Source organism: Stenotrophomonas sp. S49 (assembly GCF_016624905.1).
Lineage (GTDB): Bacteria > Pseudomonadota > Gammaproteobacteria > Xanthomonadales > Xanthomonadaceae > Stenotrophomonas.
Genome location: NZ_JACVUD010000011.1, coordinates 1 through 57,671, shown reverse-complemented (window position 1 = coordinate 57,671; position 57,671 = coordinate 1). Strand labels below are relative to the sequence as shown.

The window sequence follows — 57,671 nt, the reverse complement described above, 5'->3', positions numbered from 1 at the left end:
CTGCACCACGCTTACCAGTCTGGGGAATTGCCATACCCGAGGTATCTTGACCGGCAATACGATTGGTGCCCTGTGTGCCGTGCGAGACAGGTGTTGCCTGCGTTGCCGTCGGCATCGCCGGCGTGAAACCACCACCGCCACCACCATGCGAGCCCGGCGGCTGACCCTGCGGGCCAGGCGAAGCCGCACCAGGACTTCCGCCTATCTGCGAATATGCCATGAAGGTACCCAGCGTACCCTGGAAGAACATCGCAGCCATTGGGGGTGCAGTCAGAATCAGCGTCGTCAGGATCAGGCCCATGCCGCCCTGCTGCAGCGCCATGCTGCTCATGCCTTCGGTCAGATTCGTGCTCAGCAGCGCGCCCAGTGCGGCAGCGCCCCAGAACGAGGCGGCAACGCGGGCGACCATCTCCATGGCGATGCCTGTCATGGCGGCCAGCACCGCCATCGAGAACATGGTGCCGATGCCATAGAACAACCAGCGTTGGAACAAGGATTTGGTCTGCTCGAACAACAGACACAGAATGAACAGTGGACCGAAGCCGATGAACATGGCCATCGCGACCTGGTAAAGCAGCAGCATGGCGCCGGCAGTGACCGCAGGGCCGCCCGTGCCCAGGCCGATGAACCACATCGCACGCGTCTTCGCGCTGTCCAGGGTGACGTCGCCGGCCACGTCGAGCACGCTCACCGACGTTAGCGCCAACTGCATGTAGCCCAGGTTGCGGTCGATCAGTTCTTCGGCCGTGTCATCCTTGCCGGTGACCACGTAGGTGATCTCGTCCTGGACGTCCTGGGTCAGGAAGGACTGCAGATCCTTGCCGAACATCGCCATGGACGTGGCCACCGTCACGATGAGCGCCGCGCGCGCCATGTTGGTGGCCAACGCCGCCATCGAATCGCGGCTGCGCCCGGTCACGATGCGGAAGCCCTGGATCAGCACCCACAGCGTCATCAGCACCAGCGCGATCGAGCCCACCCAGGTCATCATGCGACCGAGCACGCCTTCGCCGAAGTTCGCGATTTCCTCTCGCAGGTACTCCAGGATCAGCTTGAAGAACACGAAGTCGCCCACTGAGGCGAACAGCGTTCCGTGCAGCAGATCCCCGATCACCATGCCCTGCATCATTCCCTGACTCATCACATCACCCGCCCCGCGTTGGGGCCCTGCTGGAGTGCGTTACGCACGTGGTTCACTTGGAGAGCGCGGTTTTCAGCGCGGCAGCCTTGATCACGGTGCCAAGCGGGTTGCTCTCGCCCTTCAATGCGCGCTCAGTCAGGTTGCGCTGGCGCCCCTGCAGGGCCGCGATCTGCTGGTCGTAGACCTTCATCGCGGTCTCCCACTCCTTGAACGACTTGTCCAACGCCAGCTGGCTGGCCGAATTGTTGGAAATGTCTTCCTGGATGGCAGCCTCATTGCGGAACGCGTTGCGGATCTTGCGCAGCGTGCCCAGCATCTGCTCCATGGCCGGCAGCGACTTGGTCACCACGTCCACGGTCTCGTTGTACTTGCGGTTCTCCAGCACCTGGATGTAGGCGCAGATCGAGCGCTGCTGCGCACCGATATCACCGCCCGGGCTGACACCCAGCAGCGACATCAGGCCTTCCTGACTGACCATCGAGCCACCGCCACATTTCTCGGCAACGTTCCAGTAATCCGGAATGCGGGTAAGCGTCGGGGTGGGCGGCATCAGCGGAGACGCAATGATCTGCTGCATGTTCTGCAGCTTGGAGATCCAGTTCTCGATGGTCTTCATGTACTGCCCGGCCGTCTCGCTCCAGCGCCCGGCTTCGGTCACGTACTCGCCGGCAGACTTGTATTCCTGCAGGAAGTTCATGATCCAGTTGGCCGGGTCATACACGGTCATGGCCTGCGCCTGCTGCGTACCGGTGCTGAAGCTCATGCCCAGGGTCAACATGGCCGCGAACAGCGGCGCCAAGCGCCGACGACGCGGCGCGCTCTTTCGGGTTTCAATGCCCATGGCAGTTTCCTTTTGCAGTTCGGTGATGGTTTTCATGCCGCCTCCTCCTGGTCCTTGTCGGCTCGCTTGCCCGAGCCCTTTCGATTCTTGTAGAACGCGTCCAGCCACTGGTCCGGGGTCAGTTCGTCCACGGTCACGCGGGCGCGCACCGCCGCGGTCTGCAGCACCCGGTGCATGACTTCGATGTTGTCGGTCGATGCCGAAATGACCGACAGGATGTCGTCCATGCCGCGCAGGTTGAGCTGGCACACGCTGGAGGCGTGGCCCTGCTTGACCAGGAAGCAGCGCGAGCGTTCGTCCAGCGCAGTCACCACCTTGAACTCGGCCTCGGTCAACTTCAGCCCATCCATGTAGTCGCTCTTGCTGGCGTTCGGGTTCGGCAGGAGGATCAGCGTGGCGGTCTGTTCGATCAGGGCAGCGGAGATGTCGCTCTTCAGAGCGTCTTCCGGGCTCTGCGTGGCGAAGATGCCCAGACCATTCTGCTTACGGATGGTCTTCTGCTTGTTCTTGGCGAACTCCTTCAGGCCACCCTCGCCGTCCAGGATCTTCCAGAATTCGTCCATCACGTAGATCAGCGGACGACCGTCGATCAGCGATTCCAGGCGGTGCAGCAGGTAGTTGATGACCGGCACGCGCACTTCGGGGTTGTCGATGATGTCGGTGTAGTCAAAGCCAATGATGTTGGCCTTGCTCAGGTCCACGGTATCAACGGGGTTGTCGAACACCCAGCCCAGCGAGTTGCCCGAGGTCCAGCGGCGCATGCGCGCGTACAGACCGTCGTCGCCCATGTTGGGCAGGCTCTTCTGGAAGTTGGTCATGCTGCGCAGGTGCATGGGCGTGTCCAGCATGCTTTCCACCGCGCGGTAGATGTCTTCCTCTTCGCGGGCACTGTATTCGCGCTTGCCGGCCAGCACCTTGATCAGATCGGCCAGGAACTGCACGTTGGCTTCGCTGTTCTCGCACTGGAACGGATTGAAGCCGGTCGGTGCGCCGTTCTCCAGGGCCAGGTAGTTGCCGCCACAGGCACGCACGAAGATCTCGGCGCCGCGGTCCTTGTCGAAGAAGAAGATGGTGGGCGACGGGTCGTACTTCTGCACCTGGCTGAGCAGGAAATTGATCAGCGCGGTCTTACCGGTACCGGACTTACCGATCACCATGGTGTTGGCGATGGCCTTTTCACCCAGCGAATTCTCGGAGGGGTGCGTGGCGTGGAAGTTGAAGTAGTACGGCTGGCCGTTGGTGGTCTGCAGCGTGGTGACGCAGTCACCCCAGGGGTTGTTGTGCTGCTTGCCGGTGGCGAAATTGTGCAGCGGCGACAGGCCCAGGAAGTTCAGCGAGCTGACGTTGGCCAGACGCGTGCGATAGCGCCAGTTGCCCGGCAGCTGCGAGTAGAACGAGGAGGTGATGGCCAGGTCTTCCTTGGTCGACACGAAGCCGGCATTGGACAGCTCGGCGCGCGTGGTCGCCACGTTCTGCGAGAGCTTGGCCTGGCTGTCGCCGTAGACCGCCATGATGAAGTGGTATTCACCCAGCACGAAGTTGCCCGAGGACAACTGGTCCATGGCGTAGTCGAGCTCGGCAATCTGGCTGACTGCCTTGTCGCCGGAGGAGATCATCATGCCCTTGGTGCGATCAAGCACCTTCAGTGCGTCCTGGCGGCCCATCGGGCTGAAGGAATGGGTTATGACGTACTCGTAGTCCAGGTACTTCAGACCATTGAGAATGCCCGGGTAGGTTCCCTCGGCATACTCCTTGATGTTCAGGATGGCGCCGAAGTGATTGGCACCATTGGGCGTGTTGATGACGTAGTCACCGGTCTTGGCCGAGAACATGTGGCGGCTGATCGGCAGATAGTCCTTCACCGGCGCGGGCAGCACCGGCACCGGCTCGTCCACGCGGTTGATCAGGTAGCCGAACAGCTCCAGCGTTTCGGAAAACACCACGCCATTCTTGGCTTCATACATGCCCAGGCGGTACGGCGCGTAATCGCGGATCACCGCTTCGACGTTGCCGGCCAACTCCAGCAGCTTTTCAACGGCCTGGTCCTGCTCGCCCTGCAGCTTTTCGATGCTGGCCGACTTTTCCACGAAACGCTTACCGGCCACGACCGGTCGATAGATCATGGTCAGGTACAGCTCGTTCTGCATGATGCGCTGCGAAGACAGCATGCCCATGTACTGGTCAGCCACGTCCTGGTTGAAGCGCTGCCCGTAGTGGCTCTTGCCCTTCAGCGTGCGGCGCCGGCGGATGTCGTGCACCCAGAAGGCGACGTTGACGAAGTCCGGCGCACGCAGGGTTTGCAGCAGGCGGTTAAAGGTGTTGTGGCGGTGCTCCAGTTCCCACTCTTCGCGGCCGACGAAGGGCAGCCCTTCCAGGTACCAGGTCAACAGATAGTCACCGCCCGTGGTCTTGACCACGTTCGGCGCCACATGCGACGACAGGGGAATGAATTCGCTGATGGAGGTATCTGGAGAGAACATGCGACTGCTTCCAAAAGGTAAGCCGGGAAACTACGAGGTGGCCGGACAGGTGCGTACACCTGCCCGGCCGTTGCCCGTCAATCCATGCGGGCGGGTTTCTTGCGGTAGTGGTTCGGGCTGAACACCCACATTCCATCGTGGTCCTGCAGGTTGCGCGCCTTGAACTTGAACAGCAGGCGGAGCCCCAGCAGACGGAAGATCAGCTCGTCGCGCTTGGCCATCTGTCGCATGATGAAAATGGCGACAGGAATGGTGAGCAGGAACCAGAAGTTCGTGTACACACTCAGCAGCAGCAACCCACCTGCCACCATGAAAAATGGCAGGTAGGGAACGCCCAGGAACATCGCCGGGCGCGTGCAGCCGCGGAACAGCACGTTCTTATGCACTGTAGTACTGCAGCACGTTGTTGATGATGGCGGCCGAGCTGCCCGAGCAGTTGCCGTCGCTGCCTTCACCCAGCAGCATGCGGGCGATCTGGCCGGCAGCGCCGATCAGCACGCCACCGATCAGGATCGGGGCCACGTCGGCAATGCGCTTGTGGGCGAAGGCAATCTGGTAGCCAGCAAAGATGACCGCGATGGTGACCACGGCGATCGAGGCAATGTTCAGCAGACCATTGATGTTGTTGAAGAAGCCGCAGACCTTTTCATCGGTGCCGCCGAAGTCGGTGCCGCTGGCGATGGCCTGCGGGGCAAACACCAGGCCGACAAAGGCAACGGCCATCAGCATGGTCTTCAGCGTGCGCTGGGCCTGGGCCAGATCGAGATTGAATCGCTTCATGGATTGATTTCCTTGTTGATGGACTAACACAACTGAATCGGCCAGCCGGGGGTCTGGCCGTACCACGACTTCGTCAGAACACGAAGGCCGCATCCCCTGCGGGAATCTGTTGCACCGGCGCTCCCTGCGCAGGCACGTTGTATGCGTTTTCTGGTGCGGCCACCGGCTGGTTGCGCTCGCTCCACGGGCGCAGCATGACCGGCTGCCCGTTGCCCGCTGCCACGCCGGGCAGCTGCTGCGGCATGGCCTGGTCGGCACCAGCCTGCGGCAACTGCTGCGGCATGGCCTGGGGCTGGGCCTGCGGCTGCATCATGCGGTCGACCGAACCCAGCACCACGCGCGATAGCGCCTGGTCGGCCAGGTTCAAGGCACTGCTGCGCGCCATGGCGCCCGCCGACGGATAGACCGTGTAGGCACGGGCCGGATCATTGGACGGCACATACACCGGCGCGTCGGCCTGGGCGACGATGCGCGACTGCACCGGCGACAGCGTCTGCGGATGGTGTTCAACCTTTACCGTACGACGCTCGCCACGGCTGACCACATCGATCGGCACTGCGCCATTACTCGCCACCTGCTGCCCACGGCGCATCGAATCGTAGATCTTCTGCACGTAGCCATGGCGGAAGCCGGTGGTGAAATTGCCCGAGTAGTAGCAGCTGAACGACTTGCCCCAGTCCTGTCCGGAACGCTTGTAGCATTCGGCCAGAATGCGCGAGCCCGCCTGCAGGTTGGCGCACTGCTGGAAGGCTTTTTCGTATGAGTCCAGGCCGTACTTGGCCAGGTTGTAGCGGTTCACCTGGGCCAGGCCGACCGAGAAGTTGTAGCCCTTCTCTTCCAGCATGCGCACCGTGGCCAGCGCTTCATCCAGCGCCTTGGGCTGGCGCACCAGCGCACCGCCCACCACGCCAATGGCGAAGGGATTGCGCGAGGACTCCACATTGATCACGTGCTGCATGACGTCCATGGACACAGCCATTTCCGGGCATGCCATCATTTCCAGGCCTGGCAACATCGTTCAGCCCTCCTGCCCCTGGGCACGCCCAGGATTGAAATCGATGCCGGTGATGTAACGCGCACCGGCATGCGCCTTGATATGAACCACGATGTCGATGGTCATCATCAGCAAGCGCTTGATGACATCGAATTCCAGGCCCGAGCCTTCATTGGAGGCCTTCACCATCAGCGCCAACTGGTCCCAGGTCTGCTCCGGGCTGCCAGCATGGCAGCTGGTGATCGAACCGGGGTGACCCGATGCACAGTTACGGATGAAGTAGAACGCTTCGTCGCCGCGCAGCTCGGCCAGGATGATGCGCTCGGGCTTCATGCGCAGGCAGGCTTCCATGCAGCTCTTGGCAGTGACGTTGCTGGTGCTCTGCCCGCCCTTGGAGTACAGCAGGTGCACCACGTTGGGCTGGGTCAGGAACAGCTCGCGGGCATCCTCGATGGTGACCAGGCGCTCGTTGTCCGGAATGTGGTTGACCAGCGCCTTCATGAAGGTGGTCTTGCCGCTACCGGTGGCGCCGGACACCACGATGTTCTTGCGATACATCACCGCACGCCGGAAGAACTCGGCGTATTCGCGCGAATGCCGCAGTTCCAGCAGCTCGCGGTCCTGCTCGCTCAGGCTGCCGTCCTGTTCCAGTATCTGGTTGAAGAACCCGTCTTCGTGATACTGGGTAAGCGACTTGGTGTGCTTGGACGGCAGACGGATGGTGATGGACACCTTGCCGGCATCGCACGCAGGCGGGATCACGAACTGCGCACGCTGCCCGGTGGGGAACGTGAGCGACACCACCGGATCGGCATCGGTGATGCGCTGGCCGGTGTTGCTCTCGTTCACCACCGCGGTGCAGAACTGCCGGGCCCGCTCGAAGGTCAGGCCCGGCACGTCCACGCGCTGCCACCCGGCCCGGGTTTCCAGGTACAGCTCGCCCGGACGGTTGATGCAGATTTCCGTCACGTCGGGCGAGCTCATGTACTCCGCGATGCCCAGCACTTCGTACTGATAGCGCAGGAATTCGCTGGAAACAAGGGCGATGGGAGACACTTCGGCGTCCATGATCGTTCTATGAATTACCGGCGCGGGTGGAGCACGTTGGTGAAGTCGACGTCCTTTGCGACGTAGACGTTCACGATGGTGCCCTGGTTGATGGTGACCGTCGGCGGGCGACGACCTTCGCTGAGTGCTTCGTTGGCCAAGCGCTCCATGGTGCGGGCGGTCGCGCTTTCATACGGCGACTGCACGGCGAACCCGTTGCTGGCCACGGTGGTCGACTCCGGGCCGTGCTCGGCTGCGGCGTATTTGAACGCATCGGCGATCAGGCTGATCATCAGCGCCGACGCAATGCGGCTGCCCCAGTGCGCGCTGTACTGGCCAGGATGGCCCGCACCGCCCAGCCCATCGATACCCGGGCTGGACATGGCCACGTCGATACCGTTCGGCGTGGTCACGCGATCCCAGATGACTTCCACGCGCTTGCCGTTGGGGCCGCCACCGTAGGAGCCATAGATCTTCGAACCCTTCGGCAGCAACAGATTGCGGCCGTTGATCGAGTAGACCGGTTCGGTCAGCAGGCACGAAGTGTAGCCGGCAATGTCGGTGATGATGCGGGTTTCCAACACGCAGCGCAGGTAGGTACCGCGTACCAGCAGGGCATCCGGACTCTGGATGAAGCTGGCGTTGGACACGTCCTCCACATCCGGGCCGCGGCGCACCTTCTGCTGCTGCTGGGCCTGCGGATTGGCGGCCTGCATGGCCGCAATCATCGCCTGGCTGTAGTCAGTGCCCTGCCCTTGCGGCTTGGCGTTGCCATCGCCGGCGCCGAAGCCGCTGCTGCTGCCAATACGGCGGTCCAGCAGCGACGGACCCTGCGGCTCGGACGACTGGCGCATGCGCGCACGGTCAGAGTCCTGCAGGCTGACCATCGGAATGTCCTGCTGCGGCGGCGGCGGCAGCATCGGGATCGGATCGGCCGGCGCGACGGGCGCCGCTGCACTCGGCGCAGGCGCAACGGTCGGCAGGTCCGGCGTGGATACCCGGGCCTCCTGGCGGTTGGACGGCGCTGCGTTCTTGTCGTCCTGGCCCTTGCGGAACAGCAGGAAGCCCATGGCCACCAGCAGCACCACGATGCCGCCAAGGAACATCAGCGCCTTGCGGTTCAGCCGCTGCTCTTCGGCCGAGCGCAGCTGCGGGGCCGCCGCATCCAGGTTCGGCGCGGATTCGGTCTGCTGCGTGCCGAAGTAAGGATTGGAGGTCGACTCGGCCGGCCCTTGGCCCTGGCCGCCATAAGGCGACTGCCCGTCGTCGCGGGCGTTGTTCGGATCGTTGCCGGGGGTGTTCTGCTGGCTCATTTCTTCACGTTCCTTCGCAGGCCAACGACGTACTCGCCGTGGCGGATGACCAGGTACGGGTAGGTGCCGTGGACGATCAGGGTGTTGCCCTCGACCGTGGTGTTGACCACGAAGTCCTCGCCGTACTCTTTCTCACGACCGAACACGGCCGGGAAAATGCCGGTCTTGTATTCGGGCGAGTTGGGCAGTTTCAGGTACGTGAAACGGCCATCGTCATAGGCATTGACGGGGATCAGCCACCCCATCTTCTTCGCCTTGCTGGTCGAATAGGAGTAGTTGAAGTTGTACTGGCGATCCTTGGCCAGTTCGCTGCTCAGCAGCGGCTGCGCTTCTTCTTCCACCGCCTGCTGGGCCACGCCGAACACGGTGTCGTTCGGGTAGGAGAAGGCGATCTTGTACTGCACGCCGGCGCGGCGGGCCTGTTCCAGCTGCCGCCAGTCGGTGGCCACCACCTTCAGTTCGAAGATGTAGGAATGGGTTTCGGTGCGCACCATCATGTTGGTGTCCACGTCCACATTCTTCGGCTTGATGTAGAACACGTTCTCGCGACGGGTCAGCTCCCAGCCGTTGCTGAAACCGGTGCTGTAGTCGAGGATCTTCTCGTTCGGGCTCAACTCGATCTGGGTGGTAAGGCCCAGGCCGGTGCGAACCGGATAGATGCGATCCTTTTCATACTCGTAATGGTCCACTGCCTGTGCCATGGCGCCGGTGGAGAACACCAGCGACAGCAACGACAGCAGCGCCAATGCGCTCCCCCTGACTTTTCGACTACTCATCGGTTGCTTGCTCCATCAGCATTTCCGGTGGATTGGTTCTGCGCCGGCCTCATGGCCGGCTGGCCGGGCAGGGTCTGCCCGGGCATGGGTTGGCCCTGCATCGGTTGGCCTTGCTGCATCGGCTGCCCCTGCTGCACGGGCTGGCCGGGCATCGGCTGCCCCGGCATGGGTTGCTGCCCCGGCATGGGCGGGGTGACCTGCACATCGCCCGGCACCGCCAGCGGCTGGCCGGTGGCCGGGTCGATCATGGTGGCCGCAGCAGGATTGTTCGGGTCGTAGACCCCCTGCTGTGCCTGCAGCGCCTGCTGTTCCGCCTGCTGCTGCAACTGCGCCTCGTCCGGACCCGGTACGCCGCGCGAGTAGTCGTTGTCGCGACGGTACTCGAACACCTGCATGCCCAGCGGGTTGAGGATGCGCTGCTGCTCGTTCAAGGCCAGGTTGCTGTCGTAGCGGAACCGCAGCGTGATGAGCTGGTTGTCCAGGTACGAGGTGGTGGCCTTGTTCTTGTCGTACACGCTGCGCTGGATGCGCACCGAGGCACCGCGGAAACCACCATTCACCTGTGCTTCCAGCGGGGTGATGCTGAGAATCTTCACCCGGATCGCCCGATCCTTGCCGTACAGCACGACAGGGCTCTGCGGATTGTTCTGCGAATAGAAGGCGCGGATGGCCGAGCTGGTGCGCGTATCGGACATGACATGCACCAGGGCCCAGTCGCGCAGGCCCATCACCGCGAAATCGTAGGATTCACGCGCCATCACGTACTGGGCGACGTTGCTGCGGTTGATCGCATCGCTGGCGGTGATCGACTGGCCTTCGAAATTGCCGGTCAGCCGCGCCACCGTGGCCGTACCGGTGTAGGCATCGGCCATCACCAGGAACGGCACCTTCTCTTTCAGCGGCAGCATGTAGTAGTAGCCGCCCGCCAGCGCCAGCGACATCAGCAACGACCCGGTGGCCACCCACCAGGCGCGGCGCTCGCTGCGTCGTGCCATGTCGGCCACGGTGATCTCGTAGCTGACCGCCTTGGCGACCGACTGCTCGACCTTCTGGCTGTTGCCTGCATCCTTCTTGCGGAACATGGATTCTTCCGTACTGCTGAAACATCAATGGGCATGACGCCCCTGCGGCGGGCGCGGGGTGCGGCACGTTCGATGATTTCGGTGGGGCTCAGCTACCGCCGTTGGCGTCAGCCGCCGGGACCGCCGCAGTGGGCGTCGATCCGGCGTTCTGCACGACAATCTGGTTGCCCACGATGGAGACGGAAACCCCTTGTGCCGCATAGGCTGCCGTGAGGTCGATCACGGCCTGCTGTGCGTTGGTGGTGTCGATGTCCGACACCGCGCCATACAGGGTGAAATCCGAGCTGAGGCGATAATCCAGGGTGCGGCCGGAATCCTTGGCCCAACGCTCAAGCATCGCCTTCAGCGTGCCGTCCATCGGCGACGCCTGGTACACGTAGCTGGTATAGAGCGGGATTTCGGTCGGGGCCGTGGCAAACCGGTTCACCGGCTTCCAGCGTCCGCCGAAATCGGGTGCGGGCTTGGTGGCGCAACCGGCCACCATCAACGCCGCGGCTGCGGCGATGGACATTTTCACGATAAACGCCTGATTCATACGGGCTTCACTTTGACGTACGAAAAAGCAGTCCCGATGCTGGTCCCCTGGTCGTCCGGCGCTGCATGGCGCACGCCAGAAACGTCACAGTAAGCGCACTTAACAGGGCACAACTGTCACGGTTCCCCTGCAGCCCAAAAGCTGCCAACCAGGTCGCAGACCACGGCTTTTCCAAGCCGCGCTCATGCGCCCTCACCAACGTCGGAACCATCCCTGTTCCAATGGCTGAAACTCCTGGCCACTCTGAAAGCAAGCTGAATCACGAGGATTCCCAAGCCGTGCATAGAGTCGCACAACCGCACGTCAATTCCATGTCAGACAAGTCTGAATTCCATCAACGTATGGTGTTTTTTTGACGCACTTCACGAATTCACATCCATGAATTCGTGCATGCGTCACATTCAGCACTCGACAATTCAAATATCGAGCACCGGCGCGTCAACTTTCGGAAGTAGACGCGACGTGAAATAGCGATCCTTGTAATAGCGGATCTTGTCGCACTTCACCGGATGCGGAATGCCCTCGTACAGGAACACCTCCTGGTCCGGACCCATCGCCTTCAGTTCCTGCGGGAGCATCAGCGCGCGCCGCTCTTCGCTGTAGCTGTGGGTCTTCTCACGGGCATGGGTCACGTTCTTCTTGCGGATGGTGGTGTAGCCCAGCATGTCCGAGTAGTCGTTCGCGTCCTGCTGTTCGCGCGGCGCGTACAGGATCTGCAGCGCGTGGTTGGTGATGATGGTGCGCGAGGTTTCCCGGCCATAGGTGGCATCGAGCTGGGACATGCTCTGGATGATGGGCAGCAGGCGCACGTTGTAGCCGGCCATGTAGGACACCGCCGAGGCGATGATGTCCACCTTGCCGATAGATGTGAATTCGTCCATCAGCAGCAGGCACTGGTACTTCAGGTCCGGGTTGGACTTGGGCAGTTCCTTGGTGTTGAGGTTGATCAGCTGGCTGAAGAACAGGTTGATGATCAGGCGGCTCTCGGCCAGCTTGTTGGGCTGGATGCCGATATAGATGGTCATCTTCTTCTTGCGCACGTCGGTGAGCAGGAAGTCGTTGGTGCTGGTGGCCTTGTCCAGCACCGGGTTGATCCAGGCGTTCAGCGGCTCCTTGAAGGTGCCCAGGATCGAGGCGAAGGTCTCATCGGCCTGGGACAGCATGTTGGCGAACGCCGAGCGCGCGTTGCTGCTCAGGAACGGCCGCTCGGACAGGCTCTTCAGGAACTTCTTCAGATCGGTGCCGTCACCGGAGGACAGGCGGTAGACCGCCCCCAGCGTGGGCGTGCCCATGCCGCCGGGGAAGCCGCTGGCGCGCTCGTCGTCCCAGTTCTCGAACAGGTACAGGGTGAAGGCGATGAAAGCATTGCGGGCCTGGCTGACCCAGAACTTCTGGTCCTCGGCGCCATCGGGGTACAGCATGGCGGCGATGCTCATCAGGTCCGAGACACGGAAAGCCGGATCGTCGGACACATAGCTGAGCGGGTTCCAGCGGTGCGTGCGGCGGTCTTCGGCGAAGGGATTGAACAGGTAGATTTCCTGGCCCTGGCTGGCGCGCCAGCCACTGGTCAGGTCGAAGTTTTCCTGCTTGATGTCCAGCACCACCAGCGATTCGCCGTATTCCAGCAGGTTCGGAATGACCACGCCCACGCCCTTGCCCGAACGGGTGGGTGCGGCCAGGATCACGAACTGCTGGCCGTCCAGGCGCACCAGCTTGCCGCCGTGGCTGCCCACCACGATGCTCTGCCCGGTCTTCTTGAACATGCCGTGCTTGGCCAGGTCGGCGCTGGTGGCAAAGCGGGCATCGCCATGCAGCGAGCGCTTGTCCTTCTTCAGCAGCGCCACCAGTGCGATCACCGCCAACAGCAGCAGCGGCACGCCGAAGCCCAGGTAGCCGGCCCACTTGATCTTGCCCACGAACGGGGCGACCTGCGGCTGGTCCAGGGCATTGAAATACTGGTAGTAGGTGTTCCAGGTGAAGAGCTTGGTATCCAGGCCGAGCAACAGCAGGGTCAGATAACCGGACAGCGCAAACCCGAGCACCAGGGTCGCCAGGGTGGCGATGGCGATGAGCAGATACTTCTTACTGGGCAACACCCGAATCCTCCATGATGCGCCCAAGGGCGCGACGAACTAGCGGCGGCGCCAGCGTGACGCCTTCTTCCGCAGGTGGTTTTCATCCTCCAGCCCGGGCTCGATGCCCTCTTCCCGCAGCAGCCCTTCCAGGTATTGCCGCGCCTCGGCCAGCGACATCAGATCGGACAGACGTTCCCCGTCATCGGCGATGACCGCATGCCCGATCACATCGCCGGGAGCGTACACCGGCGCGTGGGTCACCGCTACCAGTCGGTAGCGCCCGCGTAGTTCAAGTTGGTGTGTGTACTGCTGCATTGCTTCACTCCGTGACGGCGTTCACATGTCGTTCCCACGACGGGCCCGTGCGTCGCCCCGATCAGGGCTGGCAACGCGCGGGTGCCACCCCTGACAATACACGCCTGCGCTTCGGAGACCACCATGGATTGGATTGCACGCGCCCGCGCACTGGCTGCCGACGCCCACGCCGGGCAGATCGACAAGGCCGGCGCGCCCTACATCGGGCATGTGGCCCGCGTCGCGGCACGGGTACGCGGCGATGACGACGCCGAAGTGGTGGCCTGGCTGCACGACGTGCTGGAGGACTGCCCGGGGGTCGCCGCCCAGGTGCAGGACTTCCCGCCGGCGATCCAGCACGCGGTGCAGCTGCTGAGCCGCAACCACAGCGCCGACACCGCTCATTACTATGCAGGCATCGCGGCCAACCCGCTGGCACTGAAAGTGAAGCTGGCCGATATCGCCGACAATGCCGATGAAACCCGGCTCTCGGCCCTGGATGCGGCCACCGCCGAGCGCCTGCGCGGGAAGTACCGCGCCGCACGGGCGCAGCTGGGGCCGACGGCCGTCTAGGCGCGCCACCGGCCGAACACTGATTTTCCTGAACGCCGCTGCCGCCTGCTGCAGTGCAGCAGTACAATGGCCCGTTCCCCTGCCCCATCGCGCCCCCGCATGAGCCCCAATTCCTCTCTGGCCGCACGGCTCACGCCCCGCCAGCGCACCCTGATCATCATCGCCCTGTCGCTGGGCGGCTTCGCCATCGGCACCAGTGAATTCGCCAGCATGGGCCTGATGCTGGAAATCAGCCGCGGCCTGTCCATCAGCGAAACCCAGGTGGGCCACCTGATCAGTGCCTACGCCATCGGCGTGGTGGTCGGCGCCCCGATCCTGGCCTTCGTCGGCGCCAGCTTCCCGCGGCGCAAGCTGCTGCTGGCGCTGATGGGCTTCTACGCCGTGGGCAACCTGGCCAGCGCCCTGGCGCCCAACTACGCCACCATGCTGGTCGCCCGCTTCGTCGCCGGCCTGCCGCACGGCGCCTACTTCGGCGTAGCCATGCTGGTGGCCGCAGCGATCAGCCCGGCCGGCCAGCGCGGCCAGGCCATGTCGCGGGTGCTGCTGGGCCTGTCGATTGCCATCCTGATCGGCAACCCGCTCACCACCTGGCTGGGCCAGCAGGTGAGCTGGCGCACCGCCTTCGCCCTGGTCAGCCTGCTGGCCATTGCCACCGTGGTGATGATCGCCCGCTTCCTGCTGCCCGACCCGGACGAGGTGCGTACCTCGCCGATGCGCGAGCTGCGTGCGTTCAACACCACCCAGGTGTGGCTGGCGCTGGCGATCGGCGCGGTCGGCTTTGCCGGCATGTTCTGTGTGTTCACCTATCTGGCCCCCACGCTGGTGCAGGTGACCGGCGTGGCCGAATCGTGGATGCCGCTGGCGGTTGGCGTGTTCGGCGTCGGCGCGATCATCGGCAATATTGCCGGCGGCTGGCTGGTGGACAAGTTCCACTTCAAGGCCGCCGCCGTGGTACTGGCCTGGTCGATCGTGATGCTGCTGCTGTACCCGTTGGCGGCGCAGTCGGTGTGGACCATCGGCCCGATGATCGTGACGGTGGGCACCATGGGCGCGCTGGCGGCCGTGCTGCAGACCCGCCTGATGGACGTGGCCGGCGAAGCGCAGACCCTGGCCGCCGCGTCCAACCACGCTGCCTTCAATACGGCCAATGCACTGGGCCCGTGGCTGGGCGGCATGGCCATCAGCGCCGGCTTCAGCCCGGCCACCACCGGTTACGTGGGCGCGGCGACCGCCATCGGCGGCCTGCTGCTGTGGTGCGTATCGGTGATGGTGGACCGCCGCCGCAAGGCGTCGCCCTTCACCGCACACTGAGTCGCCACCCGCTGGAACCTGCGCAGACGCCCCTCACCGAGGGGCGTCTGTGTTTCTACGCGCATGCGTTGACGGCAGCACCGCACGCCACAGACGAAGCCATCACGGCCCGAACCGGACGATGTAATCTCCTCCACTCGCCGAGCTTCCCCATGCCGGACACCGGTCGCTTCTCGATCCTCGCCTTCGACGCCATCTTCAACCTGTCCGGCGGCATCGAGCGGATCACCGCGCTGACCATCAGCTGTCGCCACTGCGCGACCACCACCACCTCGGCCGACCACAACCTGCTGCATCTGCCCGGCGGCACGCTGTTCCGCTGCGAAGCCTGCGGCTGCCACCAGGCCGTCAGCAATTCGCGCCTGGCCGACGGGCAGGCCTGGGCCGGCGCGGTAGAGGCGACTGCCCAGCTCTGATGGCACCGGTGTCGCGCGACGTCGGGCATGCGCGGCAGCCAACCCTATCCGAGGGACCCCATGCGACGCTTCGTCCAGGCCTTTGCTGCGGCAGATGCCTTCGCACCCGGCCTGCCGGCTGAGGTGGCGGAGGCATTCGCCGCTGCACCTTCCCACTTCAACATCGGCAAGGATGCGCAGGCCTGTGTCTGGGCGGCGGACAGCGATGATCCCGCGTGGGTGGCCCCCATGCACTGGGGCCTGGTGCCGCGCTGGTCGCAGGAACCCAACACGCCCTACACCACGGTCACCGCGCGCGTGGACCGCGCCGCGCGCAGCCGTTTGTTCGGCGATGCCTGGAAGCATCGCCACTGCATCGTCCCCCTGACGGGGTATTTCAAATGGGACCGACAGCGCCGGCGCCCCTGGCCGATGTACGTGCAGCGCGCCGATGGCCTGGCATTGCTGGCCGCCGGCCTGTGGGAGCGCTGGCGCGACGCCGACAGCGATGAACCCCGCGATGCATTCACCCTGCTCACCCACGCCGATACCCACATTCCTGCCCCGCTTTCGCCTGACGGCCCCGTGTTCCTGGACCCTTCCGCGGCGGGCGCCTGGCTGCTGGGCAAGCGCATGACCGCCGCAGACCTGCTGGCGCAGACGCAGACACCCGACCTGGAAGCGTATTACGTGGCGACGGCGGTAGCCGATCCCCGCCGCGACAACTACACCCTGCTGGATCCCGTGGAGCCCCCCGTCAACGATGATGATGACGATGCCGTGTCGGGCGACGAATCCGCCGAAGACGATTGAACCCGTTGCTGGCCCAGGTGAATGCCGGAAAAACACACGGCGTGGATATCGCCTGCGGCACAGTAGCGCTGCACCCACTGCATAGCCGCCTTTCGCCATGCGCCAGACCGCACCCCCAGCCCGACATGATGCGGTTGCCCTGCAGGCGGGTATGCTGGGCAGCGTTCTGGCAATTGCGCTGCTGAAGGCACTGGCCCTGGCCACAGGGCTGTCAGGTTCGCCGTTGGTCACCGGGCTCTGGCTGCTGGCCTGTGCCCTGCTGGGCGCCTGGGCGCTGGCCGCGCTGGTGGCCTGCCTGGCCCTGAGCCGGCGCGTGTTCGCGCTGACGCTCGCACTGTGCGGCGTGTTCCTTGCCTGCATGGTCTAGCGCGCTGGCTGTGCGCACCCCACAAAAATAAAACTGAAAGAGACCCTAAAGCTTCGGCTTGCAGCGCCGCTACCGTCTTACTGCCTGCCGGGACTCTCTCCTGTGCAGACACGCCCGGCAGTCGGGCTCACGACGACTACCGGACTTCACAAATTGAACACACTGCGCCGCTTCAAGGTAGGCACCCGCCTTACCGCTGGTTTTTCAATCCTGCTGTTGATGATCGCCACCATTCTTGCGATCGCCCTGCACAGCAACTACAAACAGCGGCAACAGTTCGACAACGCGGTGAACGTACGCGTGACCCGCATGGGCGAGCTGTACGACATGCTGATCATCAACAAGGAACTGTTGCTGCTGCGCCGCGATATGCTGCTGCGCCGCGGCCAGGCACTGGACCGCGACCTGGCCACGGTGCAGGCGCAGACCGCGCGCTACGATCAGATCTGGCAGCACTTCACTGCACGGCCAGCTACCAGCCCGCTGGCACAGACCATGCGTGACAAGGTGGCCGCGCACCAGCAGGCCACACAGGCCGCATTGGCCGAGCTGGACGCACGCATGCGTGCCGGTGATTTCGAGACCGCCGACACCCTGCTGCTGAACAAAGTGGCGCCGGCGGCGGCGCAATGGAACACGGCACTGAGCGAGTTCGCCGATCTGCAGCAGAAGCTTGTAGCGGAAGCTGCGGCGGAGATGCAGTCACTGGCCGCGCGCACCACCGGCCTGCTGACCCTGTTCGGCGTGGCCAGCCTGGCGCTGGGCATCCTGGCCGCGTGGCTGATCTCGCGCAGCCTGACCGTGCCGCTGGCACGGGTGCAGGCCTCGATCAATGCAGTAACCCGTGGCGACCTGAGCGTGCGCGCCCAGGATGACAGCCAGGACGAGGTGGGCCAGATGCTGCGCGCCACCGATGGCATGGTGCAGCTGCTGCAGCGCTTTTCCCAGCAGACCCGGCAGATGATCGACAAACATGCCGCCGAGGACATCACCCATCGCATGCCGACCGACTTCCCGGGCGTGTACGGCGAGCTGGCCGAGGGCATGAACACCATGGTGTTCGAGCACCTGGACGCCATCGTCGATGCGATCGAGGTGCTGAACGAATACGCCCAGGGCGATCTGCGCCGCGACGCCCGGCGCCTGCCCGGCAGCCGCGCGATGCTGCATGAATCGATGGATGCAGCCAAGGCCAGCCTGTACGCGATCAACCAGGACATCCAGCGCCTGGCCCGCGCGGCAGCCGCCGGCGACTTCAGCGCACGCGGCGATGCCGGTGCCTACCGCCACGACTTCCAGCGCATGATCGTGGATCTGAACCAGTTGATGGAAACCGCCGATGGCAGCCTGAAGGCCTTGTCGGTGGTACTGGGCGCGATGGCCGAAGGTGACCTGAGCCGACGCCTGCAGGGCGACTACCAGGGTGTGTTCGCGGCCATGCAGCGCGACACCAACCGCACCGCTGAGAACCTGTCGCGCATCGTGCAGCGCATCCAGACGGCAGCAGCCTCCATTGCCAGCGGGTCGGACGAGATCGCCGCCGGCAACGCCGATCTTTCGCGCCGCACCGAGAGCCAGGCGGCCAACCTGGAGGAAACCGCTGCGTCGATGGAAGAACTGACTTCGACGGTGCGCCAGAACGCCGAGCATGCCCAGCATGCCAATGCGGCATCGCGCAGCGCCGGCGACGCCGTACAGCGCACCGCCCGCGCGGTCCAGGATGTGGTGCAGGTGATGCAGCAGATCGATGCCTCCTCCCAGCGGATCGGCGAGATGGTGGGCCTGATCGATGGCATCGCCTTCCAGACCAACATCCTGGCCCTGAATGCCGCCGTGGAAGCAGCACGCGCCGGGGAACAGGGGCGCGGTTTCGCCGTGGTGGCCAGCGAGGTGCGTACCCTGGCCCAGCGCGCGGCAGCGTCGGCCAAGGACATCAAGGCGCTGGTCGAAACCTCCGGCGAGAACGTGCAGGCCGGCATCGGCATTGCCCGCCAGTCGGAACAGGCCATCGAGCAGCTGCGTGCCGCCGCTGCCCAGACCGATACGCTGATCCAGCAGATCGCCCAGGCCAGCAGCGAGCAGGCATCCGGCATCGAGCAGGTGAACCAGACCATCGCGCAGATGGACGAGGCCACCCAGCGGAACGCCGCGCTGGTGGAAGAAGCCAGTGCGTCGGCGCGTGCCATGGCCGAGCAGGCCAGCGCGCTGGACCAGGCCGCAGCGACCTTCCGAATCGCAGACGCCGGCGCACCACGCGCGACGTTGCAGCGCGCAGCGTAAGCGCCTGCCCTGCCCTGCCCTGCCCTGCCCAGCTGAAGGATTCAGTGGGCAGGATCGCAGGGCCGCGCCGTGCAACCCGACGCCACACCGCCTTCGCGCCGCCTGCGGCATGCTGGCGGTGTCGCGCCCCGACCGCCGTAACGATGTGCCGTACATGCCTGCCAGCCGTGATGAAGAACGAATGTCCACCCTCGCCGGCCTCAATGCGCTGGGCGAGATCAGTGGCGCCTCGCTGGACAGCCTGACCGAGCTGGCCACGCACACCTTCAACGTGCCGGTCGCGTTCGTGTCGCTGCTGCAGATCGACCGTCAGCGGCTGGTCTCGCGCCGCGGTCTGGCGGTATCGCAGACCCATATCCGCGATTCCATCTGCGCCAGCACGATTGGTTCAACCGAAACGCTGGTGATCGACGATCTGCTGCAGCACCCGCGGCATGCCAGCAATCCCCTGGTGGCGGGCGAGCCACACCTGCGCTTCTATGCCGGGGCGCCCCTGGTGGCGCGCAACGGCGTGGCCATCGGCGCGTTCTGTGTGATGGACGATGCACCGCGCACGCTGTCCGGGGCCGAGCGGCGGCAGCTGGAAACGCTGGCGCGGGCAGCCATGAACGAGCTGGAGCTGCGCGCGATGAGCGGGCGCAGCGACCCGGTGAGCGGCCTGCCCGATCGCCAGCAGTTCATGCTGGACCACGATGCGCTGGCCGAGCGCGAGCCAGGCATGTTCATGCATGCGGTGCTGGTGGACGTTTTCGATACCGCCGTCTCGACCGAGGCAGGACAGGTGCTGGGCATGGCGCCGCTGGAAACGCTGATCCGGCGCACGGGTGTGCGCCTGAAGATGGCACTGGATGGGCTGGCCCAGGTCTACCACGTGGGCGTGGCCCGCTTTGCCTTCGTGCTGGAACTGGAGCAGGCCAGCGCGGTGGAAGCTCTGCTGGCCGAACTGCAGGCGCGGGTGACCCGGCCGATGATGGCCGCCGAAGTGCCGATGTCACCGGGGTTCCACGCCGGCGTGTGCGAGCTGACCCTGGGCCAGCACAGCGCGGGGGAAGTGATCCGCCGTCTGCTGGTCGGGCTGAGCGCGGCGGTGTCCGCCCGCGCCCCTTTCCGCTGGTACTCGCAGGGCCACGATGCCAGCACCCGCCGCGGCTACCGGCTGGCCACCGACGGGCGCACGGCGCTGCAGCAGGACGAGTTCCATCTGGTCTACCAGCCCCGCTTCCGGGCCCGCGACCTGCAGCCCGTCGCGGCCGAAGTGCTGATCCGCTGGAACCACCCGCAGCTGGGCCCGGTCAGCCCGGCCGAGTTCATTCCGGTGTTCGAACGCACCGCATTGATGCACGGGATCACCGACTGGGTGGTGGACCGTGCACTGGACCAGCTCGCACGCTGGCACGCCGATGGCCTGCTGCTGAACCTGTCGATCAACTACTCGGCCCGCGACATGGCCCGCGAAGGCACGGCCGAGCGCTTGATTGCCGGGATCGACCGGCGCGGCCTGGCCTGCACGCAGGTCGAAGTGGAGATCACAGAAAGCCAATGGCTGCGTGCCGACTCGCAGCAGGGCGTACAACTGAAGCGGATGGCCGATGCGGGCATCCGCGTGGCGGTGGACGACTTCGGCAGCGGCTACAGCAACTTTGGTTACCTGACCGAACTGCCGATCAGCACGCTGAAGCTGGACAAGTCGCTGATCGATCGCCTGTGCCTGGACAACCGGTCCAGCGTGAAGGTGGAAGCGATCATCGGGCTGGCCCATCGCCTGGGCTACAGCGTGGTGGCCGAAGGCGCCGAGAGCGCCGAACAGGTCAGCCGTCTGCGCACACTGGGCTGCGATGAGATCCAGGGATTTGCCTTGGCCCGGCCGATGGATCCGGATCAGCTGTTCAACGGCCACAGCCGTCCGCTGCTGGATACCCAGGTGGCCGAGTGAACCGCTGGCGCACCGCGCGTCGCTATACTGCCCCTGCCCAGACGCGATGCCGGATTGCCTGCGATGCCCTCACGAATCGACTTCCGCCCCTCGCTGGACCTCGCCTGCCAGTTGACCGGCATGCGCGTGGCGCTGGTGGGCGAGGTGACCGACATCAGCTGGCGGGCCGTGCAGAGTGTTGACCGCGCCGGCCTGGGCATCAGCAGCGGCATGGTGCTGGACATCAACAAGACCTTCTGCAAGGACGTGAAGGCCCAGCAGTGCCCGGTCTGGTTTGCCGACGCGCATGCCCACCCGGATTTCCAGCACAGCCCGGTACCCGGCCTGTATGGTTTCCGCAGCTATATCTCCGTGCCGGTCACCCTGGCCGACGGCAGCATCTTCGGTACGCTCTGCACGCTCGATCCGCTGCCCCGGCCGGTGGACGAGAGCCATGTGGCGGCGCTGACGATGCTGGCGCGGCTGGTGGCCGCGCAGATCGATGCCGTACACAGCCACGATGCCGATGCGGAACTGATCGATGGCCTGAGGCGTGATGGGACCACCCGCGACGTGCAACTGGCCGAATCCGAGCACAACAACGCCGAGCTGCTGCGGGTGGGCAAGGAGCGCGAGGAGTTCATCGCGGTGCTGGCCCACGATCTGCGCAACCCGGTGCAGGCCATCCGTGCCGGCGCCGACCTGCTTTCGCTGGGCGCGCTGAGCGTGGCGCAGCAGAAGGTGCTGGAGCACATCAACGACAGCACCGACCGCATCGCCGAGCTGATCGATGTGACCCTGGATTTCGCCCGGGGCCGGCTGGGCACTGGCATTGCCCTGAAGCTGGAAGACTGGTCCGATCTTTCCGGGGTACTGGCCGTGGCCTGCCGCGAGGCCATGCGTGCCTATCCGCAGCGCCGTTGCGAGCTGGATCTGCAGTTGCCGCCGGTGTTCCGCTGCGACGGCGCACGTCTGTGCCAGCTGCTGGCCAACCTGGTCATCAACGCCGCCGTGCATGGCACCGCCGGGGAACCCATTCGCGTTACCGGCCGCAGCGAGGGCGACGGCCTGCGCATCGAGGTGGCCAACGCCGGGGTGATCCCGCAGGCGCAGCTGGCGGCGTTGTTCGAGCCGTTCTCACGCCCGCAGGAAAAGCGCCTGGATTCCGGCCTGGGCCTGGGGCTGTATATTGCCTCGCAGATCGCCAAGGCCCATGGCGGCACCCTGTCGGCGGCCAGCGCCGCCGATTCGGGCACGGTACTGACCCTGCGCCTCTGAAACGAAACGTCATTGCCCGAACGGGGGATGCGTGTCGAAGTATTGCAAATGCTAATATTTCTCATTTGCAGCCACCCCCACACTGCCCATGCCCGTGAGAATGCCCCGCCGCCGCGCCCTGTGCGCCGCGCTCGCCCTGCCCTTGGCTGTTGCCACGCATGCTGCCGATAACCCGCCTTCCAGCGTCCAGGACCTGGACAAGGTAGAGGTGCGCGGCCGCGCACAGACCCTGTACCGGGCCGAAGACGCCGCCGTCGGCACCCGCACCGACACACCCCTGGCCCTGGTGCCACAGTCGATCCAGGTGCTGCCGCGCGAACTGATCGATGACCAGGCCGCCCGCCAGGTGACTGATCTGTACCGCAGCATCAGCGGCATCAGTTTCTTCAGCTACGCCGGCGTGACCCTGCGCGGCTTCCGCCAGGAAAACGTGCTGTACGACGGCCTGCGCGGCGATCCCTACGCCGGCTTCTCGGTGCCGCAGCTGTTCAACATCGAACGGGTGGAAGTACTGAAGGGGCCGGCCGGCGCCCTGTACGGCGGTGGCGATGCCGGTGGCGTGATCAACTACGTGACCCGCAAGCCCAAGGCCACCGCCGAGCGCCGCATCGAGCTGCAGGTCGGCAACGAGGACTTCCGCGCCGCCTCGATCGAAGGCACCGGCCCGTTGAACCGCAGCGGCAGCGTGCGCTACCGCGCGGGCCTCTATGGCGATAGCGAATCGGGCGTGCGCTGGAACACCGACAGTGAAAGCGTGATTGGCGATGCCTCGCTGGCCTTCGATGTGGGCGACACCGGCGAACTGGTGCTGCAGTTCACCGATATCACCCAGAACCTGGGCGGCAACCGCCTGCGCGGCGTGCCGGTGGACGACAACGGCACCTTCCTGACCGACCGCCGCTGGAACCACAACGAAGCCAGCGATTTCCTGGACATGCGCGCCAAGGTGGCGCTGGCGCAGTACCGCTTTGCCCCCACCGACGCGCTGGACGTGGACGTGGCGGCGCGCTGGTTCAAGAACAGCGAACACCAGATGTACCACGAGCCGATGGGGCTGATCGACCGTGACGGCGACGGCGTGGCCGAATGGATGACCCGCCAGCTGCGCAACCAGTTCCGCGACAACGACGCGGTGACCGCCAATGCCAATGCGGTGTGGCGCACCCGCACCGGCGGCATCGAGCACAAGGTGCTGTTCGGCGCTGATGTGTACCAGACCGATGCGGACTTCACCGCGCAGACCGCCAACAGCGCCGACCTCGCCCGTGGCGCCGGCCCGGTGCAGGGCATCGACCTGTTCAACCCGGTGTACGGCGCCAGCACCTGGCATGACTACAACCTGGCCACCCTGCCCTGGCGCAGCACGTCCACCCGCAGCCAGCGCTACGGCGGCTACCTGCAGGACGAGCTGACCCTGACCCCGCGCTGGCATGTGCTGGCCGGCCTGCGCTGGGACGGCTTCAAGGACGAAGACCGCATCGCCCACAGCAGCGTGGATGGCAACGACATCAGCTGGCGACTGGGCAGCACCTTCATCGTGCGCGACGGCCTGAACCTGTACGCCAACGTGGCCAGTGGTTTCGTGCCGCAGACCGCGACGAACCAGAATTCAGCCGCCGGCGGTCCGTTCGATGCCGAGCGCAGCAAGCAGTGGGAGGTGGGCATGAAATCGCTGCTGGCCGACCGGGTAACCCTGAACCTGGCCGCCTACCGCATCGACCGCAGCAACATCGTGCAGGCCACCGGCGAAGTGGTGGGCGGGGTGAACCAGCTTGCCGCGCTGGGTCTGGTGCGCAGTACCGGCATGGAGATGGACCTGCTGGCCGACGTGACCGAACGTTGGGTGCTGAACCTGACCTACGCCTACAACGATGCGCGGGTGAAGGATGCCGGCCCGAACGGGATCACCAATGCCTCCGGCGATCGCTTCGCCAATGCGCCACGCAACAAGCTGGGCCTGTGGACCCGCTACGACCTGCCCGCCCTGCATTCGGCCATCGGCTTCGGCGCCGATTACGTGGGTGAGCGCGTCAGCCTGGACGGCCAGCGGGTGAAGCCTTATGCCGTGTTCGACATGAGCTGGAAAACCACCTGGCAGCAGTGGCAGTTCCAGGCCAACGTGAAGAACCTGTTCGACAAGGTGTATGCGGCCAGCGGCTTCATCGAGCGCAATGGCCACTTCCCGGGCGAGCCGCGGCGGGTGTACCTGCAGGCGGCGTACAGCTTCTGATGCCGTCGTGACCACCCGGCGGCGTGTAGGGCATGCACACACGCCGTCGGGTACGCTGTGCCACCTTCCTGCCCTGAGCGGCCATGCACGCCTTTTCCCTTCCGGTCTCTGCGCCCGAGCAGCTGGCGTATCGTTTGCTGCAGGACAGTGACTGGGCACAGACCGCGCAGGCCGCGCAGATGCCAGCCGAACTGCGCACCGTGCTGGCCATGGTGTTCGATTCACCCGAGCCGATGTGGATTGCCTGGGGGCCGCAGGACAAGGCGTTCTTCTTCAACGATGCCTACCTGCCGCTGCTGGGCGACAAGCTGCACGGCGCCATGGGCGCACGCCTGGATCTGGTGTGGGCCGATGTCTGGGCCGACGTCAGCCAGGCCATCGACGATGCCTTCGCCGGCGCCGCGCGCAGCTTCCACAACCTTCGCCTGATGATGGACCGCGACGGTACGATGAAGGAAACCTGGTGGACCTTCTCGTATTCGCCGCTGCGGCTGGGCAACGGCGAAATCGCAGGCCTGCTGTGCGTGGTGAGCGAGCAGACCGAGCGGGTGATCGAGCGCGACCTGCACAGCCGCCAGGTAGCTGCCATTACCCAGGAAGCACGCGAGGCGCACCTGGAACTGGTGCGCGCACGCGAGCAGCTGCGCCAGGCACAGAAACTGGAAGCCATGGGCCAGCTGACCGGCGGCGTGGCGCATGACTTCAACAACCTGCTGCAGGTGATCACCGGTTCGGTGGACATGCTGCTGCATGGCTGGCCCAGCAATGACCCGCGCCGGCGCTACGCGCAGGCGATCGAATCGGCGGCCGAGCGTGCGACCAAACTGACCGCCCAGCTGCTGGCGTTCTCGCGGCGGCAGAGCCTGTCGCCGGAAGTGTTCGACCTGTGCGAGAGCGTGCAGGCGCTGGCGGACATCATCACCACCGTGGTGGGCGCGCGTATCGATGTGGACCTGCACTTGCCCGACGTGCCGCTGCCGGTGCTGCTGGACCGCAACCAACTGGATACCGCGCTGATCAATATTGCAGTGAACGCGCGCGATGCGATCGAGGGCCACGGCAAGGTGACACTGGCAGTGCAAAGGGTCAGCACCGTGCCATCTGTGCGCCAGTCGATTCCGCTGAAGGGCGATTTTGCTGCGATCAGCGTGACCGATTCCGGCAGTGGTATTGATCCTTCGGTACTGGAACGCATCTTCGAACCGTTCTTCACCACCAAGGGCGTGGGCGCCGGCACGGGTCTAGGGCTGAGCCAGGTGTTCGGCTTCGTGAAGCAGTCCGAAGGCGAAGTGGACGTGCAGAGCCGGCCGGGCGCGGGCACCTGCTTCACCCTGTACCTGCCGCTGACCCAATGCACCGACAGCGTGCCGCGCCCTGCCCCGCACTCCCCTGGCCTGGCCAGCGGCGACGGGCTGTGCGTGCTGGTGGTGGAAGACAACGTGGACGTGGCCGACTTCGCCGTGGGCGCGCTGCGCGAGCTGGACTACGGCGTGGTGCTGGCGCGAAACGCGGCAGAGGCCATGGCCGAACTGGAACATGACGCCGCGCGCTTCCAGCTGGTATTCACCGACGTGGTGATGCCCGGCACCAACGGCCTGGAGCTGGCGCGCACGATCCGCACCCAGTTCCCGAAGCTGCCGATCATCCTGACCAGCGGCTACAGCGAACTGCTGGCACGCGACCCGGGCCATGGCTTCACCCTGCTGCGCAAGCCGTATTCGCTGAAGCAACTGGCCCAGGTGATGACCGAAGCGGCGCACGGCAGCGCCCGGTAGATGCCCACCTTGGTGGGCATTTCTCTCCGCCTACCCTGCACCGTCTCGCTTTGGTAGATGCCCACCTTGGTAGGCATTGCTCTCCGCCTACCCCTCGTGCCCACCAAGGTGGGCACCTACCGGGTAGGCCGCGGATCGTGGGTTGTCACGGAACCAGACACCGTTCTACCTGCAGCGACAAGGCTTCGCAGGCGTCGAACAGCCCATCGACCACGGCCGCGGAGGGACAGCCCGCCGGATCATCACTTTCCCGTGCCACATGGGCGGCATGCAGCACGGCGGTCAGTGCAGTAATGCCCGACGCGCAACGTGTGGCCAGGGCCAGATCGAATGTGCGGGTGGGGGTCAGGCGATGTTCGCCCCACGGTTGGCCGTCGGCACGCAGGTTCCTGCCGTGGCCTTTCAGGTGCGCGAAGAAGGCAGACGGCGCGAGGCTGTCGGGCGAATCGCAGAGCGCGTCTTCCAGCTGTTCGGCGATGGCATTGGGCAGATCGCGCGTGGCATTCCCCAGCAACGCGTGCAGGCGGGGATAGTCGGGAAGCAGGTCGGACATGGCGGCAACCTCACGGTGTGGCCACCTGCGAAAGCAAGGTGGCGGACGGTGCGGGTTGGCGTGCCGGATACGAGTTGCGAGAAGCCGGCGGATCGAAAGATCCCCACGCACCGTCCACCATGGACTGGCAAGCGGTGCATTGTCGGGACTGCACGTTGCAGTGCAAACCCGACGCCGTGCAACTCGTATGTTCGGGACGCCAATCCCGGCCAGGGCGGGTGCCTTGGCGAGGCGATGATTGCCGCAGTCTTTCGTGGATGAAAAGTAGGGAAATACACCGCCATGGCGTGGTCAAGGCACATGCGTCATGTGGTGACGAATAGCCCCTTCAATGGCGCTGCCGGCCTGCAGCCTTCATCCACGCCAGCCGCAATCCAACTCGCCCGGACAGGCCAATCGCGACACCTCACCCATCAACTGTCATCACGCGCGCTCTGGTACCCGCGATAGGTTTCGCCCCACTCGCGCATGGCCAGCAGCACCGGCACCAGCGTGTGGCCAAACTCGGACAGCTCGTACTCCACCTTCGGCGGCACTTCCGGATAGACATGGCGGATCACAACGCCATCGGCCTCCAGCTCGCGCAGTTGGCTGGTCAACATGGATTGGGTGGCGTTGGGCACCCGCCGCGTCAGTTCCATGAACCGGCGCCTGCCCTTGATCAGGTGAAACAGAATGATCGGCTTCCACACACCGCCCATCACCGAAAGGGTGACTTCCACGGCGCAACCACTCTTGTTGTCCCAACGCCTGCTACGCATGAATACTCCGGAAAACCATAGTACCTACGAAAAACCATCGTTCTTGTTGCAATAACGGTGCGAGCCTAGCATGGGCGCATCCAATGACCGTGAGGCCCGCGATGACATTCAAGGCACTACTTTCCAGCAAGACCGACGACCGCGTCGTTACTGAACTGGTCGATTTTGATGAGGCCGACCTGATGGACGGCGATGTGCTGGTGCAGGTCGATTATTCGACCCTGAATTACAAGGACGCGCTGGCGCTGACCAACAGCCGCCCGGTCATCCAGAAATTCCCGCTGATTCCCGGTATCGACCTGGCCGGCGTGGTGCTGGAATCCACCAATGCGGATTTCAAGACCGGTGATCGCGTGGTACTGAACGGCTGGGACCTGAGCATGGGCCACCACGGCGGCCTGGCCCAGCGTGCGCGCGTGCGTGGTGAGTGGCTGAACAAGATTCCCGGCAACCTGACCACCCGCGATGCCATGGCCATCGGCACCGCCGGCTATACCGCCATGCTGTGCGTGCTGGCGCTGGAAGATGCCGGCGTGACCCCGGACAAGGGCGATGTGCTGGTAACCGGCGCCAATGGCGGCGTCGGCTCGATTGCCGTCGCCACCCTGTCCAAACTGGGTTACCGCGTTGTGGCCGCGACCGGCCGCCCAGAGCACGCCGACTACCTGCACAGCCTGGGCGCGGCGGAGATCATCGACCGCGCGGAGCTGTCCGAGCCGCGCAAGAAGCCGATCAGCGCCGAACGCTGGGCCGGCGTGGTGGACGTGGCCGGCGGCCCCACCCTGGTCAATGCCCTGGCCGAAACCAAGTACCGCGGCGCGGTGGCCGCCTGCGGCCTGGCGCAGAGCGATGCACTGCACGGCTCGGTGCTGCCCTTCATCCTGCGCAACGTGACCCTGGCAGGCGTGGATTCGGTGAACGCACCGCAGCAGGTGCGCCAGCGCGCCTGGGATCGCCTGGCCACCGATCTGGACCCGAAGAAGCTGGAAAGCGCGGTGCAGCAGATCGGGCTGGCTGAAGTGCTGGATGTGTACGAGCAGATCATCCCGGGCAAGGTGCGCGGGCGGATCGTGGTGGATGTGAATGCCTGAGGGCGATCGGGCCGGCGCTGCTGCAATGCCAGCGCTGGCCCACTGCCTGGCCTGACCCGGAAACGCCGCGCATGCCATCAAGCCCCTTTATCATGGGGCTGTAAGGGCGCTTTACGCCCAGTGACGTACGCAAGGCAGTATCTGGATGTCTATGGAATGGCGCCCCTCGGGCTGGGGCCAACGTGTGACCCGCTCGCCGGACTGGCGGCTGCGGCTGGATGGCGAGCAGGTCGAACTCTCGATTGGGAGCGCGCAGTACCGGCACCACGTGGATGGCGACGCGCGTGTGCGGATCATTCCGGGCCTGTTCTGGGCCCGGATCGAGCTGCAGCGCGACGACGGTGAAACACTGTCCGTCGATGGCCTGCCCAACCGCCAGGCATCGCAGCTTTCGGCCGCCGTGCAGCAGGTCTTGCTTGCCTGCACTACCCGTGGGCGCAAGGCGCTCTTTGCGGACATCCTGACGCAGATTCAGGGCTGGCTGGCCGAGGCAGACGCCCTGACCGACCGCGGCAGCGCCGGCCGCCGTTGGATCACCCACGAACAACAGCAGGCACTGCTGGCCGAGCGCCCTGCCCTGCCGCTGCAGCCGTCAGCGCTGCAGCGGCTGTTCCTCGATGAGGATGTGCACGACGACCTGCATTCGCCCAGCCACCGTGCCGCGCTGGACGCCCTGCACGATTGGGAACTGGATTGGCCGTCCGTCTGGGCCGAAGCCAACGCGACCATGGCAACGCGCGAGCTGCTGCTGGCCCGCAATTTCCTGCACCGGGTCGAGAGCAAGCCACTGACCGAAGAACAGGCGCGCGCGGTCATCTGCTTCGACAACCACGTGCAGGTGGTCGCCGCGGCCGGCTCCGGCAAGACCTCGACCATGGTGGCCAAGGCCGCCTATGCCATTGATCGCGGCTTCGTCGCGCCCGAACGCATCGTCATGCTGGCCTTCAACAAGGATGCCGCCAAGGAACTGGAGGACCGCGCGCAGCGGTCGTTCGAACGGCTGGGCATGGGCGATACCGTGGTGGAGGCGCGCACCTTCCATGCATTGGGCCTGTCCATCATCGCCAAGGCGACCGGACGCAAGCCTGATATTCCCGAATGGGCCATCGACGCAGCGCTGGGCTTCAACAAGCTGGCCGAGCTGGTGGACGACCTGAAGGACCGCTCGACCCACTTCCGCACCCAGTGGGACATGTTCCGGCTGGTGTTCGGGCGTGATCTGCCACCGCTGGGCACGCAGATGCTGGCCGATGGCTACGACCGCGATGGCACGCCCTATATCCGCACCCTGCAGGGCGAGCGGGTGAAGAGCCTGGAAGAGTGCGTGATTGCCGATTGGCTGTTCTACAACGGCGTGGCCTACGACTACGAGCGGCGCTACGAATTCGATACCGCCACCGATACCCATCGCCAGTATCGGCCGGACTTCTATTACCCGGATGCTGCGCTGTATCACGAGCACTTTGCGCTGGATGCCGACGGCCAGCCGCCGCAGCAGTTCGCCCACTACGCCGAGGGTGTGCGCTGGAAACGCGAGCAGCATGCCGCACGCGGGACCGCACTGGTCGAGACCACCTCGTTCGGGCTGCGCAGTGGCGAGGCCCTGCAGCACCTTTCCGAACGGTTGGGCGAATCGCGCATTGAACTGGACCCGAACCCGGACCGCGAACTGCCCGACGCCGGCGCCAAGCCCATGCCCGATGCCGATCTGATCGGCTTAATGCGCACCTTCATCGCCCATGCCAAGAGCAACTGCCTGAGCCTGGAAGACATGGCCGAGCGCCTGCGGCAGATGCCCGAAGACCAGTTCAAGGAACGCTACCGGCGCTTCCTGGAAATCGCCGGGCCCGTATTCCAAGCCTGGGATGATGCACTGGCCGACGAGCACAGCATCGATTTCGAGGACATGTTGAACATGGCCGCCGGACTGCTGGAACAGGGCCATTATGAATCGCCCTACGAACTGGTGATGGCCGACGAATTCCAGGACGCCTCGCGCGCCCGCGCCCGCCTGTGCCGCGCCTTGGTCAACCGCCCAGGACGCTACCTGTTTGCGGTGGGCGACGACTGGCAGTCGATCAACCGTTTCGCCGGTGCCGATGTTTCGGTGATGACCGGTTTCCGCGAATGGATGGGGCACGGCCAGGTACTGAAACTGGAGCAGACCTTCCGCTGCCCGCAGGAACTGTGCGATATCTCCAGCCGCTTCATCAGCCGCAATCCCGCGCAGATTGCCAAGGCGGTGCGTTCTTCGACGGCGCCTGTTGGACCGGTGCTGCAGGCATTCCAGATGACCCGGCGCGAAGAAGTGCAGGATGGCGTTCGCCAGTATCTGGCCACGCTGCATCAGCAACTGCTGTCCGGCTCGGCACCTCGCGGCCGCAACGGGCGCGTGACGGTCTTCATTCTGGGCCGATACCGGAATGATCGCAGCGCACTGCCGGCGGACTGGAAGGCAGCGTTTGGCAGCACGATGGACGTGGAGTTCCTGACCGCGCACCGTTCAAAAGGGCGCGAGGCCGACTATGTGATTCTGCCGGGAATGGTAAACCGCGGTTTCCCCAGCCTGCGAGCAGATGATCCGGTACTTTCGCTGGCGATGCCCGAAGGCGATACCTTCCCGCTGGGCGAAGAGCGGCGGCTGTTCTATGTGGCGCTGACGCGTGCGCGGCGGAGTGTTGCGATGTTCACGCTGCAGGGCAAGCGCTCGCCGTTCCTGGATGAGCTGGTGGAGGATGGCGTGGTGGAGGTGACGAGCGTGTCGGGTGTGGCGATCAATGAGGAGCGCTGCCCGGTGTGCAAGGTGGGGGTGTTCGTGGAGCGGAATGGACCGCATGGGGCGTTCCGGTCGTGTTCCAGTTACCCGTTGTGCCATAACAAGCCCAAAGGCCGTCATGGAACCAGCCTCTATGCGCCGCGCTCACTGCGGTGAGGCGGAACAAGCGCGGAGAGCCGTCGCACGGTATCCGGGCCGGATGCACTCCAGTTAGTTTTCGCGGCCTATTGCAGAGCGGATGCCGACGTTGGAATGATGCGCATCGACGGCTGCGGGAAATAGCCCTGGAGGACACTCCCGTTGGCGAGCACCTCCACGTCGCTGTAATCCTCGGTGGCAAGGATGCGTTCCAGTACCCCGTCAACGCGCTCATGCGGCCCTTCAAGCTATTGAAGAAGGCACGCGCCATCCAGCATCAGAACGCCGGTGACATTCACGCCCCGATTGAAGTCAGTTGAACGCCGATCGATCTGTCTGACCCGCGCTTGGACCAGCCCTGCAACGGCTTGGCTGATGCCACGCACGGCGCGTACCGTCATGGCGTGCAACATTCCTGAAACGCAGCCGGTGTTCGAGGGCAGGCCGAGGATCAAACCGATGGACGCAATGGCCCGTGGCAGGGCGCTTACCCAGCGACCTCAAGGGCGATCCACGGGGCGAGAGGGTGATACTTGCCGGTCTCAAGTAAAGGGGCTTTGTCCATATCCCACTTCGCAGACTGCGGTTGGCATCTAGCTACAGATGCGGCTGAAAGAGCAACCTTAATGACGATCCCTCAGAACGCGTCGCCCAGCAAAGCGCTCAAGCGCATTTGGAGGAATCCCCCGCGCACCAAGCGATCGACAGACGAGAGAAAACCATGGACAAAGCGCCCGGAAGCCAAATAGGCCTCAAGTGCGCGGAGCCAGCTTATAAAGGGCCTTTGGGCTACGAATGAAACCACCCGACTCAAATACAAGTACACCCTTCAACACCAGCGCTTCAAGCCGGTTCTTGTTGGTCTTCCAAGTACCACCAAACATGCGCTGCACTTCCGAGACTTGGATTGTGCCGTTCCTATGCACGCTTGACGCGATTGCTATTTCTGCCTCACTGAGATTACGCCAAATATCGACACCAAAATACTCAGCAACATCCTTATCTGACGATCTCTCTCTGTTAGCATTCTTTAGAGTAACCCGCACGACCACGCCATGAACGCTCTCCTGCCTAAAAGTAGGTGCTGGAAGTCGGTATTCACTCATCGCCTCTCTTATTCGCCGCGTTCCCTCTCGCGCCATTTTCACGTAACCCACAACACGTAAAGCATCCATCAGGTGCGCATTCCGAGCGGCTCGCACATCATAGATAGACTTCTCCGTAACCGGGAAAACGAATCCACCAGGGCTTTCAACTTCCATTCGGTCCGAAAAAATCTTAACCGTGACCTCGCTGCCGCTGAAATTATAAGCACGATGAACGCACGCGTTAATTAGTGCCTCTTGCCATGCATGAGTAGGGTACTCAGGCGCCGTTACAAATCGCCCGGAATCGTCCAGCCAAGTGACGTCAAAAACAATAGAAGAAATAACCTTCTGCGCCTCACTTATTAGCCTTATAAGATTCCCCTCGACATATTCGTCCTTTAGCGGAGAATACGACGAACCCTGCCCTTCCTCAGCGCCCGCAAAGCGCTGAACGCGAACACGGCATCCAGGTATAGTCAGGCGCGGGTTACGTCCTGCAAACAGAAGAAGCGCATTAGTAGGACGCCACACCCCGTCCACAAAACGAAGTAGGCATCGATCCCTCAGAACCTCGTCGTTCGACCAGCCCGCATGGGAATCCGATTCTCTAAACTGATCACAATAATCTTGAATCAATTTTTGGTCAAAATCTTGAGGAAAGTTGGCGCCGGTTGGCACCGCCAGCTCGAATGCGAGTTCGCCCCGCGTCGCCCTGAAGTCTGCGCGCTCCTCATCCCCCATCTTATGCTTACCATCACCATAGCGAATCCACGCCTCGTCACGATTTGTTTCGACGAGGCGTCCAGCGTACGGGACATAGATTGCTAAGCAATACGCTGGACGTCCATCCACAACTACTGGAATTTTCTTAAACTCAGGTTTGGCGCCAGGACAGTGATGCAGGTGGCACTGCTCAATCTTGTTAACTTGATCAACGCCAAACTTTACACCCGTAATTGTTCCGCCATCGTCCACTCCATACACAAGGACGCCACCATCAGGAGTGTTGGAGAACGCACTCAAGTACGTCGCAAGATCAGCCATATTAGGCAGAGTGTGATTTTTCCACTCGACCCTCCTGTCTTCGCGAAAATGCCTCAAATACCGCTGATTCAGCCTATGAAAAATTTCTCTAGGCGTCCACGTCGCCGTATCAACGGTTACGAGCCCATCGTCGAAATCGAACGGAAGCTGCTCCATATAATTGGTCATGCTTTGAAGTGCCTGTCGAGACTTGGCGAGGTCGTCAGGCCATTAGGGTAACCTGCCGCTGCGGTTGGCAAGAGACTCCTTGCGGCCATGACAATTGACTGAAGGCGGACTGCACGCACAAAGAACTGGCGCGAAGTCACCATCACGGAATCGGATGTTGATCGGGAGCGAGTCGAGGCATCAACCGCCACATCAGCCTAGCTAGTCGACGATCTCCATCTGTGTTAAGCGAGGCAACCTCCGGCATTCATACAAGTTCGGACCTAGGATTGCGGCACGCATGGTTGGAGGCTGACATCAATCGCTTCGTCCAGCGAGCCACCAATCCACGAACTGTTGACGAAAGGATGGAGCGAGCGACCTAGACGAAAATCAACTATAAACAGTGACTTAGACGTCGCATTGGCGGAGAGAGTGGGATTCGAACCCACGGAAGGTTTAACCCTTCGCCGGTTTTCAAGACCGGTGCCTTAAACCGCTCGGCCATCTCTCCGTATCGGCCCAGCCTGCTGGCCGGGCACGCATTCTCGCACGGCCGGGCGATTTGCCCAAGACCGGCGTAACGCCGGGCGTGACCCGGCGCTATCGGAAGCCCTCAGCCTGCATCCACGGCCAGGGCGCCCAAGGCGCTGGCCTTGATCTTCTCCTTAGCCTTCTCGCACGCGCCACCGCAGTCCAGGCGCGAGGCCTCCAGCTGCGGCGGCAGGTGTTCGGCCAGGAAGTCGATGAACACGCGCACCGCCGGCAGCAGGCCCCGGCGCGAGGCGAACACGGCGTGGCACACGCCCTGCGGCAGCGACCAGTCCGGCAGCACCACTTCCAGTTCACCGTTGCGCACGGCTTCGGCGCACACGGTTTCCGGCAGCATGGTGATGCCGAAGCCGTCCTTCACCATGCTCTGCAGCAGCGGGAAGTCGAAGCCGGCCACGCGCGGCTGCAGGTCCACCCGGCGTACTTCGCCTTCCGGTCCATGCAGTTCCCAGCGCTGGCGCGCCTCGTCTTCGCTGATGCTGAGGGTGACGTGCTGGGTCAGCTCTTCCGGGTCCTTCGGGCGGCCGGCGCGGTCCAGGTACTTCGGGCTGGCCACCAGCAGTTCCTGCACCTGGCCGAAGCTGCGCATGACCAGGCTGCCGTCGTCGTCCAGGCGCGAACGCACGCGCAGGGCCACGTCGTAGCCTTCATTGATGATGTCCACGCGGCGGTTGCTGATGTTCAGCTGCAGGCGCACCTTCGGGTACTGCTCCAGGAACTTGGGCAGCAGCTTGGGCAGCTGCATCTGCGCCAACGAGACGGGCACGCTGGCGCGCACCACGCCGCGCGGCTCGGCGCTCAGGCGGTCCACCACTTCGCGCGCGGCCTGGGCCTCGGCCAGCATGGTCTGCGCGTGGCGGTGCACGCTGGTGCCGACGTCGGTGACGGCGAAGCGGCGCGTGGAACGCTGCAGCAGGCGCACGCCCAGGTCGGTTTCCAGCTGGCTGATACGGCGGCTCAGGCGCGATTTGGGGATACCCAGGGCGCGCTCGGCGGCGGCGAAACCGCCGTGGTCCACGACCATGGCGAAGTAGTACAGGTCATTCAGGTCATGCATACCCGAGTTCCATATCTAGAACAATTCGTGGCATTGAACCACCTTTATCCCGCTCATGCAACAACCTATCGTTCTCTCCGTCGGCGGCGAACCCGCCCCCCTTCCCGAACATAGGTGACTGCCATGAAGCTTCTGCATCTCGACGCCAGCGTGCTTGGCGACAACTCCGTCTCGCGCCAGCTGACTGCGGCGGTGGTCGCCCAGTTCAAGGACCAGATCGACGGCCTGCAGGTCGATTATCGCGATCTGGACGCCAACCCGGTACCCCATCTGCGCAGCGGCTCGCTGGCCGGCGCCGATGCCGCCGAGGCGGCCGATGCTGAACAGGTGATGCAGCAGTTCCTAGCCGCCGACATCCTTGTCATCGGCGCGCCGATGTACAACTTCAGTATTCCGTCCACGCTGAAGGCCTGGATTGACCGCGTGGCCGTTGCTGGCCGCACCTTCAAGTACACCGAGAACGGCCCGGTGGGCCTGGCCGGTGGCAAGCGCGTGATCGTGGTGAGCGCCCGCGGCGGCATCTACACCGATTCGCCGGCCGACTTCCAGGAGCCCTTCCTGCGCCAGGTGTTCGCCTTCATGGGCATCGACAACGTGGAATTCGTTCGCGCTGAGGGCATTGCCTATTCGCCCAAGCACCGCGAAGACGCCATTGCCGGCGCGCTGTCGGCCCTGCCGTCGCACGCTGCTGAAGAAGTGGCTGCGTAAGTACTGCGTTCCAGCGATCGGCGCCCTCCCCCCTCCTCGTCGGGGGCGCTGATTGCGGGCCGGGAGCCCCTCCCCCATCCCGGCCCACCCTCACGGCTCCGCATTGCGGGGCCGTTTTTTGTTGCGTGGGGCCGGCAGGCTGGGGGCATGGATTACATCGTGACCACTGCGCACCGCAGCGAATTTCCGCAACCGATCACCCTGCGCCGCGGGCAGGCGCTGGTGGTGGGTGAACGTTATGAAGGCCCTGAGGGCTGGGAAGACTGGTTTCTATGCCAGACCGAGGGGCAGGAGCCGGGGTACGTGCCGGCGCCGGCGATCGGGCGCGATGCGCACGGTGGCGCATTTGCCACACAGGATTACTGCGCGCGGGAACTGGATGTGGACCCGGGCCAGCGATTGCGCGGGGTGCGCACGCTGAATGGATGGGCGTGGTGCGTGCCGGAGGACGGCGAGCCCGAATGGGTGCCGTTGGAGAAGGTGCGGGTTGTGGGGTGATCGCGGGGGTTCATCCACGCATGGCGTGGATCTACTACATACGCGCGCCGCTCCCCCGTAGGTCCACGCCATGCGTGGATGCCCCACCCAAAAACGCCGGGCATGGCCCGGCGCTACCGGGTTCAGCCGATGGTTTCGATACCACCCATGTACGGGCGCAGCACGTCGGGCACGGTAATGGTGCCGTCGGCGTTCTGGTAGTTCTCCATCACCGCGATCATGGCGCGGCCCACGGCCACGCCCGAGCCGTTCAGGGTGTGCACCAGCTCCGGCTTGCCGGTGGCCGGGTTGCGCCAGCGGGCCTGCATGCGGCGGGCCTGGAAATCACCGGTGTTCGAGCACGAGCTGATTTCGCGGTAGGTATTCTGCGATGGCAGCCAGACTTCCAGATCGTAGGTCTTGATGGCCGAGAAGCCCATGTCACCGGTGCACAGCAGCACCTTGCGGTACGGCAGGCCCAGCTTTTCCAGCACCACTTCGGCGCAACGGGTCATGCGCTGGTGCTCGGCGTCGCTGTCTTCCGGGCGGCAGATCGAGACCAGTTCCACCTTCTCGAACTGGTGCTGGCGGATCATGCCGCGCACGTCGCGGCCACCGCTGCCGGCTTCGGCGCGGAAGCACATGGAATGGGCGGTCACGCGCAGCGGCAGGCGCTCGGCGTCGACGATCTCGTCGCGCACCAGGTTGGTCAGCGGCACTTCCGAGGTCGGGATCAGATAGCGCGTGGAATCGCCCACGGCGGTCTTGAACAGGTCGTCCTCGAACTTCGGCAGCTGGCCGGTGCCGCGCAGCGAATCGGCGTTGACCAGCAGCGGCACGTTGGTTTCTTCGTAGCCGTGCTCACCGGCGTGCAGGTCCAGCATGAACTGGGCCAGGGCACGGTGCAGGCGAGCGACCTGGCCGCGCAACACGGTGAAACGCGAGCCGGACAGCTTGGCCGCGGTTTCCGCGTCCAAGCCGGCGTTGCGTGCGCCCAGTTCAACATGGTCCAGCACCGGGAAATCGAAACTGCGCGGGGTGCCCCAGCGCGCCTGCTCGACGTTGTCGTTTTCGTCGGCACCGGCCGGCACGTCATCGGCCGGCAGGTTCGGGATGCCCGCGGCGATGGTGTCGATCTTCTCGCGCAGCTCGTCCAAGGCCACTTCCGAGGCTTTCAGTTCGTCGGCGAACGCGGCCACTTCAGCCATGATGGCCGAGACGTCCTCGCCCTTGGCCTTGGCCTGGCCGATGGCCTTGGAACGGCTGTTGCGCAGGCTCTGCAGTTCCTGGGTACGCACCTGGATACGCTTGCGATCGGCCTCCAGGGACTCCAGGGCAGACACGTCGAGCTCGAAGCCGCGGCTGGTGCGCAGGCGTTCGGCGAGGTCGGCGGGCTGGTGGCGGAGCAGGGCTGGATCAAGCATGGCAGGTGTCGTGGTGGGTAACAGGGACGGGATTATCGCCTGTTATACGGATTTCTGCCGCCCGGTTCATTCCGGGCGTGGCAGAATCGGGGTACTTCACGCTGGTCTGGTCCATGTCTGCACCTCGCTCGTCCTCTGCCAAGTCGTTCACTGTGCACATTCCGCGCAACGCCCTGAAGATCGCCGGCATCGCCTTCGGCGTGGGCATTGCGCTGTTCGTGGTGGTCTGGCTGACCGGCCGCGACAAGGAATTCTTCCGCGCCGACCCGGCCACGGCCACCCCTCAGGAAACGGCGCAGATCGAGCCGCTGCCCGAGCCGTTGCCGGCCGCGACGGGATCCAGCGACATGCCCGATGCCAAGCCGGCGCCGCTGCCCGAGGACGAGGCGCCGAAGCTGGTGGAAACCGCCCCGCCGCCGCCCGCCGCGGTGGACCCGGCCTCCCCGGCCCCGGGTACGGCCGCGCCGGCTGCGGCTACGTCGCAGCCGATGCCGATTGCCGAGCAGTCGCCCGCGCCCAGCTACCCGCCCGCCGCCCTGCGCCGTGGCGAGGCCGGCAGCGTGGTGGTTCGCGTGGACGTGGATGCCACGGGCTACCCGAACAACGTAACGGTGATCCAGCGCAGCGGTTCGCGTGACCTGGACCGCGCCGCCACCGACGCCGTGCGCCGCTGGCGTTTCACCCCGGCGCAGAGCAACGGCCAGGCCGTGCCGGGCAGCATTGAAGTGCCGTTCGACTTCAAGCCCCAGTAACTGAACGCTGCCCGGCAGGCAACCTGAACCCTGCCGGTTGCGTTGACGCAACGCTGACACATTGCCACTGCTGCCCGGTCCAGACTCGGGGCGTCGTTACAGACGCGAGGAGCAAGCAATGACGGCTACTACCCACGAAAACCTTCATTCGCCCCAGCTGCAGCAGGACGTGCCGCACCGGCCGACGTCGCCGTGGCTGTGGATGGCGCTGATCGTGGCAATGTTCGCGGCGGCTTTCGTCTGGCTGCGCTTTGCCAACCAGGAAGACGTGGCGCCGGCCCCGGTGGGCGAGCGCATGCTGCCCGCCACCGAGACCCCGGTTGCCACCACGGCGCCTGCGGCGCGCACCGCGGCACCGGCCAACAGCACCCGACGCAGCGCTCCTGCCGTGAGCAACCGTGAGGCGCGCCCGCTGGCCAGCAATGCCAAGCCGACCTACCCCGCTGCTGCGCTGCGCAGTGGCGTGCAGGGCAGCGTGGTGGCCAGCCTGAACGTCGACACGCGCGGCAACGTGACCCAGGCCAGCATCGTGTCGCGCAGCGGCGAACGCAGCCGCGACCTGGACCGCGCCGTGATCAATACCGTGCAGGGCTGGAAGTTCCAGCCGGCCGTGCATGAGGGGCGCGCCGTAGCCAGTGTGGTGCGCGTGCCGGTGGATTTCCGTACCGAACAGCGTTGATCGCGGACGAGGGGTTCGTGATGTGGCGGAGGCTTCGGCCTCCGCCTTTTTTTGCCCCGGATTGCCTGCTCGCCGGGCATGGCCCGGCGCTACCGGGATGCGGGCGCTGATGCGTTCCGCCGGGCATGGCCCAGCGCTACCGGATGCGGTCGGTGGTAGCGCCGGGCCATGACCGGCGAGCGCAGCGGTATCGCACCGAGGTCAAGCCAGATTGAAGCCTGCGCTGCGGGCCAGGCCGTCGAAATCCGGGAACGAGGTGGCGACGTTGGCGATGTCGTTGATGCGCACCTCGCCGCTGCTGATCTGCCCGGCAATGGCAAACGCCATGGCAATGCGGTGGTCGCTGTGGCTTTCGATGGTGCCGCTGCCCAGGGTCACGCCACCATGCAGGGTGGCGCCGTCTTCGGTTTCGTCCACCTGCATGCCCAGCGCGCGCAGGCCGGTGGCCATGGCCGCCAGACGGTCCGATTCCTTCACCCGCAGCTCGGCCGCGCCGGTCACCACGGTCTGGCCTTCGGCCGCCGCGGCAGCAACGAACAGCGCCGGGAACTCATCAATCATGTCCGGCACCAGTTCCTCGGGAATGCGCGCGCCCTTCAGCGGGGCATGGCGCACCACCAGGTCGGCCACTGCTTCCCCGCCCTGCTCGGCCGGATTCTCTTCGGTGATGTCTGCACCCATCAGGCGCAGTGCGTGCAGCAGACCGGTGCGGCGAGGGTTCAGGCCCACCTGCTTCAAGCGGATGTGCGAACCGGGAATGATGCTGGCGGCGACCAGGAAGAATGCGGCAGAGGAGAAATCAGCCGGCACCACGATGTCGGTGGCGCGCAGACGCTGGCCGCCACGCAGGCGGGCCTTGCCCGGCGAGAATTCAATGTCCACGCCGAATGCCGACAGCATGCGTTCGGTGTAGTCGCGGGTCGGGTGCGGTTCGACCACGCTGGTTTCGCCCTGCGCATACAGGCCGGCCAGCAGGACCGCCGACTTGACCTGTGCGCTGGCCACCGGCGAGGCGAAATCGATGCCGTGCAGCGCCTGGCCACCGTGCACGTGCAGCGGCGGGGTGCCATCGTCCTGCGTGTCGATCTTGGCGCCCATCTGCGACAGCGGACCGGTCACCCGGCGCATCGGTCGGCCCGACAGCGATTCATCACCTACCAGCGTGCAGTCGAACGCCTGGCCGGCCAGCAGACCGGCCAGCAGGCGCATGCCGGTGCCGGCGTTGCCACAGTCCAGCGGCGCGCTGGGCGCCTGCAGACCGTCGATGCCGACGCCATGCACGATGCGCTGCGAGGCGCTGGGGGTTTCGATGCGCACGCCCAGCTGGCTGAAGATACGCGCGGTGGCGCGGGTGTCTTCGCCTTCCAGGAAGCCGTCGATCTGCGAGGTGCCATCGGCCAGCGCGGCGAACATCACCGAGCGGTGCGACACCGACTTGTCGCCGGGAATGGTCAGGCTGCCCTGCAGGGGCTGGCCCTTGCGGGCAATCCAGTGTTGCGCGTTGCTCATCGTTCGATCGTTCCGTAAACGCCGGCGGGCCGGCGGTGCTTCAAGGGGCGCGGCAGGTAACCGCCACAGCAATCAGGGCACGGCCACCGGGTAGGAACCTAGCACCTTGATCTGCGCCGAGTGCGCTTCCAGTTCGGCCAGCGCGGCCTGCATGGGGGCATCGTCGATATGGCCAGCCAGATCGATGAAGAAGCCGTATTCCCACTTGCCGTGGTGCGAGGGGCGCGACTCGATTCGGTTCATGCTGATGCCGTGGCGGGCGAACGGGCTGAGCACATCGAACAGCGCGCCGGGCTTGTCATGGATGAACACCAGCACCGAGGTGCGGTCGTGGCCGGAGGTCGGGAAGATGTTGCGGCCCACCACCAGGAAACGGGTGGTGTTGTCGGCATCGTTCTGGATCGGCTTGGTGACGACCTTCTTCAGGCCGTACACGTGGCCGGCGCTTTCGCCACCGATGGCCGCCGCATCGTCGGCATTGCGCGCGCGGCGCGCGCCTTCGGCGTTGCTGGACACCGGGATCTTTTCAGCCTTCGGCAGGTTGGCACGCATCCATGCCGAGGTCTGCATGAAGGACTGCGGGTGGCCGTAGATGCGCTCGATGTCTTCGATGCGCCCGCTGCGTGACATCAGGTACTGATGCACGCGCAGTTCCACTTCGCCGCAGATCTTCAGGTTGGAGGTCAGGAACATATCCAGGGTGATCTGGATGGTGCCCTGCCCCGAATTTTCCACCGGCACCACGCCGAAATCGGCGTTGCCCGCTTCCACTTCCTGGAACACTTCTTCGATGCTGGCCATCGGCAGGCCCAGTGCCGAGCGGCCGAAGTGCTTGAGCACGGCCTGCTGGCTGAAGGTGCCTTCCGGGCCGAGGTAACCGATCTTCAGCGGTTCCTGCTGGGCCAGGCAGGCCGACATGATTTCGCGGAACACGTGCACCAGCAGTTCATCGCTGAGCGGGCCTTCGTTGCGGTCCACCACCATGCGCAGCACCTGGGCTTCGCGCTCGGGGCGGTAGTAATCGACGGCCGCGGCGAGTTTGCCCTTGGCCTTGCCCACCTGGTGGGCAAACTGCGCGCGTTCGGCGATCAGGCCCTGGATGTCACGGTCGATCTGGTCGATCTTGGCGCGCACGTCGGCCAGCGCCAGCGGTGCCAGCGTGGGGGCCGCGGTGGCGGTCTTCTTGCCCTTGGGGGCTGCGCTGCCCTTGGCCGTTTCAGCCTTGGCGGGCGCCTTCTTGGCGGGTTTGCTTGCCATTGGAATTCCTTGTTGCAGGGCACGCACCGGACGGTGCGCGCCGTTCAGTGCTCAACCGTGACGCTGCTGGAAATCGGCCATGAAGGCGACCAGCGCCTCGGCCCCGGCCAGCGGCATGGCGTTGTACAGCGAGGCGCGGATGCCGCCCACCACCTTGTGGCCCTTCAGCGCCAGCAGCCCTGCGGCCTTGGCCTCGGCCACGAAGCGCGCGTCCAGGTCGGCGCTGGGCAGGAAGAACGGGATGTTCATCCGCGAGCGCGCCGAGGGCGCCACTTCATTGCGATAGAAGCCGCCGGAAGCGTCGATGGCGCCGTACACCAGCGCGGCCTTGGCGGCATTGCGCTTGGCGAATTCGACCACGCCACCTTCGGCCAGCATCCACTTGAACACCAGTCCGGCCAGGTACCAGTTCCAGGTGGGCGGGGTGTTGAGCATGGAATCGCGCGCGACGTGCGAGCGGTAATCGAAGATGTCCGCGCGCGGCTGGCCGGCGCGTTCCAGCAGGTCGCGGCGGATGATCATCACCGCAATGCCGACCGGGCCCAGGTTCTTCTGCGCACCGGCATAGATGATGCCGTAGCGGCGCACATCCAGCGGTTCGCTGGCGATGGACGAGCTGAAATCGGCCACCAGCGGCACAGTGCCGGTATCGGGCACATCACGGAATTCGACGCCGTGGATGGTCTCGTTGGCGGTGATGTGCACGTAGGCGGCATCGGCCGAGAGCTGCCAGCCCTCGCGCGCGGGCAGTTCACGATAGCCGTTGGCTTCGCTGCTGGCGGCGATGTTCACATCCACATAGGGGCCGGCCTGTTTGACCGCCGTCTTTCCCCAATGGCCACTTACGACATAGTCGGCGCGCTGGCCGGGCTTGGCGAAGTTGAGCGGGATGAGCGCCTGCTGGGTGGTGGCACCCCCGGGCAGGAACAGCACCGCGTAGTCGTCGGGGATATCGAGCAGGCGGCGCAGGTCGGCCTCGGCCTCGGCAGCCACGGACATGAATTCCGGGCCGCGATGGCTCATTTCCACGATCGAGGCGCCGGCACCGTGCCAGTCCAGCATTTCCGCCTGCGCCTGGCGCAGGACCGATTCCGGCAGGGTTGCAGGGCCGGCACTGAAGTTGAACGCGCGCGTCATGTCACACCTGTGGGGCAAGACGCCTAGTATGCCGCAGCGCACCAGCGTTGCGGCCTTGTCGCGCAAGGGAAATTTGGTTGCATTCGTATCCAATTGCCGGCGGGGGCAATGTGCCAACCAAGGTTGGCACCTACCGAAGCGGGGTGGGTCGGGCGGTAGCGCCGGGCCATGCCCGGCGGAGCGGGTTCAGCGCGCGCCGAACCAGAGCAGCAGGCTGAGCACGCCGGCCAGCAGCAGGGCGCTGACCAGCAGCCACGGCCAGCGGCGCACGTGGCGCGGCGCCGCCGGGACCACCGCTGCCTGTTCGCTGTCTGCCGCCTCGTCGTCCGCGCTGGGCGCCGGGCGCCGGCGCGGGTCGTGCGGCACTTCCAACACGAAGCGATGCTGGCCGTCGAACACCAGCTGGTCACCGGCCTGCAGCCAGCAGTGGCGCACGGCCACGCCGTTCACCCGGCTGCCTTCGGCACTGCCCAGGTCACGCAGCAGTACCCGCTCGCCATGCAGTTCGACCCGGGCGTGCTGGTCGGCGAAGGCCGGCTCATCAATGGCGATGTCGGCATCGTCACCGCGGCCGATCACCCGCGGCCGTGCCAGGGTGAAACCGCGGCCATGGTGCAGGCCACCCACGCCGCGCAGTACGCGCTGTTCGTCGATGCCCGGATCAGCCTGCGCCGTCGGCGCCGGTGCCTGCAGCAGGGTTTCCACCTCGCCCTGCAGGACCATTTCCACGCCGTCCACGTACACCGCATCGCCGGCACGCAGCAGGGCCATGCGCCGCACCGGGCGACCATTCACGTGGATGCCACGGATACCGTTGCCTACCTGCAGCCACAGACCGCGATCATCCAGGCAGAACTGCGCCAGCAGCAGGGCGCCGTTGCCGGCATCGCCCAGCCGCACGCTGCCATTGGCCTGGCGCACGATGCGCTGCACCCCGGGCCGCAGCGGCTGGTCGGGCTGTTGGTGTTGACTGAAGTGAACAAGCAGGTTCTGCACGCGGCGCAGACTAGCAGGTTGGCCGCCAACGCAGAAGAACCCAGCGTGAGTGCTTGGCGCCGCGCCCGCCGATGCGCACAATGACCGCCCTCTTACTACAACCCGGCCCTGCGCCAGGAGCCTGCATGTCCACCATCGACGTCCGCCACGCCCACTCCCTGCCCGACGCGCAGGCGCGCGAGGCCATCGAACAGGTGGCCGCCAAGCTGTCCGAGCGCTTCGGCCTGAAGTCGAGCTGGGCCGCCGACGTGCTGAACTTCAGCGGCAGCGGCGTGGACGGTGCCATCGAACTGCAGCCGGGCGCGGTACGGGTGACCGCCAAGCTCGGCTTCCTGCTGTCGGCCATGAAGGGCATGGTGGAAAGCGAGATCCAGCGCGTGCTGAAGGAAAAGCTGGGCTGAACCCCGGCGCCGGGCCATCACGGCCCAGCAACGCAACGCCGCGCTACTCTCGGGGCAGGCCCAACCTCCCCGGGAGCGCGATGAACACCTACGACAATGACGACCGCCGCGACGACGACGCCAGCTTCGGCGAACAGGCCGGGCGCTTTTCGCGCAAGCTGAGTGATTCGGCACAACAGGTCTGGCTGGCCGGGCTGGGCGCACTGGGCCGGGCACAGGCCGAAGGCAACCGCTTCTTCGATGGTCTGGTGAAGGAAGGCGAAGCCTGGGAAGCGCGCCGCCGCGAACGCAGCGGCGAACAGGGCCCGGGCTGGCGCGACAATGTGGAACAGTCGCTGGATGAGGCCCGCGAGAAGGCATCGGGCACCTGGACGAAGGTGGAGAAGGCCTTCGACGAACAGGTGCAGGGCGTGCTGAAACGCATGCATGTGCCCACCGCGCAGGATGTGGCTGCACTGGAAGCTCGTCTGGATGCGCTGCATGCGCGCCTGGCCAAGCTGGAAAACCGTGCCGCATCGGGCACTGATGCCCCCGCCCCCGGCAGCCACCAGGGGCCGGGCGCCGCCTGACCGGCCAATTGTTGCAATGCAATAAAATTTGTCTGACAATCGCGAGAACCCGCCAATCGCTTCGCTTGCCGTTTGTTCCCTCCCCTCACGGCTTCAGGATTGGCGGGTTTTTTCGTGTCTGCACAGCGCTGATCTGCGCGCTGCATCACGCTTCTTGTCAGGAACACCCTGACGCAATCGCCCAGTGTGGCCTTTACACTGTCGGCTTCTGAATTTTTCCTTCCGTTCGCACCTGCATGCTCCCTTGGATTCTGGCCCTGCTGTCGGCCCTGCTCATCTGCACCCTGGCTGTTGTCTACCTGTGGTGGGTGAAGCGGCGGCAAACGGAAATGCGACTGGGCCTGCAGGCCTTGGCCGGTATGCATTGGCGTGAGTTTTCCACGCTGATCAAGCGCATGCTGAGCGAGCAGCGCGGGCTGCGCGAGGCGCATGACGCGGACGAGGATGCGCGCGAGCCGCGCAGCGATTTCGTGCTGACCGACGGCCCCAACACCTGGATGGTCTGGTGCAAGCACGGCCTGGCCTATCGCATTGGTACCGCGGCGGTGAACGAACTGGGCGCAGCCACGCGTCTGGGCGGCGCCAAGGGTGGCCTGTTGATCACCGAAGGGCGGGTGGAGCGTGATGGCCTGGCCGCCGCCGAGAAACAGGCGGTGGAAGTGCTGGACGGCCCGCGCCTGTGGCCGCTGCTGCAGCCTTACCTGCCCGGCGATATCGAAAGCCGCGTGCGTGCCAGCGCCCGCCACGAGGCCCTGCGCCGCATCGCCATTTCCGCACTGGGCGCGGTGACCGTGGGCCTGCTGGTCGGGGTCAGCCTGCAGGGGCTGCACGCCGATGCACCGGTTGCCGTCGCCGAGCCCACGCCCGTGGCCACTGCCAGCCCAGCGGTTGCACCAGCCGCCCCCGTGGCAGCGCCGGCGAATGCGGCCCCGGCCAGCGCGCCCGTGGTGCCGGCCGCCAAGGTCGGCGACGACAGCCGCAGCAATCCCAACCCCGATGCGGCCACGCTGGAGCGCTACCAGGCCGAACTGGCCCGCGCCCTGGCCGGCCAGAGCGGCATTGCCAGCGGCGTCTGGCTGACCCGGCAGACCCTGGCCATCAACCGCACCGGCGAACTGGAGCAGGTCTGGCCGCGCGTCTGCCAGGAAGTACTGCGCTACCCTGCCCTGCGCACCGTGCGCGTGCAGCTCAACGCCCGCCCGGGCGTGGACGAGCCGGTGCGCTGGCGGCAGTGCGCCACGTATTGAGGGTGCGCCATCCACGCATGGCGTGGATCTACCGGCATGGGGTCGATCACCCGTGCGGGTCCCGGCATTACGTGTACCAACCCTGCGTGGTCGCACCCAGTAGATCCACGCCATGCGTGGATCGGCCCCCTCAGCGCCCGCCCGGCGCGAAGCGCGCCACCAGGTCCCAGGCATCGCCCAGGAACACCTGCCGCACCCGGGTGATCGGCTGATCGCCGCGCCAGGTCAGACGCTCGATCACCAGGCAGGCAGTGCCCGGCGCCACCTGCAGCAGCTTGGCCGCGGCGGCGTCGGCGCCCCAGGCACTGATGCGGTGCTGGGCGCGGGTCCAGGACACGTTCTGCAGCAGCCAGCTGCCGGGCGCGGTGGTGCTGAAATCCACCTCCAGCACTTCGGGCACGCCCACCGGGCTGATCAGGCGATGTTCCAGCGCCAGCGGCCGGTCATCGGCCAGATGCAGGCAGCGCATCGCCAACAGCGAGCCGGTACCGGCCAGCTCTTCTTCGCCGGCATTGCCCGCGCTGGCCCCGCGCAGTTCGCGCTGCAGCAGGCGATAGCTGTACTGATGGCCGCGCGATCCAACTTCCATCGCGATATCGGGAATTTCCAGCGCCACCTGTTCCAGGTGCGGCGGCTGCCGGGCCACGAACGAACCGGCCCGGCGCCGACGCTCGATCATGCCGCTCTCGGCGAGCGCGGTCAGCACCTTGTTCACCGTCATCCGCGAGCAGCCGTACTGCTCCATCAGCTCGTGCTCGTATGGAATGCGGAAACCCGGCGCCCACTCTCCACTGAGGATGCGGCTTTCCAGATCGCTGCGGATACGCTGGTTGAGCGTGGCGGACTTGCGGGCCTTCACGGGGGTGGGGGTCTCGATGAGGATCTCGACAAACAGGGAGGCGATCAGCCCAGCACGCCACGCAACGCGGCGGCAAAGGCGGTGGTGATGGCCTCGCGCTGCAGATGGCGGCCGTCGGCCACGACCTGGCGGCCATGGCGCCAGACCGAACGCAGCGCGCCATTACGTGCAGCGAAGACCCAGCTGTCAAGCCATGCGTCATTCTGTCGCGCCTGCAGCGCCGGGTGCGCGGCGTCCAGTTCCAGCAGATCGGCACTGGCGCCAACCTGCAGGCCGGCGGCCACGCCCAGCGCCTGCGCACCGCCGTGCAGGGCGCCTTCGAACAGGAAGCGGCCAGTGCTGCGGCGGGCATCCGGGGCCAGCACGTTGCGCCCGCGCAGGCTCAGGCGCTGGCCATACTCCAGCAATCGCAGCTCATCGGCCGCGTCGATCAGCACGTTCGAATCGGAGCCGACACCAAAACGCCCGCCTTCGCGTGCGAACGACTGCATCGGGAACAGGCCGTCACCGAGGTTGGCCTCGGTAACCGGGCACAGGCCGGCCACCGCCTGGCTGGCCACCATCGCGGCGCGCTCGTCGTCGGTGATATGGGTGGCATGCACCAGGCACCAGCGCGCGTCCACCGGCGCATGGTTGTACAGCCACTGCACCGGGCGCTGGCCGCTCCAGGCCAGGCAGGCGTCGACTTCGCGTACCTGCTCGGCGATATGGATATGCACGGGGCCGTCAGTCAACGGCAGAAGCGCACTCAATTCTTCGCCGGTCACTGCCCGCAGGCTGTGCGGCGCAATGCCCAGCACCGCATCGGGCAGCGCGGCCAGTGCCGGCGTGGCCGCGTCCAGCAGCTGCGCGAAACCTTCCACGTCGTGGATCAAGCGGCGCTGCGCGGGATTAGGCGGCGCGCCGCCGAAATCGGCGTGGGCATAGAACACCGGCAGCAGGGTCAGGCCGATGCCGGTCTGCGCCGCCGCCGCCGCAATGCGCGCGCTCATCTCGGCGCGGTTCGCAAACGGCTGGCCGTCGGCGTCGTGGTGCAGGTAATGGAATTCGCCCACCCGGGTGAAGCCGCTTTCCAGCATCTCCATGTACGCCTGGGCGGCGATGGCCTGCACGGCATCGGGACGCAGCTGGGCCAGGAAGCGGTACATCAGCTCGCGCCAGCTCCAGAAGCTGTCGCCGTCGCCGCCGCCGATCTCGGTCAGGCCCGCCATGCCGCGCTGGAAGGCGTGGCTGTGCAGGTTCGGCAGGCCCGGCACCGCAATGCCGACGCGGGTATCACCTGCTTCGGCAGCCTGCCCCGTGCTGATTGCCGTGATGCGACCGTGCTGCACCCGCAGGCGCACATCACGGGCCCAGCCGTCGGCCAGCAAGGCATGGGCAGCGTGGAAAGCGGCAGGAGAACGCGAATCAGACATGGCTGGACAACCCGAAAGGGACGCTTATATTGTATAGACATATAAGCACAGCCGCGTAGTGGATGCCATGCACGTCGACACCCTCTGGTCCAATGTCCACCTGATGACCCTTGATGGCGAGGGCCTGGGAATCATCCACGACGGCGTGCTGGCCTGCGCCGACGGCCGCATCGTGCACGTCGGCCCGGCCGGCAGCGATACCCACCTGCGCCCGACCACGCGTTTCGATGGCGAGGGCCGCTGGATCTCGCCCGGGCTGGTCGACTGCCACACGCACCTGGTCTACGCCGGCAACCGCGCCAACGAATTCGAGCAGCGCCTGCAGGGCGTCAGCTATGCCGATATCGCCCGCGCCGGCGGCGGCATCGTCGCCACCGTACGCGCCACCCGTGCGGCCAGCGCAGAGCAGTTGGCCGCAGAAAGCCGCCCGCGCCTGCTGGCGATGCGCGCCGAAGGCGTGACCACGGTCGAGATCAAATCCGGCTATGGCCTGACCCTGGCCGACGAACGCAAGCAGTTGCAGGTCGCGCGCGCACTGGGCGAACAATGCCGGGTAAACGTGGCCACCACCTTCCTGGGCGCGCACGCGGTGCCGCCGGGCCGGCAGGCGCAGGAGTACACCGACGAGGTGCGCAACGTGATGATTCCGGCCATCGCCGCCGAAGGCCTGGCCGAAGCAGTGGACGTGTTCTGCGAGAACATCGCGTTCTCGCCCGCACAGGCGCGGCAGGTGTTCGAGGCCGCCCGTGCCAGCGGCCTGGCAGTGAAGATCCACGCCGAACAGATGAGCAACCAGCATGGCGCCGAACTGGCCGCCGGCTTCGGCGCGCTGTCAGCCGACCATATCGAACATCTGGATGCGGCCGGCATCGCCGCCATGGCCGCCGCCGGCACCGTGGCCGTGCTGCTGCCCGGCGCGTTCTACTTCACCCGCGATACCACCCTGCCGCCGATTGCCGCGCTGCGTGCGGCCGGCGTGCCGCTGGCCCTGGCCACCGACAGCAACCCCGGCACCTCGCCGCTGACCAGCCCGCTGCTGGCGATGAACATGGGCGCCACCCTGTTCCGCCTGACCGTGGACGAATGCATTGCCGGCTTCACCCGTGAAGCGGCGCGCGCGCTGGGCCGCGGCGAACGCATCGGCCGCCTGGCCGTGGGCATGGACTGCGACCTGGCGATCTGGGACATCGATGCGCCGGCCGACCTGGTCTATCGCATGGGATTCAACCCGCTGCACGCGCGCGTGGTGCGCGGGCAGCCCGACCTGCCTGCTTCCTGGAGCAACACATGAGCAACACCCTGGTTCTTCGCCCCGGCCATGTCACCCTTGCCCAGTGGCGGCAGGTCTACCGCGGCGCGCCGCTTGCACTGGATCCAGCCGCGCTGCCGGTGGTGCGCGCCAGTGCCGCCGCCGTGGCCGCCATCGTCGCCAAGGGCGCGCCGGTGTATGGCATCAATACCGGCTTCGGCAAGCTGGCCAGCGTGCGCATCGAGCGCGAAGACCTGGCCACCCTACAGCGGAACATCGTGCTGTCGCATGCCGCTGGCGTGGGCGAACCGATGCCGGCCAGCGTGGTGCGGCTGATGATGGCGCTGAAGCTGGTCAGCCTGGCCCAGGGTGCTTCAGGCGTGCGCGAGGAAACCCTGCTGCTGCTGGAAGCGATGCTGGTGAAGGGCGTGCTGCCGGTGGTGCCGGCGCAGGGCTCGGTGGGTGCTTCGGGCGACCTGGCACCGCTTTCGCACCTGGCCAGCGTGATGCTGGGCGTGGGCGAAGCCTTCGTTGGCGAAGAGCGCCTTCCGGCCGTGGAAGCCCTGGCACGCGCGGGCCTGCAGCCGGTTGAACTGGGCGCGAAGGAAGGCCTGGCCCTGCTCAACGGCACCCAGTTCTCCACCGCCTATGCGCTGGCCGGGCTGTTCGAGATCGAGACCGTGTTCCAGGCCGCGCTGGTGACCGGCGCACTTTCCGTGGAAGCGGCCAAGGGTTCGGACACGCCGTTCGATCCGCGCATCCATGCCATCCGTGGCCAACGCGGGCAGATCGCCACCGCCGCCACTCTGCGCACGCTGATGCAGGGTTCGGACATCCGCGAATCGCACCGCGACAACGACGTACGCGTGCAGGACCCGTACTGCCTGCGTTGCCAGCCGCAGGTGATGGGCGCGGCACTGGACATCCTGCGCCAGGCTGCAACCACGCTGGAAATCGAAGCCAACGGCGTGTCCGATAATCCGCTGGTGTTCACCGATACCGGCGAGGCATTGTCCGGTGGCAACTTCCACGCCGAGCCGGTGGCCTTCGCCGCCGACATGCTGGCGATGGCGGTGTGCGAGATCGGTTCAATCAGCGAGCGCCGCCTGGCCATGCTGGTGGACCCGGCGCTGTCCGGCTTGCCCGCCTTCCTGACCCCGCGCCCCGGTCTGAATTCCGGTTTCATGATTCCGCAGGTGACCGCTGCGGCGCTGGTTTCGGAGAACAAGCAGCGCGCCTACCCGGCCAGTGTCGATTCGATCCCGACCTCGGCCAACCAGGAAGACCATGTATCGATGGCCGCACACGGCGCGCGCCGCCTGATGCAGATGGCCGAGAACGCGGCCAACGTGATCGGCATCGAGCTGCTGGCCGCGGCCCAGGGCTGCGATTTCCACGCGCCCCTGCGCTCCAGCGCCGCACTGGAAACCGTGCGCGCCACCCTGCGCGCGCAGGTGCCGACGCTGGAAGAGGATCGCTACTTCCACCCGGACATGGTGGCCGCCACCGATCTGGTGCGCAGCGGTGCGCTGGCACAGGGCCTGGGTGACCTGCTTCCCACCGTGGAGCCGCAGGCATGAATGCCCGCCCCGACTGGCTGACGGTGCACGAGGGCGATGCCCCGCTGATCGTCAGCTTCCCGCATACCGGCAGCGAACTGCCGCACGAACTGATGGGCGACTACCGCTCGCCGTGGCTGGCGCGGCGCGATGCCGACTGGTGGGTGCACGAGCTGTACGACTTCGCGCGCGGCATGGGCGCGACCACGGTACGTTCGGCGATTTCGCGTTCGGTGATCGACCTCAACCGCGACCCGAGTGGTGTTTCGCTGTACCCGGGCCAGAACACCACCGGCCTGTACCCGCTGACCACCTTCGACAACCAGCCGTTGTACCACGCAGGTCGCGAACCGGACGAAACGGAAATCGCGCGCCGCCGCGACACGTATTTCGCGCCCTACCACGATGAACTGGCCGCACAGATCGCGCGCCTGCGTGCGCAGCACGGCACGGTGGTGGTGTACGACGCGCATTCCATCCGTTCGCACATTCCGCATCTGTTCGATGGCGAACTGCCGCAGTTCAACCTGGGTACGGCCGGTCCGTCCGGCGCACCGGATACGTCCTGCGACAACGCGCTGAGCGATGTGGTGGAAAACCTGTTGAAGATCAGCGGCATGAGCCAGGTGCGCAACGGCCGCTTCAAGGGCGGCTGGATCACCCGGCATTACAGCAACATCCCCGGCGGCGTGCACTCGCTGCAGATGGAACTGGCCTGCCGCGGGTACATGCACGAGCCGCTGCCCGACCAGGTGGACGAGCACAGCTGGCCCACCCCGCTGGACCCCGACCACGCCGCACCGCTGCGCCACACCCTGGCGCAGGTGCTCAACGCCTGCCTTGAATTCGCTACCAACCGGAGCGCCGCATGACCCGCAACGACCCCAGCCGCACCATCACCGCGCCGACCGGTACCACGCTGAATGCCAAAAGCTGGCTGACCGAGGCACCGCTGCGCATGCTGATGAACAACCTGCACCCGGACGTGGCCGAGCGCCCGCAGGAACTGGTGGTGTACGGCGGCATCGGCCGCGCCGCGCGCGACTGGGAAAGCTTCGATGCCATCGTGGAAACGCTGAAGCGGCTGGACGATGACCAGACCCTGCTGGTGCAGTCGGGCAAGCCGGTGGGCGTGTTCCGCACCCATGCCGATGCGCCGCGCGTGCTGATCGCCAATTCCAACCTGGTGCCGCGCTGGGCCAACTGGGACCACTTCAACGAACTGGATAAGAAGGGCCTGGCCATGTACGGCCAGATGACCGCCGGCAGCTGGATCTACATCGGCGCGCAGGGCATCGTGCAGGGCACCTACGAGACCTTCGTGGAAATGGGTCGCCAGCACTTCGGTGGCGACCTGACCGGCAAGTGGCTGTTCACCGGCGGCCTGGGCGGCATGGGCGGCGCGCAGCCGCTGGCCGCAGTGATGGCCGGTGCCTCGTGCCTGGCCGTGGAGTGCCGCAAGAGCAGCATCGACATGCGCCTGCGCACCGGCTACCTGGACACCTGGACCGACAACCTGGACGAGGCGCTGCGCCTGATCGAGGAATCGTGCACGGCGAAGAAGCCGCTGTCGGTGGGCCTGCTGGGCAACGTGGCCGACGTGCTGGACGAACTGCTGATCCGCGGCGTGAAGCCGGACCTGCTGACCGACCAGACCTCGGCGCACGACCCGGTGAACGGCTACCTGCCGCAGGGCTGGACGGTGGAGGAATGGGACCAGAAGCGCGTTTCCGCGCCGAAGGTCGTGGAAAAGGCCGCGCGCGAATCGATGGCCAACCACATCCGCGCCATGCTCGGTTTCCATGCGCTGGGCGTGCCGACCGTAGATTACGGCAACAACCTGCGGCAGATGGCGCTGGAAGAAGGCGTGGACGATGCCTTCGATTTCCCCGGTTTCGTGCCGGCCTACATCCGCCCGCTGTTCTGCCGTGGCATCGGCCCGTTCCGCTGGGCCGCACTGAGCGGCGATCCGGAAGACATCGCCAAGACCGACGCCAAGGTGAAGGAGCTGATTCCGGACAACCCGCACCTGCACCGCTGGCTGGACATGGCCGCCGAGAAGATCAAGTTCCAGGGCCTGCCGGCACGCATCTGCTGGGTCGGCCTGGGCGACCGTGATCGCCTGGGCCTGGCCTTCAACGAGATGGTGGCCAACGGTGAACTGAAGGCGCCGGTGGTGATCGGCCGCGACCATCTGGACAGCGGCAGCGTGGCCTCGCCGAACCGCGAAACCGAAGCGATGGCCGACGGCTCCGATGCAGTGTCCGACTGGCCGCTGCTGAATGCCCTGTTGAACACCGCCAGCGGCGCCACCTGGGTGTCGCTGCACCATGGCGGCGGCGTGGGCATGGGCTTCTCGCAGCACGCCGGCATGGTGATTGTCTGCGACGGTACCGAGGCGGCGGCCAAGCGCATTGCGCGCGTGCTGTGGAACGATCCGGCCACGGGCGTGATGCGCCATGCCGATGCCGGGTATGAGATCGCGGTGGAATGTGCGAAGGAGAAGGGGCTGGATCTGCCGGGGATTCTGGGCTGATCGAGCGGCGCCGGGCACGGCCCGGCGCTACCGGGATGCTCCCGTAGAGTCGAGCTTGCTCGACTGCTCTTCTCGCCGTCCGGGGAAAGGCCAGTCGAGCAAGCTCGACTCTACAAGAGCGTGGGCGGCCCATAGGCTGCCGGTGGGTGACGTGGCGCGCGCGAGCTGTTAACTTGCGCGCCACTCTCATGGTTTACAGCCTGTCCGCATGTCGCTTCCGTCTTACCGCCCTACCCCGTCGCTGTTGTTCCTGGCCGTCTCCCTCGGCCTTGCCACCACCGCACACGCCGCCCCGCAGGCCACTACGCTGGATGCCGTGCAGGTGATCGCTGCCGATGCCAGCGCGCAGGCGCGTCAGGCGCTCAAGCGCGTGCCCGGCGCCAGCAACGTCATCGACGTCGCCAAGGCCGACAGCCGCTTATCCAGCAGCGCCGACGTGCTGGCGTACCAGCCGGGCATCAGCGCGCAGTCGCCGGGCAACGAGGGCACCAAGGTGTCGATCCGCGGTTCGGGCATCAATCGTGGGCCGGGCGCGCATGCCTCGGGCATCGCCGTTTCCCTCGACGGCCTGCCGCTGACCGGCGCGGGCGGCACGCCCTACGAACTGCTGGAACCGCTGTGGCTGTCGCGGGTGGAGGTGCTGCGCGGCGCCAACGGCTTCGAGCGCGGTGCGCTGGCACTGGGCGGCGCCATCGACTACGTCAGCCGCAGCGGCCGTGATTCGGCCGGTGTGCAACTGCATTACGAAGCCGGCAGCCGTGGCTACCAGAAGCGCGGTATCAGCTGGGGCGGCGTCAGCGGCGATGTCGACTACTTCCTCGCCTATACCGATACGGAGTTCGACGGCTATCAGGACCACGCGCGTGGCGATGGCACGGGCGCGATGGCCAACATCGGCTGGCAGATCAGCCCGGACCTGCAGACCCGCTTCTTCGTGCGCTACCGCGAGACCAATCACGAAACGCCCGGGCGCCTGACCCGCGCGCAGATCCGCAACGATCCGCGCGCGGCCAACGCCGCCAACCTGGCCATCGACGCGCGTCGCCCGCAACCGGGCAGCACCTGGATCGGCAACATGACCACGCTGCAGATCGACGAGGATTCCTCGCTGCAGGCCGGGCTGGTCTATCACAAGTACCCGATGGACTTGAACGAGAGCCTGTACCGCCAGCAGCTGGACTATGCCAATCTGAATGCCACGCTGGACTACCGCCGCCGCCATCTGCTGTTCGGGCTGGACAGCGAAACCACCGTCGGCCTGCGCGTGACCCACGATCTTCAAGCCGACGTGCGCGAGTCGCTGCGCTTTGCCAGCAACGGCTATGCCGCCGGCACCCACACGCGCGATTTCCGCCACCACGGCACCGACAGCACCCTGCACATCGGCAACAGCCTGGCATTGAACGAGCGCCTGCGCGTGCAGACCGGTCTGGCCCTGATCAACACCCGGCGCGACGTGCAGGTGACCTGGCCCAGCAGCGGCGGCCGCCTGCGCGAGCACGACTGGGACTACGCGCCGCGCCTGGGCTTTACCTGGCAGCACAGCGCGCAAACGCAGTGGTTCGGCAACCTGAGCCGTTCGGTGGAAGCGCCGCATCCGTGGTCGATGATCTGGGGTTCCAACCAGTACTTCGCTGCGGGCAACGGGCCGTCCACTGGCCGTCAACGCAGCCCGGTGTCGATGCAGAACCAGACCGCCAACACGCTGGAACTGGGCGCGCGCGGTGACGCGGCGCTCGGACGCTGGGAGCTGACCGGCTACTACGCGCACGTGAACCACGAGCTGCTGACGGTGGAACTGCAACCGGTGCCGAACCTGTTCATCGCCGAAAACAACGCCAGCCCGACCGTGCACCGTGGCATCGAAGCTGGCCTGGACAGCACGCTGTGGCAGGGCGTGCCGGGCCGGCTGTCGCTGCGCCAGGCCTACACCTTCAGCGATTTCCGCTATCGCCACGATGCGCGCTTTGGCAGCAACCGCCTGCCTGGCCTGCCGCAGCACAGCTACCAGGCCGAACTGCGCTTCGATCACGCCTCAGGCCTGTACGCGGCGCTGAACACCGAATATGCCTCGCGCATTGCCGTGGACTACGCCAACAGCTACTGGGCCGACAGCCACGTGATCTTCGGCAGCCGCATCGGTTACGACGCACCGGGTGGCCGCTGGCAGGCCTGGGCCGAGGTGCGCAACATCGGCGACCGCCACTACGCGGCAACGGTCACGCCCGGCTACGACGACGCCGGCAAGGACGTGGCCCGTTCGACACCGGGCGAAGGCCGCGGTCTCTATGCAGGGATGCGCTGGCGCTTCGACTGAGCACGGCGATTGGCGCCGGGAACATCCCGGCGCCAACCCTTGCAGAAGCGATTCAAGACGCGACGCCGTGGTTCGTGGTTCAGGAAATACGCCAGCGCGGCAGTCGCTCGCTGCGCTTCCACAGCGTCGGTGCGGCGCAGATCAGCAGCACCGCCATCAGCCACTTCGGCGATGTGCTGAGCAGTGCAGCGGCCCAACCGGCATCAACGGCTGCAGTGTCTTCCTGCCAGGGGTTGTAGCCCAGGTACAGCACGCTGCCCGCGCGCCACAGCAGCACCGCGCCCACGGCCAGCATGAACAACGCCAGGCTGCGGCAGGTCCACCGCTGCGAGGTCGTACCCCATTCGCGCGACAGCGCGACCAGCACACTGACCAGCGACAGGGCGATCAACACCACCAGGGCGATATCGATTTTGCGCCCTACCCGTTCATAGCCGCACGCGCGGCATTCGCCTTCCTCCGCAGCGGCCGATACCTGGCTGGCCGCTTCGCCCGTTGCCGGCTGCTGGGCAAGGCTGGCAAACGGCAGCCACAACGCCAGCAGCCCCAGCAGCAGCCAACGCGCCCACATCCTGTTGTTGCTTGCAGCGACATCCATGCGCTTCTCCTTTCTTACGTGATTGATTATCTGCACGCCACAGCAGCCGCTACAGCGCGCGCGCCACCTGCATCAGGGTGACCGCTTCGGGTGCCAGCGTCTGCGCCAGCCAACCGAGCGCGGCGAAGAACACCAGCAGCCCCACCAGCGGCCACACGGTATGGGTGACACACAGCCGCCACCAGCCCTGCGCCTGCATGCCCTGCATGCGCCGGTACAGCCCACCCACAATCGCGGCATCCACCAACAGCTCGGCCATCAGCAGCGGCGCCGACCACACCACCCAGGCGCTGGCCAGCACCGCACTGCCGACCACGGCAACGATGCCCAGCACCGCCAGCAGTGGCAGACCCGCTTCGCTATCGGCGGCATCCAACAGAGAGGCACCATCGCTGTCGATCACGGAGCGAGCCGAGCCCTCCGCCCACGATGCCGATGCACCGCCACCACCCGACTGGCCACCCTGCCCGCCCCACGCTGGCC

General features: G+C 65.7%; 49 protein-coding genes, 1 tRNA gene and 1 pseudogene (1 of these 51 running past the window's edge). 24 read left to right on the top strand and 27 right to left on the bottom strand.

Annotation, left to right across the window (positions count from 1 at the left end; genetic code table 11):
* The 13 genes from IAE58_RS04255 to IAE58_RS04195 form a co-directional block, all read right to left on the bottom strand.
* Window positions 1-1,129: the 5' portion of a type IV secretion system protein gene (locus IAE58_RS04255; protein WP_233614654.1), read on the bottom strand. The gene continues 14 nt to the left of window position 1, outside the view; the window shows 1,129 of its 1,143 coding nt (coding positions 1-1,129); the start codon lies at window positions 1,127-1,129; its stop codon lies off the left edge, out of view.
* A gap of 64 nt (window positions 1,130-1,193) precedes the next feature.
* Complete coding sequence (locus IAE58_RS04250) at window positions 1,194-2,018, bottom strand: hypothetical protein (RefSeq protein WP_233614638.1); 825 nt, start codon at window positions 2,016-2,018, stop codon at window positions 1,194-1,196.
* The gene (locus IAE58_RS04245) at window positions 2,015-4,462 is read right to left on the bottom strand and encodes a VirB4 family type IV secretion/conjugal transfer ATPase (protein ID WP_108753401.1); all 2,448 of its coding nucleotides are present in this window, start codon (window positions 4,460-4,462) and stop codon (window positions 2,015-2,017) included. Before IAE58_RS04245 ends, IAE58_RS04250 begins: the two co-directional genes overlap by 4 nt.
* Before the next feature lie 77 nt (window positions 4,463-4,539).
* A complete protein-coding gene (locus IAE58_RS04240; RefSeq protein ID WP_108749937.1) occupies window positions 4,540-4,848 on the bottom strand; it encodes a VirB3 family type IV secretion system protein in 309 nt (102 codons plus the stop codon).
* Window positions 4,841-5,242 carry a TrbC/VirB2 family protein gene (locus IAE58_RS04235; protein WP_108749938.1) on the bottom strand — a complete coding sequence of 134 codons (402 nt, stop codon included), beginning with the start codon at window positions 5,240-5,242 and terminating at the stop codon, window positions 4,841-4,843. Before IAE58_RS04235 ends, IAE58_RS04240 begins: the two co-directional genes overlap by 8 nt.
* Window positions 5,243-5,315: 73 nt before the next feature.
* Complete coding sequence (locus IAE58_RS04230; RefSeq protein ID WP_199932681.1) at window positions 5,316-6,257, bottom strand: lytic transglycosylase domain-containing protein; 942 nt, start codon at window positions 6,255-6,257, stop codon at window positions 5,316-5,318.
* A 3-nt stretch (window positions 6,258-6,260) separates the two neighbouring features.
* Window positions 6,261-7,304 carry a P-type DNA transfer ATPase VirB11 gene (gene virB11 / locus IAE58_RS04225; protein WP_199932682.1) on the bottom strand — a complete coding sequence of 348 codons (1,044 nt, stop codon included), beginning with the start codon at window positions 7,302-7,304 and terminating at the stop codon, window positions 6,261-6,263.
* 14 nt (window positions 7,305-7,318) lie between these two features.
* A complete protein-coding gene (locus tag IAE58_RS04220; protein WP_199932683.1) occupies window positions 7,319-8,596 on the bottom strand; it encodes a TrbI/VirB10 family protein in 1,278 nt (425 codons plus the stop codon).
* Window positions 8,593-9,372 carry a TrbG/VirB9 family P-type conjugative transfer protein gene (locus IAE58_RS04215; protein WP_108749942.1) on the bottom strand — a complete coding sequence of 260 codons (780 nt, stop codon included), beginning with the start codon at window positions 9,370-9,372 and terminating at the stop codon, window positions 8,593-8,595. The genes IAE58_RS04220 and IAE58_RS04215 overlap by 4 nt, the downstream gene beginning before the upstream one ends.
* A complete protein-coding gene (locus IAE58_RS04210) occupies window positions 9,369-10,454 on the bottom strand; it encodes a type IV secretion system protein (RefSeq protein ID WP_199932684.1) in 1,086 nt (361 codons plus the stop codon). Before IAE58_RS04210 ends, IAE58_RS04215 begins: the two co-directional genes overlap by 4 nt.
* A gap of 88 nt (window positions 10,455-10,542) precedes the next feature.
* Entirely contained in the window at window positions 10,543-10,989 is a 447-nt protein-coding gene (locus tag IAE58_RS04205; protein ID WP_199932685.1) for a hypothetical protein, read from the bottom strand.
* 416 nt (window positions 10,990-11,405) lie between these two features.
* Window positions 11,406-13,085: a type IV secretory system conjugative DNA transfer family protein gene (locus IAE58_RS04200; protein ID WP_199932686.1), complete on the bottom strand. Its 1,680-nt coding sequence runs from the start codon at window positions 13,083-13,085 to the stop codon at window positions 11,406-11,408.
* Between the two features lie 36 nt (window positions 13,086-13,121).
* Window positions 13,122-13,379 (bottom strand): hypothetical protein, encoded by a 258-nt coding sequence (locus tag IAE58_RS04195; RefSeq protein WP_199932687.1) that lies wholly within the window; start codon window positions 13,377-13,379, stop codon window positions 13,122-13,124.
* A 123-nt stretch (window positions 13,380-13,502) separates the two neighbouring features.
* On the opposite strand from IAE58_RS04195, the gene IAE58_RS04190 reads away from it, so the two are divergent.
* From IAE58_RS04190 to IAE58_RS04145, 10 genes are all read left to right on the top strand, one after another.
* Window positions 13,503-13,931 carry an HD domain-containing protein gene (locus IAE58_RS04190; RefSeq protein ID WP_199932688.1) on the top strand — a complete coding sequence of 143 codons (429 nt, stop codon included), beginning with the start codon at window positions 13,503-13,505 and terminating at the stop codon, window positions 13,929-13,931.
* 99 nt (window positions 13,932-14,030) lie between these two features.
* Window positions 14,031-15,242, top strand: a complete 1,212-nt coding sequence (locus tag IAE58_RS04185) for an MFS transporter (protein WP_199932689.1) — start codon at window positions 14,031-14,033, stop codon at window positions 15,240-15,242.
* Window positions 15,243-15,394: 152 nt separating this feature from the next.
* The gene (locus tag IAE58_RS04180) at window positions 15,395-15,658 is read left to right on the top strand and encodes a hypothetical protein (RefSeq protein ID WP_199932690.1); all 264 of its coding nucleotides are present in this window, start codon (window positions 15,395-15,397) and stop codon (window positions 15,656-15,658) included.
* A 60-nt stretch (window positions 15,659-15,718) separates the two neighbouring features.
* A complete protein-coding gene (locus IAE58_RS04175) occupies window positions 15,719-16,450 on the top strand; it encodes an SOS response-associated peptidase family protein (RefSeq protein ID WP_199932691.1) in 732 nt (243 codons plus the stop codon).
* Window positions 16,451-16,547: 97 nt separating this feature from the next.
* A complete protein-coding gene (locus IAE58_RS04170) occupies window positions 16,548-16,817 on the top strand; it encodes a hypothetical protein (protein ID WP_108753411.1) in 270 nt (89 codons plus the stop codon).
* Between the two features lie 153 nt (window positions 16,818-16,970).
* Complete coding sequence (locus tag IAE58_RS04165) at window positions 16,971-19,097, top strand: methyl-accepting chemotaxis protein (protein ID WP_233614643.1); 2,127 nt, start codon at window positions 16,971-16,973, stop codon at window positions 19,095-19,097.
* Between the two features lie 181 nt (window positions 19,098-19,278).
* Entirely contained in the window at window positions 19,279-21,030 is a 1,752-nt protein-coding gene (locus IAE58_RS04160) for an EAL domain-containing protein (protein WP_199932692.1), read from the top strand.
* A gap of 63 nt (window positions 21,031-21,093) precedes the next feature.
* Window positions 21,094-22,287: a GAF domain-containing sensor histidine kinase gene (locus tag IAE58_RS04155; RefSeq protein WP_199932693.1), complete on the top strand. Its 1,194-nt coding sequence runs from the start codon at window positions 21,094-21,096 to the stop codon at window positions 22,285-22,287.
* An 88-nt stretch (window positions 22,288-22,375) separates the two neighbouring features.
* Entirely contained in the window at window positions 22,376-24,517 is a 2,142-nt protein-coding gene (locus IAE58_RS04150; RefSeq protein ID WP_199932694.1) for a TonB-dependent receptor, read from the top strand.
* Window positions 24,518-24,600: 83 nt separating this feature from the next.
* A complete protein-coding gene (locus IAE58_RS04145; RefSeq protein ID WP_199932695.1) occupies window positions 24,601-26,292 on the top strand; it encodes a PAS domain-containing sensor histidine kinase in 1,692 nt (563 codons plus the stop codon).
* 145 nt (window positions 26,293-26,437) lie between these two features.
* On the opposite strand, the gene IAE58_RS04140 is transcribed toward IAE58_RS04145, so the two are convergent.
* Both IAE58_RS04140 and IAE58_RS04135 read right to left on the bottom strand, forming a co-directional pair.
* On the bottom strand, window positions 26,438-26,845 hold the full coding sequence (locus IAE58_RS04140) for a hypothetical protein (protein ID WP_199932696.1): 408 nt from the start codon (window positions 26,843-26,845) through the stop codon (window positions 26,438-26,440).
* Window positions 26,846-27,258: 413 nt separating this feature from the next.
* Window positions 27,259-27,606, bottom strand: a complete 348-nt coding sequence (locus IAE58_RS04135) for a helix-turn-helix domain-containing protein (protein ID WP_108753418.1) — start codon at window positions 27,604-27,606, stop codon at window positions 27,259-27,261.
* Window positions 27,607-27,707: 101 nt separating this feature from the next.
* Between IAE58_RS04135 and IAE58_RS04130 the strand changes: the two genes are divergently transcribed.
* Both IAE58_RS04130 and IAE58_RS04125 read left to right on the top strand, forming a co-directional pair.
* Window positions 27,708-28,697: an MDR family oxidoreductase gene (locus IAE58_RS04130; RefSeq protein WP_199932697.1), complete on the top strand. Its 990-nt coding sequence runs from the start codon at window positions 27,708-27,710 to the stop codon at window positions 28,695-28,697.
* 151 nt (window positions 28,698-28,848) lie between these two features.
* A complete protein-coding gene (locus IAE58_RS04125) occupies window positions 28,849-31,629 on the top strand; it encodes a UvrD-helicase domain-containing protein (protein WP_199932698.1) in 2,781 nt (926 codons plus the stop codon).
* 734 nt (window positions 31,630-32,363) lie between these two features.
* Here the strand turns inward: IAE58_RS04125 and IAE58_RS04120 are convergent.
* The 3 genes from IAE58_RS04120 to IAE58_RS04110 form a co-directional block, all read right to left on the bottom strand.
* Entirely contained in the window at window positions 32,364-33,911 is a 1,548-nt protein-coding gene (locus IAE58_RS04120; protein WP_199932699.1) for an ATP-binding protein, read from the bottom strand.
* A 403-nt stretch (window positions 33,912-34,314) separates the two neighbouring features.
* A tRNA-Ser gene (locus tag IAE58_RS04115) sits at window positions 34,315-34,404 on the bottom strand.
* 102 nt (window positions 34,405-34,506) lie between these two features.
* Window positions 34,507-35,499: a LysR family transcriptional regulator gene (locus IAE58_RS04110; RefSeq protein WP_079222336.1), complete on the bottom strand. Its 993-nt coding sequence runs from the start codon at window positions 35,497-35,499 to the stop codon at window positions 34,507-34,509.
* A gap of 123 nt (window positions 35,500-35,622) precedes the next feature.
* Between IAE58_RS04110 and IAE58_RS04105 the strand changes: the two genes are divergently transcribed.
* Window positions 35,623-36,207 (top strand): NAD(P)H-dependent oxidoreductase, encoded by a 585-nt coding sequence (locus IAE58_RS04105; RefSeq protein ID WP_108753482.1) that lies wholly within the window; start codon window positions 35,623-35,625, stop codon window positions 36,205-36,207.
* A 147-nt stretch (window positions 36,208-36,354) separates the two neighbouring features.
* Window positions 36,355-36,705: a ligand-binding protein SH3 gene (locus IAE58_RS04100; protein ID WP_199932700.1), complete on the top strand. Its 351-nt coding sequence runs from the start codon at window positions 36,355-36,357 to the stop codon at window positions 36,703-36,705.
* A 122-nt stretch (window positions 36,706-36,827) separates the two neighbouring features.
* On the opposite strand, the gene serS is transcribed toward IAE58_RS04100, so the two are convergent.
* A complete protein-coding gene (serS, locus tag IAE58_RS04095; RefSeq protein WP_108753484.1) occupies window positions 36,828-38,108 on the bottom strand; it encodes a serine--tRNA ligase in 1,281 nt (426 codons plus the stop codon).
* 113 nt (window positions 38,109-38,221) lie between these two features.
* On the opposite strand from serS, the gene IAE58_RS04090 reads away from it, so the two are divergent.
* Both IAE58_RS04090 and IAE58_RS04085 read left to right on the top strand, forming a co-directional pair.
* On the top strand, window positions 38,222-38,860 hold the full coding sequence (locus IAE58_RS04090; RefSeq protein WP_199932701.1) for an energy transducer TonB: 639 nt from the start codon (window positions 38,222-38,224) through the stop codon (window positions 38,858-38,860).
* A 118-nt stretch (window positions 38,861-38,978) separates the two neighbouring features.
* Window positions 38,979-39,539 (top strand): energy transducer TonB, encoded by a 561-nt coding sequence (locus IAE58_RS04085; protein ID WP_199932702.1) that lies wholly within the window; start codon window positions 38,979-38,981, stop codon window positions 39,537-39,539.
* Between the two features lie 201 nt (window positions 39,540-39,740).
* On the opposite strand, the gene aroA is transcribed toward IAE58_RS04085, so the two are convergent.
* The 4 genes from aroA to IAE58_RS04065 form a co-directional block, all read right to left on the bottom strand.
* Complete coding sequence (gene aroA, locus IAE58_RS04080) at window positions 39,741-41,048, bottom strand: 3-phosphoshikimate 1-carboxyvinyltransferase (RefSeq protein ID WP_199932703.1); 1,308 nt, start codon at window positions 41,046-41,048, stop codon at window positions 39,741-39,743.
* 72 nt (window positions 41,049-41,120) lie between these two features.
* The gene (pheA, locus tag IAE58_RS04075; RefSeq protein ID WP_108756545.1) at window positions 41,121-42,305 is read right to left on the bottom strand and encodes a prephenate dehydratase; all 1,185 of its coding nucleotides are present in this window, start codon (window positions 42,303-42,305) and stop codon (window positions 41,121-41,123) included.
* A 51-nt stretch (window positions 42,306-42,356) separates the two neighbouring features.
* Entirely contained in the window at window positions 42,357-43,442 is a 1,086-nt protein-coding gene (serC, locus tag IAE58_RS04070; protein ID WP_199932704.1) for a 3-phosphoserine/phosphohydroxythreonine transaminase, read from the bottom strand.
* 186 nt (window positions 43,443-43,628) lie between these two features.
* Window positions 43,629-44,438, bottom strand: a complete 810-nt coding sequence (locus IAE58_RS04065) for an FHA domain-containing protein (protein ID WP_199932705.1) — start codon at window positions 44,436-44,438, stop codon at window positions 43,629-43,631.
* 125 nt (window positions 44,439-44,563) lie between these two features.
* On the opposite strand from IAE58_RS04065, the gene IAE58_RS04060 reads away from it, so the two are divergent.
* The 3 genes from IAE58_RS04060 (at window position 44,564) to IAE58_RS04050 (ending at window position 46,655) form a co-directional block, all read left to right on the top strand.
* Window positions 44,564-44,839, top strand: coding sequence for a polyhydroxyalkanoic acid system family protein (locus IAE58_RS04060; protein ID WP_199932706.1), 276 nt, complete (start codon window positions 44,564-44,566; stop codon window positions 44,837-44,839).
* A gap of 80 nt (window positions 44,840-44,919) precedes the next feature.
* Entirely contained in the window at window positions 44,920-45,408 is a 489-nt protein-coding gene (locus IAE58_RS04055; RefSeq protein WP_108749972.1) for a phasin family protein, read from the top strand.
* Window positions 45,409-45,644: 236 nt separating this feature from the next.
* Complete coding sequence (locus IAE58_RS04050) at window positions 45,645-46,655, top strand: restriction endonuclease (RefSeq protein WP_199932707.1); 1,011 nt, start codon at window positions 45,645-45,647, stop codon at window positions 46,653-46,655.
* Window positions 46,656-46,785: 130 nt separating this feature from the next.
* Here IAE58_RS04050 and hutC read toward each other — a convergent pair whose 3' ends face one another.
* Together hutC and IAE58_RS04040 are read right to left on the bottom strand one after the other, a co-directional pair.
* Window positions 46,786-47,514, bottom strand: a complete 729-nt coding sequence (gene hutC, locus IAE58_RS04045; RefSeq protein ID WP_199932708.1) for a histidine utilization repressor — start codon at window positions 47,512-47,514, stop codon at window positions 46,786-46,788.
* Between the two features lie 44 nt (window positions 47,515-47,558).
* A complete protein-coding gene (locus tag IAE58_RS04040; RefSeq protein WP_199932709.1) occupies window positions 47,559-48,929 on the bottom strand; it encodes a formimidoylglutamate deiminase in 1,371 nt (456 codons plus the stop codon).
* Window positions 48,930-48,996: 67 nt separating this feature from the next.
* Here IAE58_RS04040 and hutI point away from each other — a divergent pair, with 67 nt between their 5' ends.
* The 5 genes from hutI to IAE58_RS04015 all read left to right on the top strand — a co-directional run bounded on the left by hutI (window position 48,997) and on the right by IAE58_RS04015 (window position 56,590).
* Entirely contained in the window at window positions 48,997-50,220 is a 1,224-nt protein-coding gene (gene hutI / locus IAE58_RS04035) for an imidazolonepropionase (protein ID WP_199932710.1), read from the top strand.
* The gene (gene hutH, locus IAE58_RS04030) at window positions 50,217-51,758 is read left to right on the top strand and encodes a histidine ammonia-lyase (protein ID WP_199932711.1); all 1,542 of its coding nucleotides are present in this window, start codon (window positions 50,217-50,219) and stop codon (window positions 51,756-51,758) included. Before hutI ends, hutH begins: the two co-directional genes overlap by 4 nt.
* Window positions 51,755-52,609, top strand: coding sequence for an N-formylglutamate deformylase (gene hutG, locus IAE58_RS04025; protein ID WP_199932712.1), 855 nt, complete (start codon window positions 51,755-51,757; stop codon window positions 52,607-52,609). Before hutH ends, hutG begins: the two co-directional genes overlap by 4 nt.
* Window positions 52,606-54,273, top strand: a complete 1,668-nt coding sequence (hutU, locus tag IAE58_RS04020) for a urocanate hydratase (protein ID WP_199932713.1) — start codon at window positions 52,606-52,608, stop codon at window positions 54,271-54,273. Before hutG ends, hutU begins: the two co-directional genes overlap by 4 nt.
* A gap of 208 nt (window positions 54,274-54,481) precedes the next feature.
* Window positions 54,482-56,590, top strand: a complete 2,109-nt coding sequence (locus IAE58_RS04015) for a TonB-dependent receptor (protein WP_199932714.1) — start codon at window positions 54,482-54,484, stop codon at window positions 56,588-56,590.
* Window positions 56,591-56,669: 79 nt separating this feature from the next.
* On the opposite strand, the gene IAE58_RS04010 is transcribed toward IAE58_RS04015, so the two are convergent.
* Complete coding sequence (locus IAE58_RS04010) at window positions 56,670-57,188, bottom strand: hypothetical protein (RefSeq protein WP_199932715.1); 519 nt, start codon at window positions 57,186-57,188, stop codon at window positions 56,670-56,672.
* A 49-nt stretch (window positions 57,189-57,237) separates the two neighbouring features.
* Window positions 57,238-57,671 (bottom strand): annotated as a pseudogene (locus IAE58_RS04005) (hypothetical protein); the annotation flags it as partial.

Excerpts from the sequence above, each read along its gene's own strand:
- IAE58_RS04145 (WP_199932695.1), top strand. The coding sequence starts at position 24,601 with ATGCACGCCTTTTCCCTTCCGGTCTCTGCGCCCGAGCAGCTGGCGTAT.
- IAE58_RS04160 (WP_199932692.1), top strand. The coding sequence starts at position 19,279 with ATGTCCACCCTCGCCGGCCTCAATGCGCTGGGCGAGATCAGTGGCGCC.
- IAE58_RS04180 (WP_199932690.1), top strand. The coding sequence starts at position 15,395 with ATGCCGGACACCGGTCGCTTCTCGATCCTCGCCTTCGACGCCATCTTC.
- hutI (WP_199932710.1), top strand. The coding sequence starts at position 48,997 with ATGCACGTCGACACCCTCTGGTCCAATGTCCACCTGATGACCCTTGAT.
- virB11 (WP_199932682.1), bottom strand. The coding sequence starts at position 7,304 with ATGGACGCCGAAGTGTCTCCCATCGCCCTTGTTTCCAGCGAATTCCTG.
- IAE58_RS04215 (WP_108749942.1), bottom strand. The coding sequence starts at position 9,372 with ATGAGTAGTCGAAAAGTCAGGGGGAGCGCATTGGCGCTGCTGTCGTTG.
- IAE58_RS04190 (WP_199932688.1), top strand. The coding sequence starts at position 13,503 with ATGGATTGGATTGCACGCGCCCGCGCACTGGCTGCCGACGCCCACGCC.
- IAE58_RS04010 (WP_199932715.1), bottom strand. The coding sequence starts at position 57,188 with ATGGATGTCGCTGCAAGCAACAACAGGATGTGGGCGCGTTGGCTGCTG.
- IAE58_RS04210 (WP_199932684.1), bottom strand. The coding sequence starts at position 10,454 with ATGTTCCGCAAGAAGGATGCAGGCAACAGCCAGAAGGTCGAGCAGTCG.
- IAE58_RS04105 (WP_108753482.1), top strand. The coding sequence starts at position 35,623 with ATGAAGCTTCTGCATCTCGACGCCAGCGTGCTTGGCGACAACTCCGTC.
- hutG (WP_199932712.1), top strand. The coding sequence starts at position 51,755 with ATGAATGCCCGCCCCGACTGGCTGACGGTGCACGAGGGCGATGCCCCG.
- IAE58_RS04100 (WP_199932700.1), top strand. The coding sequence starts at position 36,355 with ATGGATTACATCGTGACCACTGCGCACCGCAGCGAATTTCCGCAACCG.
- serC (WP_199932704.1), bottom strand. The coding sequence starts at position 43,442 with ATGACGCGCGCGTTCAACTTCAGTGCCGGCCCTGCAACCCTGCCGGAA.
- IAE58_RS04205 (WP_199932685.1), bottom strand. The coding sequence starts at position 10,989 with ATGAATCAGGCGTTTATCGTGAAAATGTCCATCGCCGCAGCCGCGGCG.
- IAE58_RS04195 (WP_199932687.1), bottom strand. The coding sequence starts at position 13,379 with ATGCAGCAGTACACACACCAACTTGAACTACGCGGGCGCTACCGACTG.
- hutH (WP_199932711.1), top strand. The coding sequence starts at position 50,217 with ATGAGCAACACCCTGGTTCTTCGCCCCGGCCATGTCACCCTTGCCCAG.
- IAE58_RS04250 (WP_233614638.1), bottom strand. The coding sequence starts at position 2,018 with ATGAAAACCATCACCGAACTGCAAAAGGAAACTGCCATGGGCATTGAA.
- IAE58_RS04085 (WP_199932702.1), top strand. The coding sequence starts at position 38,979 with ATGACGGCTACTACCCACGAAAACCTTCATTCGCCCCAGCTGCAGCAG.
- IAE58_RS04235 (WP_108749938.1), bottom strand. The coding sequence starts at position 5,242 with ATGAAGCGATTCAATCTCGATCTGGCCCAGGCCCAGCGCACGCTGAAG.
- hutU (WP_199932713.1), top strand. The coding sequence starts at position 52,606 with ATGACCCGCAACGACCCCAGCCGCACCATCACCGCGCCGACCGGTACC.
- IAE58_RS04170 (WP_108753411.1), top strand. The coding sequence starts at position 16,548 with ATGCGCCAGACCGCACCCCCAGCCCGACATGATGCGGTTGCCCTGCAG.
- IAE58_RS04060 (WP_199932706.1), top strand. The coding sequence starts at position 44,564 with ATGTCCACCATCGACGTCCGCCACGCCCACTCCCTGCCCGACGCGCAG.
- IAE58_RS04230 (WP_199932681.1), bottom strand. The coding sequence starts at position 6,257 with ATGTTGCCAGGCCTGGAAATGATGGCATGCCCGGAAATGGCTGTGTCC.
- IAE58_RS04140 (WP_199932696.1), bottom strand. The coding sequence starts at position 26,845 with ATGTCCGACCTGCTTCCCGACTATCCCCGCCTGCACGCGTTGCTGGGG.
- aroA (WP_199932703.1), bottom strand. The coding sequence starts at position 41,048 with ATGAGCAACGCGCAACACTGGATTGCCCGCAAGGGCCAGCCCCTGCAG.
- IAE58_RS04130 (WP_199932697.1), top strand. The coding sequence starts at position 27,708 with ATGACATTCAAGGCACTACTTTCCAGCAAGACCGACGACCGCGTCGTT.
- IAE58_RS04220 (WP_199932683.1), bottom strand. The coding sequence starts at position 8,596 with ATGAGCCAGCAGAACACCCCCGGCAACGATCCGAACAACGCCCGCGAC.
- IAE58_RS04150 (WP_199932694.1), top strand. The coding sequence starts at position 22,376 with ATGCCCGTGAGAATGCCCCGCCGCCGCGCCCTGTGCGCCGCGCTCGCC.
- IAE58_RS04125 (WP_199932698.1), top strand. The coding sequence starts at position 28,849 with ATGGAATGGCGCCCCTCGGGCTGGGGCCAACGTGTGACCCGCTCGCCG.
- IAE58_RS04120 (WP_199932699.1), bottom strand. The coding sequence starts at position 33,911 with ATGACCAATTATATGGAGCAGCTTCCGTTCGATTTCGACGATGGGCTC.
- IAE58_RS04040 (WP_199932709.1), bottom strand. The coding sequence starts at position 48,929 with ATGTCTGATTCGCGTTCTCCTGCCGCTTTCCACGCTGCCCATGCCTTG.
- IAE58_RS04055 (WP_108749972.1), top strand. The coding sequence starts at position 44,920 with ATGAACACCTACGACAATGACGACCGCCGCGACGACGACGCCAGCTTC.
- serS (WP_108753484.1), bottom strand. The coding sequence starts at position 38,108 with ATGCTTGATCCAGCCCTGCTCCGCCACCAGCCCGCCGACCTCGCCGAA.
- IAE58_RS04155 (WP_199932693.1), top strand. The coding sequence starts at position 21,094 with ATGCCCTCACGAATCGACTTCCGCCCCTCGCTGGACCTCGCCTGCCAG.
- IAE58_RS04050 (WP_199932707.1), top strand. The coding sequence starts at position 45,645 with ATGCTCCCTTGGATTCTGGCCCTGCTGTCGGCCCTGCTCATCTGCACC.
- IAE58_RS04090 (WP_199932701.1), top strand. The coding sequence starts at position 38,222 with ATGTCTGCACCTCGCTCGTCCTCTGCCAAGTCGTTCACTGTGCACATT.
- IAE58_RS04245 (WP_108753401.1), bottom strand. The coding sequence starts at position 4,462 with ATGTTCTCTCCAGATACCTCCATCAGCGAATTCATTCCCCTGTCGTCG.
- IAE58_RS04175 (WP_199932691.1), top strand. The coding sequence starts at position 15,719 with ATGCGACGCTTCGTCCAGGCCTTTGCTGCGGCAGATGCCTTCGCACCC.
- IAE58_RS04110 (WP_079222336.1), bottom strand. The coding sequence starts at position 35,499 with ATGCATGACCTGAATGACCTGTACTACTTCGCCATGGTCGTGGACCAC.
- IAE58_RS04135 (WP_108753418.1), bottom strand. The coding sequence starts at position 27,606 with ATGCGTAGCAGGCGTTGGGACAACAAGAGTGGTTGCGCCGTGGAAGTC.
- pheA (WP_108756545.1), bottom strand. The coding sequence starts at position 42,305 with ATGGCAAGCAAACCCGCCAAGAAGGCGCCCGCCAAGGCTGAAACGGCC.
- IAE58_RS04015 (WP_199932714.1), top strand. The coding sequence starts at position 54,482 with ATGTCGCTTCCGTCTTACCGCCCTACCCCGTCGCTGTTGTTCCTGGCC.
- IAE58_RS04185 (WP_199932689.1), top strand. The coding sequence starts at position 14,031 with ATGAGCCCCAATTCCTCTCTGGCCGCACGGCTCACGCCCCGCCAGCGC.